This is a genomic window from Pseudoalteromonas sp. 10-33 (assembly GCF_001469195.1).
In the GTDB taxonomy this organism is placed as follows: Bacteria; Pseudomonadota; Gammaproteobacteria; order Enterobacterales; family Alteromonadaceae; genus Pseudoalteromonas.
Map to the genome: position 1 here is coordinate 1 of NZ_LOFI01000012.1, position 57,671 is coordinate 57,671.

General features: G+C 39.1%; 53 protein-coding genes, 2 tRNA genes and 1 pseudogene (1 of these 56 running past the window's edge). 34 read left to right on the forward strand and 22 right to left on the reverse strand.

Annotation, left to right across the window (positions count from 1 at the left end):
* From ATS76_RS19395 to ATS76_RS07880, 3 genes and pseudogenes are all read right to left on the reverse strand, one after another.
* Positions 1-571: pseudogene (locus ATS76_RS19395) on the reverse strand (transposase); the annotation flags it as partial.
* A 415-nt stretch (positions 572-986) separates the two neighbouring features.
* Positions 987-1,071, reverse strand: a tRNA-Tyr gene (locus ATS76_RS07875).
* Between the two features lie 49 nt (positions 1,072-1,120).
* Positions 1,121-1,205: transfer RNA gene (locus tag ATS76_RS07880), tRNA-Tyr, on the reverse strand.
* A 112-nt stretch (positions 1,206-1,317) separates the two neighbouring features.
* Here ATS76_RS07880 and ATS76_RS07885 point away from each other — a divergent pair.
* Positions 1,318-1,845 carry a VC2046/SO_2500 family protein gene (locus ATS76_RS07885; protein ID WP_058551698.1) on the forward strand — a complete coding sequence of 176 codons (528 nt, stop codon included), beginning with the start codon at positions 1,318-1,320 and terminating at the stop codon, positions 1,843-1,845.
* 194 nt (positions 1,846-2,039) lie between these two features.
* The gene (locus ATS76_RS07890; protein ID WP_058404273.1) at positions 2,040-2,342 is read left to right on the forward strand and encodes a DUF6172 family protein; all 303 of its coding nucleotides are present in this window, start codon (positions 2,040-2,042) and stop codon (positions 2,340-2,342) included.
* Positions 2,343-2,658: 316 nt separating this feature from the next.
* On the opposite strand, the gene ATS76_RS07895 is transcribed toward ATS76_RS07890, so the two are convergent.
* The 3 genes from ATS76_RS07895 to ATS76_RS07905 form a co-directional block, all read right to left on the reverse strand.
* Positions 2,659-3,138 (reverse strand): YchJ family protein, encoded by a 480-nt coding sequence (locus ATS76_RS07895; protein ID WP_058551699.1) that lies wholly within the window; start codon positions 3,136-3,138, stop codon positions 2,659-2,661.
* A gap of 29 nt (positions 3,139-3,167) precedes the next feature.
* The gene (locus ATS76_RS07900) at positions 3,168-3,611 is read right to left on the reverse strand and encodes a SulA-like leucine-rich domain-containing protein (RefSeq protein ID WP_058404275.1); all 444 of its coding nucleotides are present in this window, start codon (positions 3,609-3,611) and stop codon (positions 3,168-3,170) included.
* Between the two features lie 288 nt (positions 3,612-3,899).
* On the reverse strand, positions 3,900-4,355 hold the full coding sequence (locus ATS76_RS07905; RefSeq protein WP_058551700.1) for a tetratricopeptide repeat protein: 456 nt from the start codon (positions 4,353-4,355) through the stop codon (positions 3,900-3,902).
* Between the two features lie 119 nt (positions 4,356-4,474).
* Here ATS76_RS07905 and ATS76_RS07910 point away from each other — a divergent pair, with 119 nt between their 5' ends.
* Positions 4,475-5,767 carry an NCS2 family permease gene (locus ATS76_RS07910; protein WP_171034634.1) on the forward strand — a complete coding sequence of 431 codons (1,293 nt, stop codon included), beginning with the start codon at positions 4,475-4,477 and terminating at the stop codon, positions 5,765-5,767.
* 154 nt (positions 5,768-5,921) lie between these two features.
* Here ATS76_RS07910 and ATS76_RS07915 read toward each other — a convergent pair whose 3' ends face one another.
* Positions 5,922-6,680 (reverse strand): hypothetical protein, encoded by a 759-nt coding sequence (locus ATS76_RS07915; protein WP_058551701.1) that lies wholly within the window; start codon positions 6,678-6,680, stop codon positions 5,922-5,924.
* Positions 6,681-6,972: 292 nt separating this feature from the next.
* Here ATS76_RS07915 and cysB point away from each other — a divergent pair, with 292 nt between their 5' ends.
* Positions 6,973-7,950, forward strand: a complete 978-nt coding sequence (gene cysB, locus ATS76_RS07920) for an HTH-type transcriptional regulator CysB (protein WP_006792362.1) — start codon at positions 6,973-6,975, stop codon at positions 7,948-7,950.
* Between the two features lie 63 nt (positions 7,951-8,013).
* On the opposite strand, the gene ATS76_RS07925 is transcribed toward cysB, so the two are convergent.
* From ATS76_RS07925 to pabB, 5 genes are all read right to left on the reverse strand, one after another.
* A complete protein-coding gene (locus ATS76_RS07925) occupies positions 8,014-8,859 on the reverse strand; it encodes an IS3 family transposase (RefSeq protein ID WP_235590923.1) in 846 nt (281 codons plus the stop codon).
* Entirely contained in the window at positions 8,856-9,356 is a 501-nt protein-coding gene (locus tag ATS76_RS07930) for a helix-turn-helix domain-containing protein (protein WP_058551027.1), read from the reverse strand. The genes ATS76_RS07925 and ATS76_RS07930 overlap by 4 nt, the downstream gene beginning before the upstream one ends.
* 74 nt (positions 9,357-9,430) lie before the next feature.
* Positions 9,431-10,807 (reverse strand): L-serine ammonia-lyase, encoded by a 1,377-nt coding sequence (locus tag ATS76_RS07935; RefSeq protein WP_058551703.1) that lies wholly within the window; start codon positions 10,805-10,807, stop codon positions 9,431-9,433.
* A 101-nt stretch (positions 10,808-10,908) separates the two neighbouring features.
* Complete coding sequence (locus ATS76_RS07940; protein WP_058551704.1) at positions 10,909-11,484, reverse strand: NUDIX hydrolase; 576 nt, start codon at positions 11,482-11,484, stop codon at positions 10,909-10,911.
* A gap of 2 nt (positions 11,485-11,486) precedes the next feature.
* Positions 11,487-12,836 (reverse strand): aminodeoxychorismate synthase component I, encoded by a 1,350-nt coding sequence (gene pabB / locus ATS76_RS07945; RefSeq protein WP_058551705.1) that lies wholly within the window; start codon positions 12,834-12,836, stop codon positions 11,487-11,489.
* A gap of 169 nt (positions 12,837-13,005) precedes the next feature.
* Here pabB and ATS76_RS07950 point away from each other — a divergent pair, with 169 nt between their 5' ends.
* The 5 genes from ATS76_RS07950 (at position 13,006) to ATS76_RS07970 (ending at position 20,978) form a co-directional block, all read left to right on the forward strand.
* A complete protein-coding gene (locus ATS76_RS07950) occupies positions 13,006-14,532 on the forward strand; it encodes a fumarate hydratase (protein WP_006792366.1) in 1,527 nt (508 codons plus the stop codon).
* 424 nt (positions 14,533-14,956) lie between these two features.
* Entirely contained in the window at positions 14,957-15,997 is a 1,041-nt protein-coding gene (locus tag ATS76_RS07955; protein ID WP_058551706.1) for a Leu/Phe/Val dehydrogenase, read from the forward strand.
* A 128-nt stretch (positions 15,998-16,125) separates the two neighbouring features.
* Positions 16,126-16,764: a chloramphenicol acetyltransferase gene (locus ATS76_RS07960; protein ID WP_082664338.1), complete on the forward strand. Its 639-nt coding sequence runs from the start codon at positions 16,126-16,128 to the stop codon at positions 16,762-16,764.
* 104 nt (positions 16,765-16,868) lie between these two features.
* Positions 16,869-17,693: a M90 family metallopeptidase gene (locus ATS76_RS07965; protein ID WP_058551708.1), complete on the forward strand. Its 825-nt coding sequence runs from the start codon at positions 16,869-16,871 to the stop codon at positions 17,691-17,693.
* A 99-nt stretch (positions 17,694-17,792) separates the two neighbouring features.
* The gene (locus tag ATS76_RS07970) at positions 17,793-20,978 is read left to right on the forward strand and encodes an amidohydrolase family protein (RefSeq protein WP_058551709.1); all 3,186 of its coding nucleotides are present in this window, start codon (positions 17,793-17,795) and stop codon (positions 20,976-20,978) included.
* A 278-nt stretch (positions 20,979-21,256) separates the two neighbouring features.
* On the opposite strand, the gene ATS76_RS07975 is transcribed toward ATS76_RS07970, so the two are convergent.
* Entirely contained in the window at positions 21,257-21,625 is a 369-nt protein-coding gene (locus ATS76_RS07975) for a hypothetical protein (protein ID WP_058551710.1), read from the reverse strand.
* Between the two features lie 150 nt (positions 21,626-21,775).
* On the opposite strand from ATS76_RS07975, the gene ATS76_RS07980 reads away from it, so the two are divergent.
* Both ATS76_RS07980 and ATS76_RS07985 read left to right on the forward strand, forming a co-directional pair.
* Positions 21,776-22,528, forward strand: a complete 753-nt coding sequence (locus ATS76_RS07980) for a Nif3-like dinuclear metal center hexameric protein (RefSeq protein WP_058551711.1) — start codon at positions 21,776-21,778, stop codon at positions 22,526-22,528.
* 244 nt (positions 22,529-22,772) lie between these two features.
* Positions 22,773-23,351: a DedA family protein gene (locus ATS76_RS07985; protein WP_058404288.1), complete on the forward strand. Its 579-nt coding sequence runs from the start codon at positions 22,773-22,775 to the stop codon at positions 23,349-23,351.
* A 143-nt stretch (positions 23,352-23,494) separates the two neighbouring features.
* On the opposite strand, the gene ATS76_RS07990 is transcribed toward ATS76_RS07985, so the two are convergent.
* The 3 genes from ATS76_RS07990 to ATS76_RS08000 all read right to left on the reverse strand — a co-directional run bounded on the left by ATS76_RS07990 (position 23,495) and on the right by ATS76_RS08000 (position 28,189).
* Positions 23,495-24,259: a YdcF family protein gene (locus ATS76_RS07990; RefSeq protein ID WP_235590919.1), complete on the reverse strand. Its 765-nt coding sequence runs from the start codon at positions 24,257-24,259 to the stop codon at positions 23,495-23,497.
* A 53-nt stretch (positions 24,260-24,312) separates the two neighbouring features.
* Positions 24,313-25,200: a LysR family transcriptional regulator gene (locus tag ATS76_RS07995; RefSeq protein ID WP_006792376.1), complete on the reverse strand. Its 888-nt coding sequence runs from the start codon at positions 25,198-25,200 to the stop codon at positions 24,313-24,315.
* 619 nt (positions 25,201-25,819) lie between these two features.
* A complete protein-coding gene (locus ATS76_RS08000) occupies positions 25,820-28,189 on the reverse strand; it encodes a bifunctional diguanylate cyclase/phosphodiesterase (protein WP_058551712.1) in 2,370 nt (789 codons plus the stop codon).
* A gap of 198 nt (positions 28,190-28,387) precedes the next feature.
* Here ATS76_RS08000 and pyrC point away from each other — a divergent pair, with 198 nt between their 5' ends.
* The 9 genes from pyrC (at position 28,388) to ATS76_RS08045 (ending at position 37,267) form a co-directional block, all read left to right on the forward strand.
* Positions 28,388-29,443 (forward strand): dihydroorotase, encoded by a 1,056-nt coding sequence (gene pyrC / locus ATS76_RS08005; protein WP_058551713.1) that lies wholly within the window; start codon positions 28,388-28,390, stop codon positions 29,441-29,443.
* Positions 29,444-29,941: 498 nt separating this feature from the next.
* Positions 29,942-30,145, forward strand: coding sequence for a cold-shock protein (locus tag ATS76_RS08010; protein ID WP_006792379.1), 204 nt, complete (start codon positions 29,942-29,944; stop codon positions 30,143-30,145).
* A gap of 1,047 nt (positions 30,146-31,192) precedes the next feature.
* Complete coding sequence (locus ATS76_RS08015) at positions 31,193-31,963, forward strand: DUF3450 domain-containing protein (protein ID WP_058404292.1); 771 nt, start codon at positions 31,193-31,195, stop codon at positions 31,961-31,963.
* Positions 31,964-31,969: 6 nt separating this feature from the next.
* Positions 31,970-33,334 carry a MotA/TolQ/ExbB proton channel family protein gene (locus ATS76_RS08020; protein WP_006792382.1) on the forward strand — a complete coding sequence of 455 codons (1,365 nt, stop codon included), beginning with the start codon at positions 31,970-31,972 and terminating at the stop codon, positions 33,332-33,334.
* A complete protein-coding gene (locus ATS76_RS08025) occupies positions 33,334-33,858 on the forward strand; it encodes a MotA/TolQ/ExbB proton channel family protein (RefSeq protein WP_004588135.1) in 525 nt (174 codons plus the stop codon). The genes ATS76_RS08020 and ATS76_RS08025 overlap by 1 nt, the downstream gene beginning before the upstream one ends.
* 14 nt (positions 33,859-33,872) lie before the next feature.
* Positions 33,873-34,277, forward strand: coding sequence for an ExbD/TolR family protein (locus ATS76_RS08030; RefSeq protein ID WP_006792384.1), 405 nt, complete (start codon positions 33,873-33,875; stop codon positions 34,275-34,277).
* Positions 34,277-34,888 carry an energy transducer TonB gene (locus tag ATS76_RS08035; RefSeq protein WP_010557583.1) on the forward strand — a complete coding sequence of 204 codons (612 nt, stop codon included), beginning with the start codon at positions 34,277-34,279 and terminating at the stop codon, positions 34,886-34,888. Before ATS76_RS08030 ends, ATS76_RS08035 begins: the two co-directional genes overlap by 1 nt.
* An 11-nt stretch (positions 34,889-34,899) precedes the next feature.
* Positions 34,900-36,159, forward strand: a complete 1,260-nt coding sequence (locus ATS76_RS08040) for a tetratricopeptide repeat protein (protein WP_006792386.1) — start codon at positions 34,900-34,902, stop codon at positions 36,157-36,159.
* A gap of 61 nt (positions 36,160-36,220) precedes the next feature.
* Positions 36,221-37,267 (forward strand): hypothetical protein, encoded by a 1,047-nt coding sequence (locus ATS76_RS08045; RefSeq protein WP_058551714.1) that lies wholly within the window; start codon positions 36,221-36,223, stop codon positions 37,265-37,267.
* Positions 37,268-37,571: 304 nt separating this feature from the next.
* Here ATS76_RS08045 and ATS76_RS08050 read toward each other — a convergent pair whose 3' ends face one another.
* Both ATS76_RS08050 and ATS76_RS08055 read right to left on the reverse strand, forming a co-directional pair.
* Positions 37,572-37,913, reverse strand: a complete 342-nt coding sequence (locus tag ATS76_RS08050; protein ID WP_058551715.1) for a TraR/DksA C4-type zinc finger protein — start codon at positions 37,911-37,913, stop codon at positions 37,572-37,574.
* Positions 37,914-37,974: 61 nt separating this feature from the next.
* The gene (locus ATS76_RS08055) at positions 37,975-38,955 is read right to left on the reverse strand and encodes a tRNA-dihydrouridine synthase (RefSeq protein WP_058552004.1); all 981 of its coding nucleotides are present in this window, start codon (positions 38,953-38,955) and stop codon (positions 37,975-37,977) included.
* 232 nt (positions 38,956-39,187) lie between these two features.
* Here ATS76_RS08055 and ATS76_RS08060 point away from each other — a divergent pair, with 232 nt between their 5' ends.
* The 12 genes from ATS76_RS08060 to adk all read left to right on the forward strand — a co-directional run bounded on the left by ATS76_RS08060 (position 39,188) and on the right by adk (position 51,602).
* Positions 39,188-39,673, forward strand: a complete 486-nt coding sequence (locus ATS76_RS08060) for an HvfA family oxazolone/thioamide-modified RiPP metallophore (protein ID WP_058551716.1) — start codon at positions 39,188-39,190, stop codon at positions 39,671-39,673.
* 66 nt (positions 39,674-39,739) lie between these two features.
* A complete protein-coding gene (locus tag ATS76_RS08065; protein ID WP_058551717.1) occupies positions 39,740-40,597 on the forward strand; it encodes an HvfB family MNIO-type RiPP peptide maturase in 858 nt (285 codons plus the stop codon).
* A gap of 33 nt (positions 40,598-40,630) precedes the next feature.
* Positions 40,631-41,383 carry an HvfC family RiPP maturation protein gene (locus ATS76_RS08070; protein ID WP_058551718.1) on the forward strand — a complete coding sequence of 251 codons (753 nt, stop codon included), beginning with the start codon at positions 40,631-40,633 and terminating at the stop codon, positions 41,381-41,383.
* 71 nt (positions 41,384-41,454) lie between these two features.
* Positions 41,455-41,577, forward strand: coding sequence for a hypothetical protein (locus tag ATS76_RS19485; RefSeq protein ID WP_008132255.1), 123 nt, complete (start codon positions 41,455-41,457; stop codon positions 41,575-41,577).
* Between the two features lie 169 nt (positions 41,578-41,746).
* Complete coding sequence (gene apt, locus ATS76_RS08080; RefSeq protein WP_058551719.1) at positions 41,747-42,292, forward strand: adenine phosphoribosyltransferase; 546 nt, start codon at positions 41,747-41,749, stop codon at positions 42,290-42,292.
* A gap of 3 nt (positions 42,293-42,295) precedes the next feature.
* Entirely contained in the window at positions 42,296-44,824 is a 2,529-nt protein-coding gene (gene dnaX / locus ATS76_RS08085) for a DNA polymerase III subunit gamma/tau (RefSeq protein ID WP_058551720.1), read from the forward strand.
* A 59-nt stretch (positions 44,825-44,883) separates the two neighbouring features.
* On the forward strand, positions 44,884-45,210 hold the full coding sequence (locus ATS76_RS08090; RefSeq protein ID WP_006792396.1) for a YbaB/EbfC family nucleoid-associated protein: 327 nt from the start codon (positions 44,884-44,886) through the stop codon (positions 45,208-45,210).
* Positions 45,211-45,216: 6 nt separating this feature from the next.
* Positions 45,217-45,825 carry a recombination mediator RecR gene (gene recR, locus ATS76_RS08095; protein ID WP_058404300.1) on the forward strand — a complete coding sequence of 203 codons (609 nt, stop codon included), beginning with the start codon at positions 45,217-45,219 and terminating at the stop codon, positions 45,823-45,825.
* Between the two features lie 340 nt (positions 45,826-46,165).
* Positions 46,166-48,067, forward strand: coding sequence for an MFS transporter (locus tag ATS76_RS08100; protein WP_058551721.1), 1,902 nt, complete (start codon positions 46,166-46,168; stop codon positions 48,065-48,067).
* Between the two features lie 5 nt (positions 48,068-48,072).
* Positions 48,073-48,780 carry an RluA family pseudouridine synthase gene (locus tag ATS76_RS08105; RefSeq protein WP_058551722.1) on the forward strand — a complete coding sequence of 236 codons (708 nt, stop codon included), beginning with the start codon at positions 48,073-48,075 and terminating at the stop codon, positions 48,778-48,780.
* Between the two features lie 109 nt (positions 48,781-48,889).
* Positions 48,890-50,803: a molecular chaperone HtpG gene (gene htpG / locus ATS76_RS08110; protein WP_058551723.1), complete on the forward strand. Its 1,914-nt coding sequence runs from the start codon at positions 48,890-48,892 to the stop codon at positions 50,801-50,803.
* 154 nt (positions 50,804-50,957) lie between these two features.
* A complete protein-coding gene (gene adk / locus ATS76_RS08115; protein WP_058404304.1) occupies positions 50,958-51,602 on the forward strand; it encodes an adenylate kinase in 645 nt (214 codons plus the stop codon).
* Positions 51,603-51,651: 49 nt separating this feature from the next.
* Here the strand turns inward: adk and tpx are convergent, their stop codons facing one another.
* Entirely contained in the window at positions 51,652-52,233 is a 582-nt protein-coding gene (tpx, locus tag ATS76_RS08120; RefSeq protein WP_058551724.1) for a thiol peroxidase, read from the reverse strand.
* Positions 52,234-52,461: 228 nt separating this feature from the next.
* On the opposite strand from tpx, the gene ATS76_RS08125 reads away from it, so the two are divergent.
* Positions 52,462-53,466, forward strand: coding sequence for a response regulator (locus ATS76_RS08125; protein WP_058551725.1), 1,005 nt, complete (start codon positions 52,462-52,464; stop codon positions 53,464-53,466).
* 3 nt (positions 53,467-53,469) lie between these two features.
* Positions 53,470-54,441, forward strand: a complete 972-nt coding sequence (locus ATS76_RS08130; RefSeq protein WP_058404307.1) for a sensor domain-containing diguanylate cyclase — start codon at positions 53,470-53,472, stop codon at positions 54,439-54,441.
* 46 nt (positions 54,442-54,487) lie between these two features.
* Here ATS76_RS08130 and ATS76_RS08135 read toward each other — a convergent pair whose 3' ends face one another.
* The 3 genes in view from ATS76_RS08135 to ATS76_RS08145 are tightly spaced (at most 30 nt apart) and all read right to left on the reverse strand, a layout consistent with a single transcriptional unit that may run on beyond the window.
* The gene (locus ATS76_RS08135) at positions 54,488-56,002 is read right to left on the reverse strand and encodes a SpoVR family protein (protein WP_058551726.1); all 1,515 of its coding nucleotides are present in this window, start codon (positions 56,000-56,002) and stop codon (positions 54,488-54,490) included.
* A gap of 17 nt (positions 56,003-56,019) precedes the next feature.
* Positions 56,020-57,303, reverse strand: coding sequence for a YeaH/YhbH family protein (locus ATS76_RS08140; protein ID WP_058551727.1), 1,284 nt, complete (start codon positions 57,301-57,303; stop codon positions 56,020-56,022).
* A 30-nt stretch (positions 57,304-57,333) separates the two neighbouring features.
* Positions 57,334-57,671, reverse strand: partial view of a PrkA family serine protein kinase gene (locus tag ATS76_RS08145; protein ID WP_058551728.1) — the end only. It continues 1,585 nt past the right edge of the window; the window shows 338 of its 1,923 coding nt (coding positions 1,586-1,923); the start codon falls outside the window, past its right edge; its stop codon occupies positions 57,334-57,336.

Here is a 57,671-nt window from a genome sequence, read left to right on the forward strand (position 1 = left end):
CATACCAATCCCAAGTCACGCATGATGCGGCGTACCTTAAAGATACCAATAGGTAAGCCAGCGTGGTTTAGCATCGCCACTAATGTGCGGCTACCAGCAGCTCCACGACTGAGTGAGAATAACTCACTAATCGTTGACCTAAGCTGCACCTCTTCAAGCTTAATTGATGCCACACGCTGCTTAAAATCATAATAACTAGAACGCGGAACATCAAACACGCTACAGACCATTTCTAAAGACTCATGCTCACTTAAATGGCCTATCAACGAATATTGTTCATCTCGTCTGACATTAAGAGAGCGGTAGCCTTTTTTAAAATTGTTTTTTCTCTTTCAAGTCGATTAATTCTAGCTTCAAGCTCCTGAATTTTAAGCTGTTCAGGAGTAAGAGCTTTAGAGTTTGGTGTTGTGCCACCACGCTCATCTTGTAATTGTTTAACCCAGCGACGAAGAGCTGTTTCACCGACTTCTAGTGAGCGAGCAGCTTCAGGGAATGAGTATCCTTCATCAAGGACTAATTTTGCTGAATCAAGTTTAAACTCTTGAGAAAAAGAGCGACGTTGTTTTGTCATAGAACACCTCAGTTTGAGTGGTAATAATACCACCTAAATTGGTGTCCGGTTTCATTGAATCACAACAATAAAGCTGCATCCAATTGGTTAAAAACTAATGGCATGAGTTTACAGTGGGTGTTTTAAGCTATTTTGAATATAGGAATATAGGAATATAGGAATATAGGAATATAGGAATATAGGAATATAAGAATATAGGAATATAGGAATATAGGAATATAGGAATATAGGAATATAGGAATATAGGAATATAGGAATATAGGAATATAGGAATATAGGAATATAAGAATATAGGAATATAGGAATATAGGAATATAGGAATATAGGAATATAGGAATATAGGAATATAGGAATATAGGAATATAGGAATATAGGAATATAGGAATATAGGAATATAGGAATATAGGAATAGAAGTGGTGGAGGGAGCTGGATTCGAACCAGCGAAGGCTGAGCCGTCAGATTTACAGTCTGATCCCTTTGGCCGCTCGGGAACCCCTCCACACTATTTTTGTTACATTTGGCCCCACTTAACTTAGCGGTAAGAAAAGTGGTGGAGGGAGCTGGATTCGAACCAGCGAAGGCTGAGCCGTCAGATTTACAGTCTGATCCCTTTGGCCGCTCGGGAACCCCTCCAATGCAACGGCGCTGATAATAGCAAAATGTGCCTTTAAGTAAAGAAAAAAGCTAAAGAAAATTTAAATAAAGCCGATAAATATTCATTACTCATTCTAATCGGCTAAAGTCTATGCAAATCGACGATTTGTTAATCACAGAGCGGCAATTAAGTACTCGGTTAAACCAAAGTGTACATGCAGACCGCCGTGGTGAATTTTCATTGCTGTTGGCAATGCTTTCACAAGATGCTTTAGATTTTAGTCAATTTCATTTACCTAAAACTGAAATTGAAGATACAACCGCAGATGAAGCGCAGTTAAGAGAGCAATTAGGGGCAGGGCCAAAGCAACTATTAGCGCCTAGTGAATTTAATATGCTAATCGGCCAACTTAATGCACATCGCTTGAGCTTGGTAGGTGAAAATAAAGGTATGGCCGATATAAAACTAAACCAGTGTTTAAACCCTGAGCCTTTTTCGATTAGAGATGACGTAAATCACATATCCCTGACCATTATAGATAATTGTGAACTTGCTGTGCGCAGGCGAATACAAAAAGACGAAATTGAAATAGATAATCCGAAGATGGATGTTGCAGGCTTTTATGACGTATTAACAGACGTAAATCAGCGAGAACAATTACATTTGACGATGGCATAATTTACGTTGCCGTAAATAATTTCCGACCATTATCGCCATCATTGATAAGATTTTATGGTGACTCCAAAGCCCAATTGACTAAAATTTGATTTAATGTAAAAAAAGCATCCAAAAATTAAATGCAATTGCTATAATGGCTACAAATGGTATGACATGAATGCCGTTATCATTAAACCAAGGTAATTAGGAACGTAATGAAGAAAACATTCACGCTAAATCACGAGAAAATCAAATACCCTCGTATGGTTGATGCTGCGAAGCATGAAGTGAAAAAATATTTGAAAAGAGAGCGCAACAAAACTCTACCAGAAGATGCAGATTATTGGGCGTTTGACTGTAAGTTCGGTAAAACGGCCGAAGATGCTCAAGTGGTTCATGTGGCTGAAATCAGCAACTGCATTAGCGATATTGAAAAGCAAGAATTAACGTCTTTCTACTTAGAAATACTAGCAAGACCTGCACAGCGCCAACAGTTAGACCTTGATAACGACGAGTAATAATTAGCTTTGTGCATATCAAACTATTTAAATGGGCCCATTGGCCCATTTTTTATGCCTATAGATTACATTCAACCTTTATGCTTTTAAACCAATGCAAAACATTACATATCGTTTTAAGACGTTAACTTTTGTATTGTTAGTAATACTACTTTTAACGCCAACATAAGCCACTCAATGAATGGAGTTAATATTAAACCTAACGAGTTATAAAGGGAGTTATATTTATAAATATTGCTAAGGCTATGCATTAAATGGTTGTGATTGAATAGCTATTAAGTGAGGTGCCCAGTGCACTTCACTTAAAAGAGGATTTTTATACGCTATGGCATTTTTTATATTTTTTGTTACTACCACATGGGCAATCATCATTTCTGCCCACTTTAATATCAGCTACTGGAAATATAATACCATCGAGGTATCGCCACTGGTCTTGCTCTTTAATAAATTGAGACCGCTCGTGTAATTCACAGTAAAGGTTTTGATAAAAGTAGTTTGCCTTGAACTCAACAACCCCTCTATCTCCATCATTGTTTGTATCAATAACAGATAAGCTTATAAATCGACAACTAGTCGAAAACTCTTTAATTTCTTTTACAGGGTTTTCTGCTTGTTTCTCACTCGCATAAGTTTGGTATATATATTTAGCATTTTTTTGTGCGTAAGCTGTAAATCGAGAGCGCATTAACTGCTCGGGTGTTTCTGCTTGTTTATCACCTAATAATAGTGGTTCACAGCAGTTTTTGTAATTCTGTTGACTACCACACAGGCAAGCGATGTTATCTAATGAGTTCATAAAATTAATAAAAAATGTAAAACGTTAGTTTAACAAGCTTGCTTCAAAGAAGGTACATCGATAACGTTAGAATTTTTAGTAAAACAATACAACTTCGTTGTTGTCTTATTTAAATCAAGAGATAAATCAGCTAACAGTTGGTTGTTCAACATGTCTGTCCACGTAATTACTGCGGCAAAATTACCGTTATAAAGTGCGCTGCGTAATACATACTCTAAATTCACTAGATGTTTTTGCCTAATAACCAATAGTTTACTTGTATCTATTGAGCATGAGTCAAGTAAAGCCTTGCTAGGAACATGATCCGGTGCAATTAACAAAGTCCATGCACTTAAGCTGTTGTATTGGTGTAACACCTTTAAAAGCTCAAATGTCGCAGAAATCTCATCTTCAATTTGAATGACATTTACACAATCAGATAATTCGTCTTGCTGGTAGCTCTTTACTGTTCTTACGGTTATAGGCTGTAACATGATATCTCACTCACTGGGTTTATATACAGTACACGTATACAGTAGTTTATACAGTGTTATGGCGCAAGTGTTTTTTTGCTATTTTTTTATACAAATTCAGAGTTTATTTTAAAAAATAGTAGAAGTAATATTTATCCTATTGATTTTTATTGTTTTTATTTTAGTTAAAATATCTACGCTTGGTTTTTTTTTATACAGGTTGAAAAGTTTTGTTCATGGTTTTTCAAATGTAAAGTATAGGTAAGTGCTGTATACAGTATCTTGAGGGGCTCAGTTTTGGAGGCTTGGCTAAGGTGCGGGGGGAATCAAATGGGCATACTGTAACTGATGAATTTGTTCATACAGACTTGCGGCATAACATTGGGCATCTTTAAAACGTTTTGTTTCTATATATTTTCTTAAATCGGCAAGCGCAATCGTAGCCGGCTCATGACCTTGGCTGCTCGACAAACTTAGCCATGCAACTCCATGAAATACGCTTTGTGGAACGCCTTGGCCTTTTACAAAAAATAAGCCTAAATAAAATTGCCCACGATGATCACCAGACATTGCCGATAAACGCATCCATTTTGCAGCGAGGGCAGGCTGGCTATTTTTTAAATAATAGAGTGCCTTATTAAGCGTAGTTTGTTGAGAGCTATTACTTTCAGGAGGCGAACTAGTATCACTTGGTTGTGTCACAAAAGACAAAATGTTGTCTAATTGCTGTTCTAAATCCTGACCGGTTGGTGTTGTTTTTATCATATGTTGTCATTCGGTATAGTTAATTACTTCAATAGTTTAGTATATCGCAAGGTAAAATGTCCTGAAAAATATACTTTTTATGATAAAATCTTGCTACTTTTTATTGTTGTAAGTTCATTATGCTCGAAGCTTTATTTAAAATTAACGAAAATGGGTCCACGGTTCGCCGAGAATGCGTTGCGGGGATGACTACTTTTATCACTATGGTTTACATTGTATTTGTGAATCCGGCCATGTTAGCAGAAGCAGGAATGGATCAAGGGGCTGCTTTTGTTGCTACTTGTATAGCTGCTGCAATCGGTTGTTTTATTATGGGGTTGTGGGCCAATTATCCATTAGCGTTAGCGCCTGGTATGGGGTTAAACGCCTTTTTTACTTACGGCGTTGTATTAGGTATGGGATACACGTGGCAAGCTGCGTTGGGCGCAGTATTTATGTCGGGCTGTATCTTTTTATTGTTAAGTTTATTTAAGGTTAGAGAATGGATAATAAATGCCATTCCTTTAGTGTTAAAGCGGGCTATTGCGACAGGTATTGGTGCGTTTTTGGCCTTAATTGCCCTTAAAAATGCTGGGATTATTGTGGCAAGTCCTGCTACATTTGTGCAGTTGGGAGACATAACATCTCCGGGACCGCTACTGGCTATATTCAGTTTTTTTATTATTGCGGCATTGTTATATCGTGATTTTAAAAGTGGGGTTTTGATCAGCATATTATTAGTCACTGCTATCTCACTTGGTTTAGGCTTAGTTGAATACCAAGGAATTATTGCAGCCCCTCCTTCAATCCTACCTACTTTTATGCAATTGGATTTTGCTGCAGCTTTAGAACTTTCAATGCTTAGCGTTATTTTTGCATTTTTGTTTGTTGATTTATTTGATACGTCGGGCACGCTTGTTGCTGTAACTCAAAAAGCAGGTCTTGCAGATGAAAAAGGGAACATGCCACGCTTAGGCCGTGCCCTCAGTGCTGATAGCTCAGCCACTATTGCAGGTGCAATGTTAGGTACTTCAACGACCACATCTTACATAGAGTCAGTTGCGGGTGTATCTGTTGGCGGGCGTACAGGCTTAACAGCAGTTGTAGTTGGCTGCTGCTTTTTACTTATGATGTTTTTTGCGCCGTTAGCTAATATGGTACCAGCCTATGCAACAGCGGGCGCAATTTTGTATGTTGCTGTACTGATGCTACAAAACCTGAAGTTTGTGGACTGGGACGATATGACAGACGCAATTCCAGTCGCCGTTGTACTGTTGATGACTCCGCTTACGTTTTCAATTGCCCATGGTATTGCACTTGGTTTTATTTCATACACGGCGGTTAAGCTACTTTGTGGTAAACGCAGCGACATAACAATTAGCGTGTGGATATTAACTGCGTTATTCATCGTTAAATTCGCGTTTTTATCGTAAGTATCAAAGTTCTGTTTTAATAGCTAACTATCAGTGATGTTTAGTTATGTATCTTTGTTGATGTGTTCAACTTTCGGTTATAACAGTTAATATTAAATGCTAAAAAAGCCCATACAATGTATGGGCTTTTATATTATTTAGTGGAAAGCAGCTGTTACCATTTCTTTTTTGGAGCAAACAGCACATCTAAATCGTCTTGTTCTTGCTCGTTTTTCTTTTTTAGGGCGCTTGCGTTAGACGCTTTTAGCTCAACGCTAATTTCCTCTAGGTAACGTTCCACTTCCTGACGTTTAGCATTTACATATTCGTCTGAATAAGGCACAGCACTAAGCGTTGCGTAGGCTTTTTCAAAATATTGTCTAGCAGAGCCAACCATACTTGCAGAACGTGCCGAAATACCTCGTTTAATTTGGCTTTCAATATTTATTTTGAGTTGTAGCTTTTCAAGCTGTTTGTCTTCACCAGTAAAAACCTGGCTACTTATACGCCCTTTGGTGTGTTCAGAGCGTAGTATTACACGTAGTTTTTTTATGCCCTGAATTAACGCAACCAGTTGTTTATCGTTGCTTGGTAACGCCATTGAGTCGCTGTTAGTTCCTTGAACAGGATTAGAAAGGTGCTGTTTCATTTCCTCTAAACGGCTTTTTAATGCTTTTGAAGTTGGGGAATGAGTAACCATTGTTTTTAGTGCTTCAGCAATTCGGCTTTGTAATACTCTAATAATGTTTTCAGATAGCGGAATATTAGCCTGATTCATCAATGCTTCTTCAGTTTCTTCTATGATCGCCTTTTGTTTTGTGAGTTCTTTTCGGCGCTCATTTTCTTGTTTTTCTTTGTGTTGCTGAACAGCACTTACCCAAAGTGCAATCACAACCAAAGCAACTATAAGAACAATTATAATAGACACGATCATGGTGTAATTCTCGGATTCATAACCTAATTTTTTAATATTACATTAAATATAAGCCATCGGGGTAGTTTTGCGCGAATTAACTTCAAAATAGCTAAATAAACTGCTGAGAAATAGTAGGACTATGAGATTAATTCGTCTAATCATGGCTACCTCAAGTATATTTATTATGCTAGCCTTGAGCACCACTTCGATAAATGCACGCTATGAGCTTAATCAACGCTTCCAGTAAAACTGATTTAGCTTTATAGAATTTGCCTTTATTTATAATAAATTACAACGTAAAAATGCAGCCATGAAATTACAACAACTCAGATACATCGTAGAAGTACAAAATCATAAATTAAATGTTTCAGCAACGGCTGAGAGTTTATTTACCTCACAGCCTGGTATTTCTAAACAAGTACGTATGTTAGAAGATGAGTTAGGTGTTCAAATTTTTGGGCGAAGTGGCAAGCATTTAACGCATGTAACCAGTGCCGGTGAAGATATTATAAATATCTCGCGTGAAATACTTTCAAAGGTAGAGGGTATAAAAGCCGTCGCAAACGAACACACATTACCAGATCAAGGTAAGCTCAATATAGCAACAACGCATACACAGGCACGTTATGCTTTACCAAGTGTAATTCAAGGGTTTATGAAAAAATACCCAGCAGTATCACTGCATATGCATCAAGGCACACCGCAACAAATATCTGATGCTGCGGCAAGGGGCGATGCCGATTTTGCCATTGCAACTGAAGCGCTTCATTTATATTCAGATTTGGTCATGCTGCCTTGTTATCATTGGAACCGAAGTATTGTTGTTGCTAAAGATCATCCTCTAGCTAAAAAAGCCAATAGTTTAACGGTAGCAGATATTGCCGAATACCCGCTAATTACGTATGTATTTGGTTTTACGGGGCGTTCTGAATTAGACAAAGCATTTAGCGCCCATGGGTTAGAGCCGCATATTGTATTCACCGCGACTGATGCGGATGTAATTAAAACCTATGTACGTTTGGGGCTCGGCGTTGGGGTAGTGGCTTCAATGGCAATTGATGAAATTACTGATACTGATTTAGTGTGTATTGATGCAAGTCATTTATTTGAAGCAAGCACCACTAAAATTGGTTTTAGAAAGGGCAGCTTTTTACGTACTTATATGTATGACTTTATCGAACGCTTTGCACCGCACTTAACTAAAGAACGCGTTGAGCGTGCAAGTTTATTACGCAATCAAGATGATGTAGATAAGTTATTTGAAGATATAGAGCTACCTGTAAAGTAGCGGTGAGTCTGAAAACAAAAAAACCGGCTATTTTGAAGTGACCCCATAAAGTTGGACTCATTTCTAAGCGACTGCCAAGGCCTGATTTCGATACTGTATCGGACTCAGGCCTTTTAGTTTCAGTTTAATACGCTCATTGTTGTAATAGTGGATATATTCTTTAATGTTTTCAATAAGATCATTCACGTCTTTAAACGTTTCGTTGTGGTACATCTCACTCTTCAATATGCCGAAGAAGTTCTCAGCAACCGCATTATCTAAACAATTTCCTTTTCTAGACATACTTTGTTGCAATCCTTTTTCCTTAAGGTGATTTTGATATTGTTTGTTTTGATATTGCCACCCTTGATCTGAGTGTACAACTGGCTTTTCATTTGGCTTCAACCTAGCAGTTGCTGCTTTAAGCATGTCAGTTACCAAAGGGAGTGCAACGGATTTTCTGACTTCGTAACTGATTACCTCTTGGTTGAATAGGTCAATCATAGGCGATAGATATACCTTCTCATTATCCACTTTAAACTCCGTCACATCCGTCACCCATTTTTGATTTGGCTTCTGCGCAGTAAACTCGCGGTTAAGCGTATTTTCTGCGATTTTACCCACTTCACCTTTATAGGATTTATAGCGTTTAGGCCTTACTTTTGACTTGAGCCCTAACTCATTCATCAACCGTTGAACGCGCTTATGATTAACAAGTACCCCCATTGCTCTCAGGGCACTCGTAATTCTGCGATAGCCATATCGCCCTTTATGCGCGTGATAAATATCACGTATTTTTACCAGTAAATCATTGCTTGCACAGGGTTGCTTACAAGTAGTGCGATGATAATAGTAAACACTCTTTGGCAGCCCTGTAGCCTTTAAAAGGTGTCGTAAGCTATGCTTTGCCTTGAACTCTTCGACGACTATCGTTTTGTCTTTGCTTTTTTCTTTCTGGCTTGAGCCAAGGCTTCTAACTTTTTTAGCACATCATTCTCAACTCGTAAGTATGCTAATTCTTCTCGTAACTCCTCCTCAGTCATTTGCTCTACTAGTTTTGATGAAGAAGAATTATTTGTCATGAATGGCTTACCTTTTCTCTGTGGTTTAAGACGGGATATACCATCACGAGCATAAAGCTTTTGCCATTGAAAAAGAATGCCTGGGGACGATAAATCGAAGAAAGCACTGGTATAACCGAGTGACCAACTGTTTGCTGTCATCGTTTTTAACACTTCAGCCTTAAATGCTAGAGAATAAGGTTTGTGAACAGACCTGAAGCTTTCAGCGCCATGAATTCGATAAATAGCGGTCCAATATCGGACCTGCCTATCTGTAACATTAAATCTGTTACTTACCGCCGAAGAGCTTTCAGACAAAGCGAGTTCAGCTATTTTGAGCTTGAAAACTCGGTGATGTTTGGACATAAAAAGACCCCCAGTAATTGGAATGTCCAACTATTGGGGGTCACTTCATTGAGCGGTTTTTTTGTTTAGGTGGCCTAACACTCAATAATGTTAACGGCTAAACCCCCTCGTGCAGTTTCTTTGTATTTTGTTTTCATATCATTACCTGTTTCAAGCATGGTTTTTATTACTTTATCAAGTGATACCTTTTGCTCGCCACTACCGCGAATGGCCAATCGAGACGCATTGATAGCTTTTATCGCTCCCATCGCATTGCGTTCAATACAAGGAACTTGCACTAAGCCGCCAACGGGGTCACATGTCAAACCCAGATTATGCTCCATGCCTATTTCTGCTGCGTTTTCAACTTGTACAACATTACCGCCCACAATTTCAGTTAATGCACCGGCTGCCATTGAACAAGCAACACCCACTTCACCTTGGCAACCCACTTCGGCGCCAGAAATAGACGCATTCTTTTTATATAAAATACCAATTGCAGCGGCTGTTAGTAGGTAACGCGTGGCAATGTCACGATCTACTTCTTTTACAAATGTGTGATAGTACATGAGTACAGCAGGTAAAATGCCTGCAGCACCATTAGTGGGAGCTGTTACTACTCGCCCACCGGCAGCATTTTCTTCATTCACAGCCAGTGCAAATAGGTCGACCCAATCCATTGCTCTGAGTGGATCGTTGCTCACTTCAATATTAAGTTTTAAATAAAGGCTAGGTGCACGGCGTTTCACTTTTAAACCGCCAGGTAAAATTCCTTCTGTACGCATTCCTCGCTCAATACAGGCTTTCATTACTTGCCAAATATGAAATAACTCATCTTTTATAGCGTCTTCAGTTCGAAGTGTGCGTTCGTTTTTCATCATTAAACTTGACACACTTAGGCCAGAATCTTTACACATTTCAAGCAGTTCTTTTGCGCTACTAAAAGGGTATGGTGCTGGGTTTTCTTCTCTAATATCGAGCGCTGTTTGTTTTTCGTTTTCAAATTCTTCGTCGGTAACAATAAACCCGCCACCGATAGAGTAGTACACTTTGCTGTAAAGCTTTTCACCATTATTCGAGGCAATAATTTCCATGGCATTAGAATGCTTAGGCAGCGTTTTACGACGATGAAATACAATAGCGCCTTGCTTAGGGAAATTGGCTTTGTGTGTTTGGTTTAAATGGATTACTTGTTCTTGTTCGATAGTTAATAAAATATCATCGACTAAATCGGCATCAATTGTTTCAGGGTCATAGCCTGCTAAGCCAAGTACAACCGCTTTGCCAGAACCATGGCCTATACCTGTTTGACCTAGCGAACCATAAAGCTCCACTTTAATATCTGTAACACTTTTTAATAGCTGTTTTTCATGGAGTTCATTAACAAATAAGCGTGATGCGCGCATTGGGCCGACGGTGTGTGATGACGAAGGGCCAATACCAATGCTAAACATATCAAATGCACTGATCATAGTGTGTGTCTCTTATTAATTTACTCAGCCCGAGGCTGCTCTTTGAACGGTCGAGCATAATAACGCGGAATTGTTAGTATGTAACTATTATTAACGAAGATTTAAACTGGTAAGGCAAGTTGTTTTGTAAAGTTTTTTATAATGCTAGCGGTTGCTCCCCATAGTAACCCGTGGGGGGTAACAAATCCTTGCAGGACAATTTCTTTACCAAAACGTTGAAATGGCAAAGGTTGCCAGTTAGCTTCATTACTTAATTCACCTACAGAGAGTAAAAAGCTGGCTTGCACTTCATTATGATCGTTTATCCACTGCGTATTTTTATTCAAAACACATACGTAGGGGCGAATACTAAAGCCGGTCAAAGTAGCATACTCTGGTAAATTGCCAAGGATATTGACATCTTTTTGCGCAATGTTTAATTCTTCTTTCAATTCACGTAGTGCCGTTGTGCGAAGAGTTTTGTCATTCGCTTCAAACTTACCACCGGGTAAGCAAATCTCACCTGGGTGATGATGTAGATAGGTAGGGCGCTTACACAGTAAAATATGTGCATGCCCGGCTACATCAATAATAGGCAGCATAACAGCACTGGCACGTTTATTTCGAGAATCTTTTATTTGATTTGGCGCAGCTGTTGGGCTTAATTGAAAACGTGTTTTAATAAAGTCGCTATTCAAGATCACCAACTCTCTAATAAAGGTAAAATTTTATTTACTTTATCGTATGTCTCTTGGTATTCCAATTCGACTTTAGAATCAGCCACGATTCCGCCGCCTGCCCAACAGTATATATGCTGCTCATAACAAACTAAGGTACGAATAGTAATACTGGTATCCATATTACCGCAGGCACTTAAGTAACCAATAGAGCCACAGTAAACACTGCGTTTGTGGGGTTCTAGCTCCTCTATAATTTCCATAGCGCGTATTTTGGGTGCTCCTGTAATGGATCCCCCAGGAAAAGCGGCTTCGAGTTGATCAACGGCTGTTTTATTCATATCAAGTTCGGCGGTTACTGTACTTACTAAATGATGAACGGCCGGAAAACTTTCTATTGCAAATAAAGAAGGCACTTTTACACTGCCAGGTTTGGCAACTTTACCTAAGTCGTTACGAAGTAAATCTACAATCATCACGTTTTCTGCGCGGTCTTTGGGTGAGTTTGCAAGTTTTAACGCTTGTGCATTATCTTCGCGAGCGTCTGCTTTACGTGCAAGAGTCCCTTTTATTGGTTTAGTTTCTACAATATTGTCTTGGATCGATATAAAACGTTCAGGCGAAATAGACAAAATAGCGCCAGCAGGATGATTAATAAAGCTTGAAAAAGGCGCTTTATTAGCCTCGCGCAATTTAACATACGCTGACCAAGGGTTACCGCTATATTGGGCTTTAAAGCGCTGCGCTAAATTAATTTGATAGCAATCACCGCTTTTTAAATAGTCTTCAATTACTGCAAACTTTTTGGCGTATTGGGCTTGGCTCATATTAGAAAGCCAATCAGACGTTAACTCAAACTTTGCATCATTAGGAGTCGATGCTAGATAGTGTTCGTAAAGCGAGAGTCTCTCAACATCAGGTTGTGAAACATAAAACCAAGTATTTTGCTGTCTATCAAAAATAAGGGCATCTAAATAAAGGCCAACAGCCATTTGCGGTAAGTTTATATCTTGCTCTGCTAAGGTTGGCATTTTTTCAATTGTACGACCCAAGTCGTAGCCAAAATAACCTAGCCAGCCGCCGTTAAACGGCAAATCAAAAGGAGCTTTTGTGGCACTCAGTGTGCGCAAATGGATATTCATTATTTCAAAGCAGGTTAGCTCACTTGGTTCACCATTGAAGAACGTTTTGTTGTCGCTCACTTCAAGCAATTGTGCAGGTTCTATAGCAATTATGTCATAGCGACTATTTACATGCTCGCTATCAGCTGAATCGAGGAGTATGGCATGAGGCAGGTGAGAAAAATGCGAAAATACATCAATACAGTTTTGTGTTATTGATAATTTTACACAATTATTTTTATTGTTTAGCATTTACTACCCCTATAAGAACTGGCTCCAAACGGGCTGGGAGGGTATCATAAGTCAAATTTTTTTGGCAGCGTTTAGTATAAAATCAACGTTGTAATTAAAACAGTACAAACCGCCGTCACCGGTTTGGTATAGATTACGCTTAAGCGTAAAGCTAACTTGAGGAACCATTATGAGTACAATCCGTCAGCAAGACTTTATTGATAGCATTGAAGATGCATTGCAATATATTTCGTTCTACCACCCACTTGATTTTGTTCAAGCTTTAGAAAAAGCTTATAACAAAGAACAAAGCAAAGCTGCTAAAGATGCCATCGCCCAAATTTTAATCAACTCGCGCATGTCGGCTGAAGGCAAGCGTCCGCTTTGTCAAGATACAGGTATTATTACGTGTTTTGTAAAAGTGGGTATGGATGTTAAGTGGGATAAAACAGACTTAACAGTTCAACAAATGGTTGATGAAGGTACTCGTCGTGCGTATTTGAATCCGGATAACCCGCTTCGTGCTTCTATTGTTGCAGATCCTGCTGGTACTCGTAAAAACACAAAAGATAATACACCTTCAGTTGTTCACATCGACTTGGTTGCTGGTGGCGAAGTAGAAGTCATGGTTGCAGCAAAAGGCGGCGGCTCAGAAAACAAAAGTAAAATGGTTATGCTAAATCCATCAGACGATGTAGCCGCATGGGTTGAAAAAACATTACCTACAATGGGTGCTGGTTGGTGCCCGCCAGGCATGCTGGGTATAGGTATTGGTGGCACAGCAGAAAAAGCAGCCGTAATGGCCAAAGAGTCATTGATGGATCCTGTTGATATACACGAGCTTATGGAGCGTGGAGCAGAAACGACAGAAGAAAAGCTGCGCCTAGAAATATTCGAACGTGCAAATAAACTCGGTATTGGTGCACAAGGTTTAGGTGGTTTAACAACGGTTGTTGACATAAAAATTAAAACCGCGCCAACGCATGCTGCATCAAAACCTGTGGTTATGATCCCTAACTGTGCGGCAACGCGTCATGTGCACTTTACTTTAGATGGGTCGGGTCCTGCTGACTTAAAAGCGCCAAAGCTTGAAGATTGGCCTGAAGTCACTTTTGAAGTAGGCGAGGGCACACGTCGTGTTAATTTAGATACGCTGACAAAAGATGATGTTCAAGAGTGGAAAATGGGCGAAACCGTTTTGTTGTCAGGTACTATTTTAACGGGCCGAGATGCAGCACACAAACGCTTGCAAGATATGATCAATTCAGGTGAAGGTTTACCTGAAGGTGTAGATTTTGATAATAAATTTATCTACTACGTAGGCCCAGTTGACGCTGTGGGTGACGAAGCAGTAGGCCCAGCTGGCCCAACTACAGCAACACGTATGGATAAATTTACCGATATGATGCTAGAAAAAACTGGCATTGTAGGCATGATTGGTAAAGCAGAGCGCGGCCCTGCAACGGTTGAATCAATCAAAGAGCATAAATCTGTTTACTTGATGGCTGTAGGTGGTGCTGCGTATTTAGTATCTAAAGCGATTAAAAAAGCGCGTGTAGTTGCGTTTGAAGATTTAGGTATGGAAGCGATTTACGAGTTTGAAGTTGAAGACATGCCTGTAACGGTTGCAGTAGATAGCGAAGGTGCCAATGCACATACGCAAGGTCCAGCAATTTGGAAAGCTAAAATTGCTGAACTGGATAGCAAGTTAAAGTAGTTGTTATCATAGATTTCAAAGCGAGCCATGTGCTCGCTTTTTTATTTTAAATCAACCGGTAATGACTAAAAACAGATCTTACCAGTTGTGTGTTAACTGTTTAGCTAAATTAAAAGCAATGTATAACAATAGTTTACGTGTTAATAACGGGTGTATTAAAAACTTTACGAATAAATTCATGGTAACGCGAACGTAAACGTAAAGGGAAAAGCGTGATGCTTTTTTAGTTTTAACATGTGGGTTTATAATTTATTTTGAATTTTTTAGTTGTTAATTTGTTATATTTTAACTATTTAATTCAAGCGCTTGGTGTTTTTTAGCTTTATCATCTTGATGTATGGCGAACACCATCTTGAAGTGATAAAGTCTCGACAATTTCCAGCGCGTACACCCTCTCACGGGTCAATTTTTCGGAGTATTTTTAGTGGCTGTGTTTAATCAAGTTGAATTTGATAATCATGAACAAGTAGTTTTTTGTTCGGACAAAGAGTCAGGTTTAAAAGCAATTATTGCTGTGCATAGTACCAAGTTGGGTCCTGCCGTTGGTGGATGTAGAATGTGGGATTACGCTGAAGATGAAGACGCAGTTTATGATGTTTTGCGCTTATCAAAAGGCATGACATACAAAAATGCAGTGGCGCAACTTCCTTTTGGTGGGGGCAAATCTGTAATTATTGGTAACGCCAAAGAAATTAAATCAGAACAACTTTTTCGTGCTTTTGGTCGCCAATTAGAGCGTTTAAACGGTAGTTATTACTCAGCAGAAGACGTCAATATTACGTGTGCCGACGTTGCTTTAATGAACAAAGAAACAAATTACGTACTTGGTCTTGAAGGCAAAAGCGGAAATCCATCTCCCTTTACTGCATACGGCACTTTTTTAGGTATTAAAGCTGCGCTGCAGCATCAACGCGGTCACCAAGATTTCTCGGGTATAAAAGTAGCAGTACAAGGTTTAGGGGCTGTTGCTTACGGCTTGTGTAAGCACCTAGCCAATGCAGGTGCGCAGTTGTTTGTAACCGATATAAATCAGGTTGCAATTGATCGTGTTGTTAACGATTTTGGCGCAACAGCTGTTGGTATTGATGACATTTATGACTTAGACGTAGACGTTTATGCGCCCTGTGCATTAGGCGCAACTATAAACGATGACACTATACCGCGTATTAAAGCAACCATTATTGCTGGTTGTGCCAACAATCAGTTAGCCCAATCTCGTCATGGTGAAATTATACGTGAAAAAGGTATTTTGTATGCGCCAGATTACGTTATAAACGCAGGTGGTATTATTAATGTTTATTACGAAACTGCGCCAGAGGGTTATACTGTTGAGGCTTCTAATAAACACGTTGAGGGTATTTTTAATACACTAACAGAAATTTTTGCACGCAGCGAAAAAGAGCAAAAGTCGACGCATTTAATAGCAGATGAACTCGCTCAAGAAATTATAGAAAAAGGACTTTAAATTTAATCCTGCAAAAAAAGAGGGACGCAACTGCGTCCTTCTTTTTGTTATTAATGCTATTTTTATGAAACAACGGTACACTTTATTTTTAATTAAGTGTGGTACGTATAATGACGTTAACTTCGAATATGCAGCCTATAGACCTTGATAGCTGGCCTCGTAAACAACACTTTGAGTTATTCAAAAACTTCACTCAGCCTTACTTTAATGTGTGTGTTCAACTAGATGCAAAAACACTCTTTAGCTATTGTAAAGCGCAGCGCATTTCATTTTTTCAGGCTTATGTTTATTGCACATTAAAAGCATGCCATGCGTACGAACCGATTATGTTACGAATTATAGAATTCAAGCCCTGGTTACTCACAAGCATCCGTGCAAGTGTTGTAGAGCTTGATGAAGACGAGTGCTTTGTATTTAGTTATTTTGACTATATGGGCTCTTTTAAAGAGTTTTCAGCCCATAGCGAAAAAGTAAGCAAACAAGCTAAGTCAAACCCGCTATTTAGCGACGCATTTGCAAACACAGAAGGGCAGGCTGATTTAATTCATATATCTGTTTTACCTTGGCTAAATTTTAGCGCTTTTTCACATGCATTTAGCGAAGGGCAAAGTTTAGGGATCCCTAAATTTGTATTTGGGCAGTACAATAAACACAGTGGCACGATGCCACTTGCTATTGATGTGCATCATTCTCTAATGGACGGCCTGCACGTCGCTCGCTTTATTAAAATATTACAAACTGAAATTGATAGTTTTAAGTGTCTTTAGGGTTGGTAATATAAGCGCTAAAAATCGTTAAATTTATTATGCCTGTTGAAAACCCATAGCATTGGACCTATTTATAGAAACATAAGCAGGATTAAGGTGTTGCCATGATAAATGGATTGTTAATTAGCGTTTTGGTGTTGTTTGTGGTGATATTTTGGCAATGGCCTTCTATTCAAGCCTACCTTTGGCGCAATAAGTATCAACGTATGGGTTTAAGCTCTCAGCAAAAAGATATTTTACTGCGCTGTATGCCTATCTACCGAAAAATGACAGATGCTGACAGAGCCAAACTTGAGCGACATATTGTTTGGTTTTTAAATGAAAAACGCTTTGTTGGCTGCGATGGATTAAAACTCACACCTGCGATGAAACTTATTGTAGCTGCTGATGCCTGTGTGCTCGTGCTCAATAAGCCGTGGCCACTTTATACCAATGTAAAAGAAATATTATTGTACCCAAGTGCTTACTACGCACCACAAACCACGCGTGATAGTGCCGGTTTAGTAAGCTATCATAATACGGTGAGGCAAGGTGAATCTTGGCCAGGAGGTACGCTAGTATTAAGCTGGCATGATGTACTTGAAGGAAGCCGTTTACCCAGTGATGGGCACAACTTAGTGTTTCATGAATTCGCTCATCAGTTAGATCAGGAAACAGGTAAAACAACCGGTACGCCACTTTTAAAAAGCTCGGCTGATTATAAAGAGTGGGGCAGAGTATTTAGTCGTGCCTTTACGCAGTTAAAAAGTCATGTAGCGTATAGCATGCCTCATGTTATTCATAGCTATGGCGCCACAAACGAGGCCGAATTTTTTGCGGTGATCACCGAAACCTTTATCGAAAAATCGGCAGAGTTGCGACGCTACGATCCAGAAATTTATAGACTGCTGGTTAACTACTACCAATTTGACCCTATTTCTTGGCATTAAACGTAATAAACTGCGCTTTATCAAATAACGCTGGTAACTTTTGGTTGTTTTTGTTGCAATCGGTTAAAACACACAGCAACAATAATAAGTGAGAAAGTTATGAAGAAATTGCTGCATACGGCGTTGGCTTTGTCAGTGTCATTAGCCCTTGGGCAAGCACATGCTGAATCGACCGATAAAAAAGATGAAAAAAAATGGCAAGTAGATTCTCCTAAAGGGCAATTTGTTGACGCTAAAATCAGCGTAGAGCAAGGCACATGGATGAATATTGATATCAGCCCAGATGGAAAAACCATTGTATTTGATTTACTTGGTGATATATACACAATGCCAATGAGTGGCGGTACTGCTAAACAATTAACTTCAGATATAGCATGGCAAATGCAGCCTCGCTTTAGTCCCGACGGTAAACACATTGCGTTTACTTCAGATCAAGGTGGCGGTGACAATATTTGGGTTATGGATTTAAACGGTGAAAACCAAAGTGCAGTAACTAACGAAACGTTTAGACTATTAAACAGCCCAGCATGGAGCCCCGATGGTGATTTTTTAGTTGCCCGTAAACACTTTACGGCGAGTCGTTCACTCGGTGCTGGTGAAGTATGGCTATACCATAAAGCTGGTGGTAAAGGCATTCAACTCACTAAGCGCGAGAACGATCAAAAAGACTTAGGTGAGCCAATGTTTTCAGCTGATGGGCGTTATGTGTATTTTTCTCATGATGCTACACCGGGTAAAACATTTCACTATTCAAAAGATTCTGTAGCGGGTATTTATAAAATTAAACGCTATGATCGAGAAACAGGTGAAATAGAAACAATTATTGACGGTATGGGCGGCGCAATTAGACCAACCCCATCACCTGACGGAAAAACGCTTGCTTATATTAAGCGGGACGATTTTCAAACTAGTTTGTATCTTTATGATTTAACTACAGGTGAGCACACTCAGCTTTACAATAAGCTCGAGCGTGATATGCAAGAAACATGGGCAATTCACGGTGTTTATCCAACAATTGCTTGGACACCCGATAATAAAGAATTGGTATTTTGGGCAGGCGGTAAAATTCAATCCGTTAACGTGACAAACAAATCAGTCAGCCCAATTGCATTTAAAGTAGAAACCACTAAAAAAATTCAACCAGCGCTTCGTTTTACACAAAATTTAGACACTGATGAATTTGACGTAAAAATGCTGCGTAATGTTCAAGTAAGCCCAGACGGTGACACCGCTATTTTTGAAGCACTTGGGTATATATATAAACGCGATTTAGAATCTGGAAAAATTAAGCGCTTAACAAAACAAACGGATCATTTCGAATTATTTCCGCAGTATTCTCGCGATGGTAAAAAAATAGTTTACACCACGTGGAACGATGAAAATCAAGGCCAAGTTCGTGTTGTATCTTCTCGCAGTGGTCGAGGCGACACGATTACACAAGAGCCTGGCAAGTATGTAGAGCCAACGTTTAGCCCTAATGGTAAAACGGTTGTTTATCGCAAAGCCAGCGGTGGCAGTATTTTAAATCCTAAATGGTCATTAAACCCGGGTGTTTACAGTGTTAGCGCAAAAGGCGGTAAAAGTGAATTAATTTCAAAAAGTGGATACCAACCACAATTTGGAGCTAATAATGAGCGTGTTTATTTAATGAGCCCATGGCCAAAACCATCGCTGAGTGTTGTAGAGCTAGAAAGTAAAAAAGTATCAAAACTTTATGAATCTGAGCATGCCACTGAATTTAGAGTGTCTCCAGATGGGCAATACCTCGCTTTTGCTGAGCGATTTAAAGTGTATGTAACCCCATTAGTTGAAAGCGGAAAAGCTATAAATATTGGGCCTAAAGACAGTAAATTCCCGATAGAGCAGTTATCTGTTCGTGCTGGTGAAAGTATTAGCTGGAGTACCGATAGCAGCAAACTTTATTGGTCATTAGGTCCTGAGCTTTACCATGCAAGTTTAAATGGTGTGTTTGCGATTAACAGTAAAAGCGATGCTGATTTTAAAGTAAAGAGTGGCGAAAACATCGGTTTTAGTAAAAAAATGAATGAGCCAAAAGGCATGTTCGCTTTAACTGGCGGTAAAATTATTACTATGGATGGTGACAAAGTCATTGAAAATGGAGTAATAATTACTGATGGCAAGCATATAAAAGCCGTAGGCTCAGCCTCTGAGATAAACATACCTAAAGATGCTGAAGTAGTTGATGTTACCGGCAAAACTATTATGCCGGGTATTGTTGATGCCCATGCTCATGGTTCTCAAGGTAGCAGTGAGATAATTCCTCAGCAAAACTGGAAGAACTTTGCAGGTTTAGCCTTAGGTGTTACCACTATTCACGACCCTTCAAACGACACCACTGAAATATTTACTGCCAGTGAAATGCAAAAAGCAGGGATGATTGTTGGTCCGCGTATTTTTTCTACGGGTACTATTTTGTATGGGGCGAATATGCCGGGTTATACCTCGCATATTGATTCTTTAGAAGATGCTAAATTTCACTTAGAACGTTTAAAGAAAGTAGGTGCGTTTAGTGTTAAATCATACAATCAACCCCGTCGTGAGCAGCGACAACAAGTAGTTGAAGCAGGCCGTGAACTTGAAATGATGGTCGTGCCAGAAGGCGGCTCGTTATTACAGCACAATTTGAGTATGGTTGTTGATGGACACACAGGTATTGAACATTCAATTCCTGTAGAAAACATATACGATGATATTAAACAACTATGGTCGCAAAGTGATGTGGGATATACACCAACGCTTGTTGTTGCTTATGGTGGCATATGGGGTGAAAACTATTGGTATGATAAAACTGACGTGTGGAACCATCCACGTTTAAGTAAATTTGTACCTAAAAATCAGCTATTACCGCGTTCTATGCGTCGTGTTAAAGCACCCGATCACCACTACAATCATTTTAACAACGCACGTGTGTCGGCTGAGCTACAAGACTTAGGTATATTAGTTAACTTGGGTGCTCACGGCCAACGTGAAGGGTTAGGTGCGCACTGGGAGATGTGGATGTTTGCCCAAGGCGGTATGACGCCTCTTGAGGCCATACGCGCATCAACACTCGATCCAGCTAAATATTTAGGCCTGAATAAAGACATTGGTTCACTTGAAGTAGGTAAACTGGCTGACTTAATGGTAATTGATGGCGATCCGTTAATTGATATTCGCAGCTCTGATAAAGTCGAGTATACAATGATTAATGGTCGTTTATTTAATGCAGAAACGATGAATGAAGTCGGTAAAAAAGCACGCCAACCGCTTTATTTTGAAAAGTAACAATTCAAATTAACTTTGTTGAAAAGCGGCTTTAATGCCGCTTTTTTATTTTATGGATTATACCAATCTGTAATAATATTTTATCATTTTGCGGTGCTAAACATGTCGCTACCTGCGTGAAAATTCTCATTTAAAGCAAGTGAATAGCAAGTTTCGCCTTGCTATTAACACGTTTTTCCAGCCTCAAAATAGTTCATTTAATTAAGCGAATTGCTATTGCAAAGAGCAGGCATAAAAAAACCGCTTAACGCGGTTTCTTTTAAAATCATTAATGTTGATTAAACAACACCGCGCGGTAGGCGACAGTCATGATCTTTACGCGCTAGGATTACAATCCACAATTCTTCAGCGGTGTAACCTTCTTCACTTTGTGTAACAACAGTGAACGGCGCTTTTTTCTGAGCAGTAACAGGCGCAGCTTTTTTGGTTTTAGTTTTTTTAGCAGGCGTTTTGTCAGCAGCTGCCGGTGTGGCTTTACCACTGCTTAATTCTTTAGTTAGCTCAGCTACGTCAGCTAGGCGTAAGTTTTTTCCGCCATCGATGCTGTACCAGCCTGGTTTAGTTGTAATTTCAGGTTTTTTACCATTGGCAGCTTCATACGCTGCTTCAAAGGCAGATAGTACTTCTGTTTTGTCTAGTTTGCTCATCAGAGACCCTATACGTTGTGAACACAGATAAAGAGAAGGTATTTATACCTATTTTGAATCAGTTTTTCAATTTTTTGCGATTTTCCTTCCATTTTTAAGCAATAAACGCCAAAATTTGCACAAAATTCAGTGCAAAGTAAGGTTACACGTATGCAACGTCAAGAATTTAACCAGTTATTAAATGACATTTTAAAGCCTCATAGTATTAAAGATTTTTGCCCAAATGGACTACAAGTCGAGGGTAAAAATAAAATTAAAAAAATTGTTACCGGAGTGACAGCAAGCCAAGCTTTAATTGACGCTGCAATTGATGAACAAGCAGACGCTATTTTGGTTCATCATGGTTATTTTTGGAAAGGTGAGTCTCAGCCTATTACCGGAATGAAAAAGCGAAGAATAGCCGCTTTGTTGGCTAACGACATTAATTTATTTGCTTATCACCTTCCTTTAGATATTCACCCAGAGATAGGTAATAACGCGCAACTTGCAAAACTATTAGATATTGAAATACAAACAGGCCTTGAACCTGTGGCTAACAGTGTTGCAATGAAAGGGCACCTTAAAACACCACTCAATGGAGATGAATTTGCAGCTAAAATAGCTAAGATGCTTAACCGAGCACCACTGACTAGCTTAGTTCGCACAAGTAAAATACACACCATTGCGCTGTGTACTGGTGGTGGCCAAGGTTATATTGATTTAGCTGCTGAGCAAGGTATTGATGCATATTTAACAGGTGAAGCGTCAGAGCAAACTATTCATAGTTCACGAGAACAAAATATTGATTTTTTTGCAGCAGGGCATCATGCAACTGAGCGCTACGGTATCAAAGCACTGGGTGAGCTGCTTGCCAAGGAGTACGGTTTTGAAGTTAATTTTATTGATATTGATAACCCTGTGTAAACTAAAACAAGAATGGTTCAATAGTTTGCTAGTGCTGTTCTAGCAAACTTTATCTATTTATTTTAAAACTGGTGTGAGTAAAGCTGCGACGCTGTTTCGGCTTTACACATACGTTATTTGAATATCGGTCAATTAAATGGCTGTGTTATAAGTTAAGCTGTTTTACTCCTAATAACGATCTTTTAAATTACCCAATTCGTTATATATCACTGGTTTTATAAAAAATGACTTTATAAGGATAACAATGGAAGGGGTTTTGGCTCTACTCGAGCAGTACGGCTTATTTGTTTATCTGTTACTCTTTGGCTATTGTGCATTAAAAAGTGGCTGGCTGCCTTTATTTGCAGGCTACGCTGCTCACACAGGTGCGCTTGATATTAATTTAGTTATTGTAGCTACTTTTATGGGCGGCTACGTGGGTGATGAAATACGGTTTGCCCTAGCAAGAGCCTACGGTACTTCATGGCTAGAAAAACCAAACAAAATAGGTCAGCTATTTAAAACAGCAAGCGCGCTCGCTAATCGTTATGGCCTGGCTTACATATTTTTATACCGATACCCCAAAGGTTTGCGCACAATAGGGGCACTCCCGATTGGGTTAACCAACATATCTTGGCGCCTATTTAGCACCTTAAATGCCTGTTCAGCTTTTTTATGGGTCACTATTTTAGTCGGTGGAGGGTATACTTTTGGAGCAGCTTTTGAGTCTTTAGGTGTAGAGAACTTAACTGCGCTGAGTATATTACTGTTGGGCGTGTTTTTAGTCGTATTTTATCGGCTTTGGACTAAACACTCATTAGTAAGCACTGATACAGTGAAATAACGTTAGTGTTTGAAAATAAATCTAGCTAATACGTTACTCACATAATTACTGTATTGATATTTGAGTTTGCTTCTCTCAAACGGCAAACATTAAGCGCAAGCCAGTCAAACTTGCGCGTTAAATGCTGCCCGATAGCACGGTATTTAAAGTGCCTCAGGGTCTAACCATCGACGTACTGCTATCCACGTAGTTCCTATCATTTCATGGCAGTATTGCGTTACAGCTAGTAATGCTTGAGCATTTGGAACGAACTGTTTATGAAGAGGAAACGCGGCAAAATTGTGAAAGTCAGTTGCTGCAGGAATGCTTGTTACACCTTGTGCTGAAAACAAGTTTTGGGCTCTGGGCATATGCAATACCGAAGTTACTAACGCTACTTTAAAATCAACTAATTTTGGCGCAAGCAGCGCAGCTTCTTGTACTGTGTCCATGGCATATGGATTTTGTATAAGCCTATTTTTATCGATGCCTAAGTCAATGGCAGTTTGATACATCAAACTGCTGTTAGTAATATTCTCATAACCGCCGCCAGAAACAATAAGCTGCGATTTTGGGTAGTGTTTGGCCAATTTGACCCCTTCAACCAGACGGGTAAGTGCGCAATTACCTAATTGATTATTGGCACTTAATGCAGGATTAGGATTTATATCGCAGCCCAGCACAACAATCTTGTCTAACTCTGGATGTTTTGATGGGTGAAAAGAAAGGGTTGCTGGCTCGTTGTTTTTTACAATCAGGTTAGCAACAAACGGTGTACTCATTGCCAACAATGTTGAAAGACCTAAACATGCAATTACTAAAGAAAATTTGCGGCCTTTGAATGCTGAAAACAAAGCGAGAAGAGTGAAAAGACCAAGCAAAGGGAGTGGCATAAGCAAGCTACCAACTAACTTTTTTAAAGCGAACATAATGAGCAACATAAAAGCAATAATTAAAGTAATGTTACTCACTAATGAATGATTTATCGACCGTTATTTAGTTTGCATGTATTTAAAAAGTGACGATACACGGGGTTGTCTTTCATGTCTTTTTTCATTGCTAAGTACATTGGGCGAGTTAAACCAAGTGCACCTAGTGGAATCGATTTTATCAGTCCTTGGCTTTCGTATGGTGTAACCAACCAATCAGGTAATGCTGCTACACCCATTCCAGCGCTCACTAGCTGAAAAATTAATAATCCTTGGTCAACATTTTTTAAGGTACCGTCAAAGCGTGCATTTTGGATAAAATGCTTAAATATATCTTGGCGTTCGCGCGGAATAGGGTACGAAATAATCGTTTCATTTTTTAAATCCAGCGCTGTAACGTATGCTTTTTTAGCAAGATCGTGATCAGGTGCAACAATTAACTTTAATTTAAAGTCGAATAAATGAGCATACTCTAGCTTATCGGGTTCACGGATGTCTGATGTTAGCACTAAGTCTAATTCATCGTTCAGTAAATCTGGAATAGCGTCGTAACTAAAACCACGTTCATAATCAATTTTTATATCTGGCCAAAAGTTATTAAAATCTTTGATTGTTGGAAGTAGCCAGTGAAAACACGCATGGCATTCAACGCTTAGTCGTAATTGTGAAATTGGCTGATTTAAACTTTCTTTTAAACGGCACTTTGTGGCTTCAATTTTAGGTAATATCTCATGGGCTAATTCAAGCAATAACATTCCTTGTGGCGTAAACCGAACAGGTTGTGTTTTACGTTCGAACAGTTGACAGTCTAGCTTGTTTTCCAAATCTTTAATTTGATGCGACAGCGCAGACTGAGTTAAAAATAATTCTCTCGCGGTATTAACTAAAGACCCTGTTTCTTTAAGAGTTGCAATAGTTTTTAAATGTTTTATGCCAATCATCTTTAAAAATTCTCATGAAAAAATTGAGCGGTACTTATTGTTATTTAATACTACGCCTATACAAAAAACGTTTCAACGTCTAGACGTCTAAAAATAACTAATAATTATACTTTCTTTAATTAAAAATTTTACTTTTAGCGTAAAGTACTAGATTAAAGCTGATTTTTTATTGTTTGTATTAATTTACTTCATGATGAAAAGTTAATGTGTCTGTTTTAAAAAATTTTTAGCTGCTTTATGTCTGTTAATCTTTCAAGGTTGAATTTGCAGCAGCCTGTATGGTACTTGGCAAGGCAGAGCCTATGTAGTGTGGTTGTTTTCCATAAATTAGCGTTAACGTAGTATTAATGCCAAACAGGTTCTGCCTAAAGCGCTCTGCCTAGAGTTTATTTACGCTTTTTTGCCTAGATGGCTGAAGGAAAGGGGGCGTGAACAGGACGCGAAAGCTTTGCTCAGTCTTAAATAAATGTAAGCCAATAAAATAACGCAGGGGCAAGTCATCGAGCCCGCTAGGTTTCAAACCCCAAAGATCCTCTAGCTTGAACAAGCTTTAATACATAAAGACCTACAGCACCTAGCAGCTAGGCTTAATATCTATCGGTGATATTATGTATTGAGGCTAAAGTGGTTTATTAATTAGTAATATAGCTTCATGTGCGGTAACTGGCTTTGATTTTAAGTAACCTTGTCCGTATTCACAGTGCGTAGCTTGCAAAGTCTCTAACTGTCCAATAGTCTCAATGCCTTCAGCAACAACTTCAAGTTTTAACGACTTAGCGAGTGACAAAATAGCCTCAACCAGAGGGTTTGTTGAATCTTGTACGTGGTCAATAAAGCTTTTATCTATCTTCAGAATATGAATTGGCAGCTGATGTAAGTAGCCTAGTGCAGAGTAACCTGTTCCAAAATCATCAAGGCACAGTTTTACTTTAAGCGGCGAGAGCCCTTCAATGATTTGTGTGGCGAGCTCTAAGTTTTCTATTAATCCAGACTCTGTTATTTCTAAGCACAAAGACCCTAATGGCAACTGGTATTTGTTATAAATAGCATGGATTTGAGCTACAAAATCTAGGCTTGCAAAATGACGCGATGATACATTCACAGTGACTTTTAAAAAACGGTGCCCTTGTTGATGCCATTTTGAAATATGCTGTGCGGCTAAATCGAGTAGATGTAAATCGAGGTTAATTATTTGGCCTGTTTTTTCTGCAATAGGAATAAAGTCATTAGGAGAAACAAATCCTTTTTTAGGATGGTGCCAACGAACAAGTGCCTCAAAGCCAATAACGTGGCTTTCTAAAATAGTAAAAATGGGCTGAAAATAGAGTTCAAATTCATTTTGTTCAATACCAAGTTGTAAATCATTTTCGATATCGGCATGGGTTTTGAGTTTTTTTCTCATTGTATTATTGAAAAATTTAACTTGCCCACGCCCTGTTGATTTAGCCTCGTACATAGCAGCGTCTGCTTGTTGCAATAAGAGGTAGGCTTTATCGTCAACGTTATCGGTATAGGCAATGCCTATACTGGTTGAGGCTTGCAATAAATGGCCATCTACATTTATTGGTTGAGAGAGCGCTTCTTGTATTCGATTGAGCGCTTCTTTGACTTGATTACGATGAGTTATGTTTTCCATTAAAATAGCAAACTCGTCGCCACCCAAACGTGAGAAAGTATCAGTGTTGCGAACGGTGCCTTTTATCAATTCACAAATTTTAATTAAAAAATGGTCGCCAACTTCGTGGCCGAGCGCGTCATTAATGCTTTTAAATCGATCAAAGTCTAAATAGAGTAGGGCATGAACAGTGCCTTTTTTTACACGCGTTAAGCGTAAAATTGCATGCTTAATTCTCTCTATGAGTAAAGAGCGATTAGCAAGCCCTGTTAATCCATCATGTAAAGCTTTGTGTTCAAGCTCCTGCCTAGCCAGCTGTCTATCGATTGCCATGCTTATTTGTCTACTTACGTAGGTAAGTAGTGAACTGTCGTGTTCGTTATAATGATGTGCTTCATGGTAACTTTGCACAACAATTACCCCACTCATACGTTCATTGGCTTTAAATGGTACACCTAACCAAGACTCGGCCTGACGTCCAATTAATTTGAAATTACCTTGCTCGATATGATCAATGTAGTCTTGTTTTGTTAACAACATGGCTTGATCTGTTTGCAATAGAAAGTAAGAGGCGGTGTCTTTAAGCTGCTCTTTGGAAATTTTTTGATGTGTGTTTGTTTGTATTCCGGCTTCAACAATGTAAACAATATCGAGAATGTCGATTTGTTTATCGTATAGCCCAATAAAAAAGTTATCGGCTCGCAATAAGCTATTAATAATAGTGTGTAAAGATTCAAAAAATGTATCTAAGTCACTGGCTTTATAGGTTAAGTTGGCTATTTGAAGAAGACTGTTTTCAAGCTTTTGTGCATCGTTCAATTGTTCTACAGTCGATTGAAGGCTATTGACCATGTTAACTTGGTTTATTTTAGCACTTAAAAGATGTGCCACTGTTGTTAATATTTCGAGGTGCGCATTAGTAAAGTAGTTCATGGCCGGGTGTTCACAATCGATAACACCTAAAATACGGTCTTTATATACTAAAGGCACACAAAGCTCTGATTGAGCAGGGCGTTCGTCTGCAATATAGCGGCTATCTTTTGTGACATCGCCCAAAATTATTGCCTTTTTTGTGGTTGCTACAAACCCTGATATACCTTCATTAAAATTGATTACTTTACGTTGAGCTTTGTATTTGTATCTTTGGCGATCGACTCCCATAGACGCAACAAGGCTTAGCTTAGACGCAGAGTCATCAGCGAGGTAAATAACACAGTCAACAAATCCAAGACGATTCACAACTTGAGTTGTTACATATTCAAATAGCTCATCTAATGTGTCGAGTTGTAATAGGCTTGATGAAAACTGATTTATGATACTGAGTTGATCTGTTTTTAATTCAAGCGCTTTAGAGGTATCGATATCGTTCGACATAGGCAAATTATTTATTCTTTTTATACACACATAACTACGTTAACCTAATATTAACGCTTCTACAAAATAAAGCGATAAACGTTTTAACAAAGCTGTAAATAATATAGGGCAAATCAGTCATTGATTATTTTTAATAAAATCTTTACTCGAAAAGATCATATGCCTATGATCACATAAATTCAGCTGTGGAATGAAGTAATGACCAGTAATAATACAACCCCTGTAACAACGTTAACAATTACCCGACCTGACGATTGGCATGTGCATTTACGTGATGGTGATCAGCTTAAAGATACGGTGCGAGATATTAGCCGCTATATGGGGCGTGCTATTATAATGCCAAATCTGGTTCCTCCAGCAACCTGTACTGACACTGCCTTAGCGTACAGAGATCGTATAATGGATGCTAAGCCACAAGGGAACTTCGAACCATTAATGGTTTTATACCTTACAGATAAAACGACACCTGAAGAAATAATTAAAGCTAAGGCATCAGGCAAAATTTTTGCTGCTAAACTTTATCCTGCTGGCGCGACAACCAATTCTGATTCAGGCGTAACTTCCGTCAAAAATATATATTCAGTGCTTAGTGCTATGCAAGATGTTGGCATGCTTTTACTGGTGCACGGTGAAGTAACTGATTCGTCTATTGATATTTTTGACAGAGAGAAAGTATTTTTAGAGACCATTTTAGGCGATGTGGTTAACGACTTCCCAGAGCTTAAAATTGTACTGGAGCACATAACAACAAAAGATGCGGTTGATTTTGTGAATAATGCGCCAAGTAATGTAGCGGCAACAATTACTGCACACCATTTATTGTACAACCGTAATCACATGTTAGCAGGGGGAATTCGTCCTCATTATTACTGTTTGCCAATATTAAAACGTAACATTCACCAACAGGCACTTATGGCTGCTGCTATAAGTGGCAGCAAAAAGTTCTTTTTAGGCACTGACTCTGCGCCTCATTATAAAGACAAGAAAGAAGCTGCGTGCGGTTGTGCGGGAGCTTACACGGCTCATGCTGCTATTGAGCTTTACGCAGAAGCTTTTGAAGAAGCAGGTGCTTTAGATAAGCTTGAGGGTTTTGCAAGCCACTTTGGCCCAGACTTTTATGGTTTAGCGCGCAATAACGATACAATTACATTGCAAAAGTCGCCTTGGACTGTACCTGCTAGTTATACGCTTGGTGATTCTGAAGTAGTACCGATAAAAGCTGAATCTGTAATTGATTGGGCTGTTTTAAAGTAAAATTAAGCACTTGAAATAAGAGCCGCTTTCTACAGCGGCTTTTTTGTATGTAATATTTAGGCTCAAGGCTTGTATAAAAAGCTGTAAATTGGCTTGTTACTTAATAATTATTTCTTGTTTGTTTTAGTATGAATAGAAATTAGCCTATGAAGGGTAAACAATTGCTGTGTTTTTATTAGGATTTTATAATAAATATTACAATAATATTTTATTTTTATTTATTTTAATCAATATCTTATCTGTTTTTACTCACGGAGTAAGTTTTTTTAGAAATTATTTTCAATTAATAGAGCGAAAAAAAATAGAATGTGTTAATCTTACTTTGCTTTGAGTTTTTATGAATTGAATTTACGGATATTGTGCTGCGTTTAAGGTTACCAGTTAGGTTATTACTTGTTCCTGTACTATACCTCTATTTTTATGAGCATTGACTCAAGGAGGCTATTGCCACAATAACGTGGCAGAATTTTTAATTATTGACTTACAGGAAAATTTAGTATGTCGGTTTCTGGTAAAGTAAAGTTTTTCAACGAAGCTAAAGGCTTTGGTTTCATTGAACAAGAAAACGGTCCTGACGTGTTTGTACACTTCAGCGCAATCTCTGGTTCTGGTTTTCGCACACTTAGCGAAGGTCAAGCAGTGACATTCAGCATCAAACAAGGTCAAAAAGGCCCTGAAGCTGAGAACGTTGAAGCAGCATAATTTTAATTATGTGAACTCATGTTCATCTTGGTGAAGCAGGTCTCTGTTTCACCATTATTCCTTAAAACTTCTCACATACTCAGAAAGTTCCTCATATACCTACAAACCATAATACCTCCAATCATTAATAGCGCTCATTTCTTATATCTAAACTCCAAAAGACCATTATATGGCTTAATTTTGTCAGAAACCTGATTTTAATTAAATATACTAAACAGTATTTATGCATTATTAATTTTGTGCTTCCTATAAACTTCTAATATTTTCGTAACTCTTCTAGGTTAACTTGTAAGTTTTAAAGTATTAATATTGACAAAACTCAGCTTCAAACTAGATTATATGGTTAATCGTCAAAACCTTGAGTTTGGATAGTGAGCTAATAAGTAATATACGGTGAACATAGATAAAGACTCGGTTTAAGCTTCATGAAAATAATTAACTAAAGAAAGTCTGTTTTAATTTTAATTTTGATTTAGCCGAAGCCATTAATGAGATTTTATTTCGTACATCAGTTTAGAACGCTGCTTATAGTTTTTGAGTGTCAAAAAAACCTTCACAAATTCGATATAGAATTCCCTCTATTAGCTTTACAACTTTCAATATGTGTAACGTTTGATTTTTGTGCGTTAAACCGTTCTTTTTCTGAGTTAAAGTGCTAAAAAATGATAAAAAAACGTCAAATAGAGCCTCTAAAAGAGTTTTTTTCTAAATGTTTTTATTTTTTTTTTACATATATCTAGTTTGAACTAAATGTTGCATTTATGTTGTTTGTTTAGAGGTCTATCCAGTCAAACATCAACTTTATTGGGGTTTGCTAGGATTGTTGATAATACAGTTGGTTGCAATAATGTTAACATTTTATTGGTGCTACTTTAATGTAGTCCATCGGTAGGTGATTTATTTGCTAATTACCTCCAACATCAAGTTGACAGCGCTTATTGCATTTAGCATTATTGAAAGGTTGATATCTATTAAAAGATATCAGGGTTGTTCTCTTCGGAGGATAATTAAATTATAAAAGTAACATTACTTAATTGGTTGGGAACTATGTCTGTTAAAATCAGAAAGAGTCTTGTAGCAACTGCGTTGGTTGGCGCTTTTGCATTTGCAAGCAGCAATGTGATTGCAGATCCTTTGAATGACGTGCAAAAAGCAGGTCAAACAATTCAAAAGGCTGCTGTTAAGTCTCAAACTAAAATTGACAATGTATACGGTCAAACTCAAGAGCTAATCGCTGAGTACCGTAGCATCGTTGATGAGACTGAACTTATGAAAGTGTACAACGATCACGTAGCACGTTTGGTCGCTGACCAAAATGCATCGATTGAATCGTTCGATCGTCAAATCGCGACTATCGATAACACTAAACAAAACGTTGTGCCTTTGATGTATCGCATGATCGATACGCTTGAGCAATTCATCAAAGCGGACGTTCCATTCAATCTTGAAACGCGCCTAGGCCGTGTTGAAAGACTTCGTGACATTATGGCATCAGCTTCTGTTACTACGTCTGAAAAATTCCGTCAGGTTCTTGAAGCTTACACAGTTGAAACAGCATACAGCTCTGCAGTAACTGCTTCTCAAGGTACGCTGGAAATTGATGGAAAAAACATCAACGTAGATATCGGTCGTTTAGGTCGTATTACTTATGTTGCTCAGTCTTTTGACTTGAAACATGCTTGGGTATGGGATAACAACACTAAACAGTGGAAAGAATTAGGTGAAGAATACCTAAAACCTGTTAAAGAAGTGATCCGCATGGCACGTAAGCAAGCGACACTAGAACTTGTTAAACTACCAATCTTTGGCGCGGAGTAATCAATAATGAAGAAACTATTTAAAGGTTTTGCTGTTGCAGCAGTACTATCTGTTTCTGCAGGTACCGCGCTTAACGCACACGCAAACACTGACGCTTTAGACAAAATTCTTGAGCAAGTTAAGCAAGAGCGTATCTCTGAAGGTAAAATCAACAAGCAACGTGAGCAAGAGTTCTTATCAGAGCGTGCTGACAAGCAATCTTTACTTAATAAAGCGAAAAGCCAACTAGCTGCTGAAAAAGCACGTGGTGACTCTTTAGCTAAGCAATATGCACAAAATGAAAATACTTTAGCGGAAAAAGAGCAAGCTCTTCAAAATGCTCAAGGTACGTTAGGTGAGATGTTTGGTGTTGTTCGTCGTGCAGCGCAAGACGCTATTGGTTCAATTGAAGCATCTTTAGTTAGTGCTGAAAAGCCAGGCCGTGCTGAAGTACTTCGTTCACTAGCAGCCGCTAAAGAACTTCCAACAGTTCGTGAGTTAGAAGAGCTTTGGATTTCACTTCAAACAGAAATGACAGAGTCAGCAAAAGTTTCTACTTTTGAATCTGAAGTTGCTGGTCTTGACGGAAACACTGCGGTTAAGAAAATCACTCGTATTGGTAACTTTAACTTAGTTGCTGACGAAGGTTACTTAATCTATTCACCAGAAACAAAGTCTATACAGCCTTTAGGTAAACAACCTGATAGCTACATTTTAGATGGTATTTCAAACCTAGAAGCAACGTCTTCTGATAGCTACGCGGGCGTTTACATTGACCCTACACGCGGTGCTATCTTACGTATTAATACGCAGAAGAAAACGTTAATGGAATACTACGAGCAAGGTGCTGAAGTTGGTTACATCATCACTGTATTACTTGCTGTAGGTCTATTAATCTTCTTAGTTCGTTTCATTGACTTAGCGCTTACTACTTCTAAGATCAAATCACAACTTAAGAACTTGTCTACACCGAATACAAACAACCCACTGGGTCGTATTCTTAAAGTGTATCATGACAACAAGTCTCAAGATGTTGAAAACCTTGAACTTAAACTTGATGAAGCGATTCTACGTGAAACTCCACGTGTTGAAGCTGGTATTAACATCATCAAAATCCTTGCTGCTATCGCACCATTACTAGGTCTACTAGGTACAGTAATCGGTATGATTTTAACGTTCCAAACAATCACATTGTTCGGTACGGGCGATCCGAAGATCATGGCTGGTAACATCTCTCTAGCACTTGTAACTACAGCGCTAGGTCTAATTGCAGCACTACCACTTATCCTACTTCACTCTATTGTTGCAGGTCGTAGTAAGTCGGTATTACATATCCTTGATGAGCAAAGCGCTGGTATCATCGCTACTCACGCGGAGAAGGAGAAAGCCTAATGCTAGTCCTGATGGAGATATGGGAATCTATCAGGGATTTTGTTGGCACAGGCGGCCAGGTTTTATACGTGGTCGCGATAGCACTCTTTCTGATGTGGGTTTTAATGATTGAGCGCTATTGGTTCTTACTTGCAGAGTTTCCTCGTTTAACGAAGGATATTGTTGCTAAGTGGGATGCCCGCCAAGACACTACGTCTTGGTACGCACACAGAATCCGTGAAGCATGGATTTCTGAAGCGTCTGAAAAATTAGATCAGCGTATGTTGTTGATTAAAACATTAGTAGCTGTTTGTCCTTTAATAGGCTTACTTGGAACTGTAACGGGTATGATCGCGGTTTTTGAAACCATGGCAACCCAAGGTACTGGTAATGCACGTTTAATGGCATCAGGTATTTCAATGGCAACAATCCCAACAATGGCTGGAATGGTTGCGGCACTATCTGGAGTTTTCTTTAGCTCACGCCTTGAGGCAAGAGCGAGAATGGTGAAAGCCAAACTTGTAGATAGCATGCCTCATCACTAGAGAGAGAATTAAATATGGCACGTAAACAACGTTTTCGTGAAGAAGAAGAAGCAGCGGTAGATATGACACCAATGCTTGACATCGTATTTATCATGCTTATTTTCTTTATCGTAACTACATCGTTCGTTAAAGAGGCTGGTATCGAGGTCAATAAACCTAAAGCTGCCCAAGCTACGAAGCAAAAAAATGCTAACATTTTTATTGCTATACGTAGTGATGGCGCAATCTGGATTGATAAGCAGCAAGTTGACGTTGAACGTGTTTCAGCGAAGATTGAAAGCTTATTAGCAGAACAACCTACAGACGTTGTAATTTTGCAAGCTGATAAAGAAGCAAAACATGGCACAGTGGTTAAAGTTATGGACCAGATTAAAGCGACGGGCGATAACCTAAGAATTTCAATAGCTGGAGATCAGTAATGATTCGTTTTCTGTTTTCACTGATTGCAGGTGGGGCAGTTACTTTCGGCTTGTTCTACTTCATGGCTTACCTCATCTCTGGTGGGGCTGACCGTAATACGGAACAAAAAGAGCAGATCATAGTCGAAATAATGACGAATCCGCCTGAATCTAAGGTGCAGGAGAGGAAGCGTGTACCGCCTCCGCCTCCGCCACCGCCAAAGCAGCCGCCTAAACCGCAGCCGCCACAGCCGGATACTAATCCTAACCCAGGTGCAATGTCATTTAACATGCCAAGCATCGACGTAGGGAGTTCTGCTGGTGGACTAAGTGGTCCGGGTGCATTTGGACGAGATGGTGATGCGACACCTATCGTTCGTATTGAACCAAAATATCCAACGCAAGCAGCGCGTGATGGTAAAGAGGGTTGGGTACAACTTTCGTTCACAATTGATGAGTTAGGTGGGGTTATTGACGTTGATGTAATCGACGCAGAGCCTAAACGTATCTTTGACCGTGAAGCTAAACGTGCACTTCGTAAGTGGAAATACCGTCCTAAAATCATTGACGGTAAACCACAAAAACAAGTTGGTTTACAAGTTCAATTAGACTTTAAACTTAACCAAGGCTAAGGAGGCGAGTAATGAGAAATTTATCTAAAGTAACTGCTCTTGCAATTCTTATGTCTGTGTCAGGTGCAACGTTAAGTTCATCTGTATTAGCGGCGCCAGATTACGCAAAAATTGAAGAGCGTAAGAAAGCAAAAACTAAGATCATGGGCGAGCGTACTGGTAAAAAAGTAATTAAAGCGTTTGACTTGTATAACGAAGAAAAAGTTGACGAAGCGATTGTATTGCTGAGAGAGATTGACCCTTCAGATGAGTTTGATAAAGCGACTGTAAATCGTTACTTAGGTAGCATGTACGCGCAGAAAGAAAACTACGCTGATGCAATCAAATACAGCAAGCTAGCAGTAGCGCCTGATATTTTGAACTTTGCAGACCACGAACAAACACTTAAGTTATTAGGTGACTTGTACGCGGGTACTGAAAAATACAAAGAAGCAAAAAAAGCATACACAGCATGGATGGACTTCACAGGTGAGGAAGATCCAACTGTATATACTCGTATTGCACAAGCTAACTTTCAGCTAGAGCAATTCAGTGATGTTTTTGAGCCTGCTAACAAAGCAATAGCGCTTCAAAAAGAGCCTAACAAAGGCCCTTACCAGCTTAAACTTGGTGCATACTTTGAAACTAAAGATTATGCAAACATGGTTAAAGTGGGTGAAGAAATTGTTAAAGTTTGGCCTGATGATAAAAAAGCTTGGGTTGGTTTAGGTAAATACTACCTACAAACCGAAGAATATCAAAAAGGCCTTGCAACAATGGAAGTGGCTTTCAAAAACGGTTACTTTGAAAACGAAGTTGAATATAAAGTACTTGCTAACTTTTATTCTTTAAATGAAATTCCTTACAAAGCAGCTGTAACGCTTGAAAAGGCAATTAAAGAAGAAAAAGTTAAACGTACTAAGCAAAATGTCAACGCGGTTGCAAGTAACTATCATCGCTCTAAAGATATAGAGAAAGCTGCTAAGTATTATGAAGAAGCTGCTAAATTTGATGACGACGCTGAGCTTTACCGCAAAGCAGGTTCATTACTTTTACAATCTGAGAAGTTTAGTGCTGCCGTTGTTCGCTTGAACAAGGCGTTAGAGCTTGGCTCTGACAAAAAAGGGACTATTTATTCAGATTTAGCTGAAGCGTATTACTACCAAGGCAAGTATAAGCAAGCTTATGCTGCTATTGTGAAAGCTATGGATGACCCACGCACACGTAAGTTTGCAAAAGGTTGGTCTACCTACATTAAAGATAAAGCCGCTCGCAACGGTGTTAAAATTTAATATTAGCTAACATTAGCAACTTTTAAAAAGCCCCTCTGGGGCTTTTTTTATTAGGATTACTATGTATAAAACGTTTTTTGTATCATTGTTATTGTGTGCGCTTCTGATTGGCTGTACTGATAAGAGTGATAGTTTTAGTTCTTTTGATGAGGCACGAAGCGCCTTAAAGTCTTTAAATACTGCGTTGGTATTAGAAGAGGGAACAAATAATAAAAAATTTACAGATGAAAATATCGTTTATTCGAACGAATATCTTGATAAACGTCATGCTATTTATCAGCAATTGATGACAATGAAGTTAACACCTAATCAAATTACCCAAGTTAATTATTTGGTTATTGCAGAACGATTTCCTGAGCGTTTTTTCCCTTGGCCAGCCCAAGTAGACGTTCTTCATAATTTGAGCTTATTTAACCGTTCAGCTGGCACCGTTGAGCAGACTATTAGCTGGCTGAAATTTTTACAAGCTAAGTTAGACATTGCAATGCAAAGTAATCTAAAACTAAATAAGTTAGAGTATTCTTTACTACAGGGATATGTAGCGCAAGCTATTAAAAGCAAGGCTACACAAGGTGCAATTAAAAGCCACATCAGGGCTTTTTCTAACTATTTGGATAATTATAAGCCCAGAGGGAGTGTTGGTTTAAGAGGGCTTTCTAATGGTTCAGAGTGGTATCAGAGTAAACTCAATTATTATGGCAACGCAGTTAACTCGCCTTTAGAGTGGGTTGTTATTATTAACGAAAAACTTAAAGTTCTGGAAAGTGCAGTTATTAATGCCAAATTTGCACAAAATCATACTAAATCGTTTGTTGTGCAGTATTTATCTGAAGAGCCATTGATTAATGGACTTGACTGGCAAGCACATTACTTAGACTTGCCTGCTATGGCTAGCAAAGCAAAATTGTTTAATAAGGATAAGTTGCTCATGCTTGCAATGATGGAAACAGATATAGGTATTCATTACCACGCATGGACGATTGCTCAGGCCAAAGTTAATTTATCAAAGCGTCTTAAAGTGTCAGAACAAACCGCGCAATACTTAGTTGAAGATATTATTCTTTATCCAGGTCAATCGTTTAGTTTTTGTGGACAGGTTTGTCATTAATCTAGGGTTTTTTTATCTGCCGAGACTTTTGGTAAGGCAAAGCCTTGGGTGCAGATACTTGGACTTATCATTTAATGGGTAATTACGCAGCGTATATTTAAACATTGATTGCTTTTTTTAGTCTGCCCTAGGGCAGCTTATTATTAGTTGCCTTTAGTCAAATTAGTTAAGTGGCATGAGTAGGGTACAGAGGTTTTACTTTGCCTATAGACCAATAAATTTCGTACCCCGGTGAAACAAATTTTAAGCTCAAAAGCTCAGCAGGCACCAACTAAAGAGGGTTATAGCTTATGACTTTCAAAAATTAGTTAGATGTCCGTTTAATCTCGCACGTTGTGCAACGTTGTGTTGCTGGGTCTTTTTGAAGCAACGCCGTTGCGATTTTTTCTTCACAATCACAACAGTAGCCGTACTGACCTATATCAATTTGACTCACTGCGGCCTCTAGCATAGTCATACGGTTAATTAAGTTAGCATACTCAGGGCCGAGCTTTTTTGCCGCAAGGTCTAACCATTCATTATTTGCTGTATTTTTTAATGTTGTTATTAAACCTTGGTGGGCCGGATGAGACGATTTAGAAAGCATAACAAGTATGTTTGATTTAACTTGTGTTAGTTCATCATGTAAGCGCTTTTGGTGGTTCATTATCAGTATAACCTTTTTACATTAACTGCTCGTTATACTGTTATTATCTAATTGATTTTAATTAACTGTCATGATTTGAATCAAGTTGTGGTGCCTTTGCATATTTTTTTAATACTGCAGATACGTCTTCTTTGGTTTTTAACCTACGAATTTCATCAAACAATGTTATTGCCTGCGGGTATTGACGCTTTAAATAACCTAGCCATTGTTTAGTTCTAGATGAAAAATATTTTTCATCTTTAGCTGGATCATGATGAATAGCTGAGTGTATTAAGTGATAAAGAACATGCTCCCATTCTAAACCCTCGTAGTGCTCATTGTTGACATGTGCCTTTATTTTTTTTGCTAAATCAGGATGAGATAGGGCGCCTCTGCCAAGCATTAAGTCGTTACAACCGCTTCTTTTTTGGCATAGCATTGCGTCTTCAACTTGCCATATTTCACCATTAGCAACTACGGCAATATTTTTACCTTTTATTATAGGCGGTATCTTTTCCCAATATGCTGGCGGGTTGTATCCATCGCGTTTTGTTCTTGCATGAATTGCTACGCTATTAGCGCCAGCACTTACAACCGCATCAATAATTTCTTGGCTGTTACTGTCGTCATCAAAGCCTAAACGTATCTTTGCACTGACTTCATGTTTTGAATCTACCGCATCTCTAACCGCTTTAATTATGATATACATATGCTCGGGATCTTTAAGCAAAACGGCACCACCGCGGCTACGGTTAACCGTTTTCGCAGGACATCCAAAATTAAGGTCAACACCATGGGAACCCAAATCAATCGCTCTGACTGCGTTTTCAGCTAATGGATTAGCTTCTTGTCCAAGCAATTGTATACGCACCGGCGTGCCTGCTCGGGTATAGCCATTATTATTTAGTTCAGGGCAGTATCGATAAAATACTTTTTCAGGTAAACGTGCTTGAACAACTCTTACAAATTCGGTCACGCATAAATCAAACCCACCGAGGTCAGTTAACAATTGGCGCATTTTAAAATCTACAACACCTTCCATAGGTGCTAAAACAAGTTTCATAAAGCGATTATATTTTAAAAATAAGGCGCTTAGTTTACCTGTAAATTGCGTATTGATAAATCTGTAATTGTTACTCATAGTTAAAGCGATAACGCATGATGCAAATTTTTTTGATTAAATAAAATAAAAATGAAAGTTTTTATTTCATCACAGGTCTACTTAAGCATATACGCAATTTAAAACGATATTTACATTGCGAAGACTTACACATTGAGTATAGAGAGCAAATATAATGAATACAGTAAAAAATAATACAATCGCATTAACATTAGGTGCAGTAGTCGTGGGTTCTGCGAGTTTTGTATCTGCTGATGTACAAGCAAACCCGTTTGAATTTCAGCAACTTGTTTCTGGTTATCAATTAGATGCTGCCGAAGGAAAATGCGGCGAAGGTAAATGTGGCGGCGACGCAAAAAGTAAAAAAGAAGGCAAGTGCGGCGAAGGTAAATGTGGCGGCGACGCAAAAGGTAAAAAAGAAGGCAAGTGCGGCGAAGGTAAATGTGGCGGCGACGCAAAAGGTAAAAAAGAAGGTAAGTGCGGCGAAGGTAAATGTGGCGGCGACGCAAAAGGTAAAAAAGAAGGCAAGTGCGGCGAAGGTAAATGTGGCGGTGACGCAAAAGGTAAAAAAGAAGGCAAGTGCGGCGAAGGTAAATGTGGTGGCAACGCAAAAGGTAAAAAAGAAGGCAAGTGTGGCGAAGGTAAATGTGGTGGCCGTTAATTTCTTAATTTAATTAAGTTATGCTAAAGGGCCAATGGCCCTTTTTTGTTAATATAAGAGGCACTTATGACACAAATGCATAGTACTGAATTTGGAATGGTCGGCCTAGGTTTGCGCCGCGAGATGCTAGATGAGTTATTAGAACACGTTCCACAACCAATTGATTTTCTGGAAGTTGCGCCTGAAAACTGGCTAAAACTGGGCGGCCGATTTAAAAAGCAATTTAAAACATTAACCGATGCTAATAATTTTGTGTGTCATGGCTTGTCTTTGTCAATTGGTTCGCCAGAGCCGCTTGATATTGAGTTTATTAAATCGTTAAAAGTTTTTTTTGATCAGCACAACATTAAAATGTTTAGTGAGCATTTGAGTTATTGTTCTGGACAAGGCCATATGTATGATCTAATGCCTATCCCTTTTACAGAAGAGGCAATTGCGCACGTTGTGCCCCGAATTAAGCAAGTACAAGACATGCTTGAACGACCTATTGCGATGGAAAATGTATCTTATTACGGTGCGCCAGGCCAAGAGTTAACTGAACTTGAATTTACTACTGAAATTTTAGATCAAGCAGATTGCAAATTATTGCTTGATGTAAATAACATCTATGTTAACTCGATAAATCATGGTTATGACGCAAATACTTTTTTAGCCGGCTTACCTACAAAGCGAATAGCTTACGGGCATGTTGCGGGGCATTATAATGAGGCTGACGACTTAATTGTCGATACCCATGGCGCTGATGTGATTGATCCCGTATGGGAGCTGCTCGATAAAGCGTATAGCGTTCATGGTGTATTTGCGACTCTCCTCGAGCGTGACTTTAATATTCCTTCAATGCATGTATTAACTAAAGAGCTTGATATTATTTATCAATTACAACAAAAGCATTTGAATTATGGGCGTTCAAAAAAACATGCTTAAAGCGAATTTTAATTAAGCAGTGGGTATTCAGCTATGAGCTTTACAGATGTACAAAATGAATTTATGGCGCACATACGTGAGCCAAAAAAAAATAAAAAGCCAACTGATATTGAAGATAGACGTATGGCTATATATCGCGACCTGTTCTTTAATAATATTGAAGGATTCATTTCTTCTGGATATCCGGTCTTAAAAACCCTCTACAGTGACAAACAGTGGAAAAAGCTGATCAGGCAGTTTTTCAGTGAATATGATTGTCAATCACCCTATTTTTTAGATATTGCAGGGGAGTTTATTCATTACTTATCCGGTAATTATAAAATGAAAAACTATGATCCTGCTTTTATGTTAGAGCTTGCGCATTATGAATGGATAGAGCTTGACGTCTCAATAGCAAACGAAGACCCTAACGAGAAAAAACTACAACAAACAGCTTTAACTAAAAGTCCATTATTTTTATCAAGCTTAGCGAGAAATTTGAGTTACCAATTTCCAGTGCAAACTATTAGCGCTCAAGTCCGGCCAAAAGCGCCATCGGTTGTACCTAACTATTTTGTTGTTTATAGAGATGAAGAAGACGATGTACAATTTTTAGCAACCAATGCAATGACGGCTTTATTACTCTCTATCATTGAAAGCGTTGAAGGCATTACATTTGATAACCTCTGCCAACAGGTGATTATGCAGGCTCCTCAGTTTAACGAAGAGCAAATAACACAAGGGGCGCTTGTGACACTAAATGCGCTGATTGAACGCGGTGTAATCGTGACAAAAAATCAAGATTAAGGCCTTTATTGATGTTTTTACATCGTCTATCATGGCAGCCTTATTTATCGTGCTTAATAAAAGGTTGTACCATGTCAGATGATAAAGATTTTAAAGATCCGTTTAACGCTACTTATTTTATTGCTTTTCTAGCGGTATTTGCAGGTATTGGTTGTTTAAATGCAATTTTAGGTTGGATCACTAGCTTAACCTAAAACGTATTCATAGTTTAAGGCTGTTGTTAGCATCAGCCTTGATGCTTTGCTTTTCTATCCTCTATAACTATTCAATATTTTCGTTAAAGTCACAGCAAACTCGCAATTAAAGTTCACTTAAGGTTATAATCACCAGCTTTGTAATATCAACCATTGAGCAGTAAAACTTATGACTCAAGTAACACCAGCAATTATTAAAAACAGCATTGCAACAATTGCTGATTATCCTAAAGCGGGCATTATGTTTCGCGATGTAACTACATTAATGGCCAACCCTGAAGCGTTTAAGGCTACTATTGATGCGTTTATAGCCGAATATAAAGACCAAGGTTTTACAAAAATTATTGGCACAGAATCACGTGGCTTTATTTTTGGTGCGCCTTTATCTTATGCTTTAGGTATTCCTTTTATTCCAGTGCGTAAGCCTGGCAAATTACCGCGCGAAGTTATTCGCCAAGATTACCTGTTAGAATACGGTGAAGACACGCTAGAACTTCATGTTGATGCAATTGTACCCGGTGACAAAGTACTTCTTGTTGATGACCTTCTAGCCACTGGCGGTACTATTGAAGCGACTGCTAAACTAGTTAATAAGTTAGGCGGTGAGGCTACTGATGCAGCATTTGTTGTATCACTGCCTGAATTAGGTGGCGAACAACGCATTGAAAAAATGGGTATCAAAATCTTAAAGTTGGTTGAATTCGAAGGCGAATAATCGATGAGTTATCAGGTTCTAGCGAGAAAATGGCGTCCACAAACCTTTCATGAATTGGTTGGGCAGTCTCATGTTAAACAAGCGCTTGTAAACGCGCTGACACAAAATAGACTGCATCACGCGTATTTATTCACTGGAACCCGAGGTGTTGGTAAAACAACTATTGCGCGTATTTTTGCAAAAAGCTTAAATTGCGACGAAGGTATTTCGGCATCTCCTTGTGGACAATGTAGCAGCTGTACAGATATTGAAGCTGGGCGCTACATTGACTTACTAGAAATTGATGCTGCCTCTCGTACTAAAGTAGAAGATACGCGTGAAATACTTGATAATGTTCAATACGCACCTACGCGCGGGCGTTACAAAGTATACCTAATAGATGAAGTTCACATGCTTTCAAAGCATAGTTTTAATGCGCTTTTAAAAACGCTCGAAGAACCGCCAGAGCATGTGAAGTTTTTACTTGCAACAACCGATCCCCAAAAGTTACCCGTCACTATTTTATCGCGATGTCTACAGTTTAATCTAAACGCTTTGTCGCAAAGTGAAATTAAAACACAGCTCCAACACGTATTAACGCAAGAGCAACTTAGCTTTGATAACGATGCACTTAGCATTATTGCAAAAGCTGCTGATGGCAGTATGCGCGATGCACTTAGCTTAACCGATCAAGCTATAGCACAAACGAATGGTGATATTAATAATCAAGCGGTTCAAGCAATGCTTGGTTTAATGGATACACACTACAGCCAAAGTTTATTAGCGGCATTGCTGAGCCAAGATGGCGCTGCGATGATGAGCGAAATAGCCAATGTGGCGAGCAAAAATCCAAATTATATAGCGTTACTTGATGATTTAATTTCATTAACGCATTTAATTCAGCTTACCCAACTAGTGCCTCAAGCCGCTGGGCTTGATGAAACCAATGCTGATTACATAAAACACGTCGCAGAGCACACCAGTGCACAGCAAGTTCAGGTTTATTACCAGTTACTGTTAAATGGTAAAAAAGATTTACAATGGGCCCCTGAGCCACGTTTAGGTTTTGAAATGATCTTACTGAGGTTGCTTGCATTTCAACCAGCAGGAAACGACACTCAGCAGAGCGCGATAAATACGCCTCAATCATCGGTAAGTGATACTGAAAGCCGAGCTAATGCACTGCGTGATATTTTAAGTAAAAAAAAACCTGAAAACATTAATAACCCTGCTAAACACAGTGACATAAGTAATGTACAGCAATCAGCCGAAAAATCGGTTGTAACTATCGATCAGCAAGAGGAAGTGACACCGAGTGTCATCGACAGGCCTGTTGATTCTGAGCAAGTAGAGCATTTACAGGTTAAAACTGAAAAGGCTCAAACTGAAGCGAGCCAAAACACGCCTAAAGAGCAATTAAGCGACGATCAAGCACAGCGTAACAGCGAAAATGAAGCTTACATGCAGCACAGTGATGTGGAGCAAACATTATCTGCACAATTTGATGACGTAATGAGCAGCGCGCTAGACCAAGGCTTTAATCCTCACATTCACAGTGATCAGCAGGTAAACCAATCACCTCAAAGCGCATCGCAACAGGTTGAATCGCAAAGCGAACAATCATCTACCGATTCATCTTCACTGCATGATAAAGAGTCTCAGGCACAATCAGCCATTGCGCGAATCTTACGTGACAGAAATATATCAGGTTCAGGGCGGTTATCGGGACATAACATAGCTCAGCCACCAGTTCCTAAAAAACCAGAAATTGACACTAGCGAGCAAAGTATTAGGCCGGTAAGTTCGCCAATTGCACAGCAAAGCGAAGCCAATAATAAAGATAGACAAAGCCATTTTGATAATACAGAACAACAAATCCCTTCGCCTCCAACGGGATCTGCTAACCCACCGCCGTGGGATAACTTCAATACAAGCGAGCATGAAAAAAAGCCTGAGCTCCCTGTTAGCGGGAGCCAAGTACAACGCCCAAGTGTAGTCGCTACAAACGCACAGAAAGTTGATTTTAAAGCTAAGCATCAAACAATCACTGAAAATTTAGCGCCTGAATTATTGGAGCAAATTAATCCTCAAAGTGTGCCAACTCCAGCTCCGCAAGAGGAAAGTATTCCAGTCCCCGACGATTTTCAAAGTCCAATAAGTGAAATAAAGTTTGCTCATCAGCAAGATGAGTGGGCTTATTTGATAAAACGCATGGGGCTGGGCGGACGAATGCGCCAATTTGCGCTGCATTCAATTTTTACAAAGCAGGGAAGTAATTTACATATAGATGTTGATGAGTCGCAAAGACATCTCGATACTCCCATGCTTCGTCAAAAACTTGATGCCGCACTATCGAGTATTTACGATCACAATGTATCGCTGAGTATAAACTTTGCTCAAGGAGTTATCGATTCGCCTTACTTAATTCAGCAAAAAATAGATGCAGGGCGTCATCAGCAAGCAATTGATGTGATCACTAGCGACGAAAATATAGTACAATTTCAACAACTATTTAGTGCCGAAATTGACGAAAACAGTATTCAGGCATTGTAATTCTATACAATCGCCCTTATCTTCATGACAATTAAAGATTAAAAGAAAGAGAGAAAATTATGTTTAAAGGTGGAATGGGTAACATGATGAAGCAAGCGCAGCAAATGCAAGAGCGCATGCAAAAAGCCCAAGACGAAATTGCAACAATGGAAGTTGTTGGTGAAGCGGGTGCAGGCTTAGTTAAAGTAACCATGCTTGGTAACCACAATGTTCGTCGCGTTGAGCTTGATGAAAGCCTAATGGAAGACGACAAAGACATGATTGAAGACTTACTTGCAGCAGCGTGTAATGATGCTGTGCGCCGTGTGGCTGAAGAAACACAAGAGCGTATGAGCAAAGTAACTGGCGGTATGCAATTACCACCAGGTATGAAAATGCCGTTCTAAATAATAATGCAACTTTCAGATAGTTTAAACCAGCTTATTGAAGCATTACGTTGCCAGCCAGGTATTGGCCCTAAGTCTGCACAACGCATTGCATTTCACTTGCTTGAACGAGATCGTAAAGGCGGTGCGCAATTGGGTAACGCATTAACAAAAGCAATGACAGCCATAGGCCACTGCCAGTCTTGCCGTACCTTTTGTGAGCAACCACAATGTGATATTTGTTTAAGCACAAAACGCCAAGACAGCGGTATTTTGTGTGTCGTTGAGTCGCCTACTGATGTGCTTGCCATAGAGCAAACCGGTCAGTATTTAGGTTTATATTTTGTGCTTATGGGGCATTTATCACCGATTGATGGCATTGGCCCTAAAGAAATAGGCTTGGATGTTTTAGAGCAAAAACTTTCTCAAGGCGGCATTAACGAGGTAATATTAGCAACTAACCCAAGTGTTGAAGGCGAGACTACAGCCCACTACATTGCTCAGCTTTGTCATAAAAACAATGTGGGAGCATCGCGAATAGCACATGGTATTCCTGTTGGTGGTGAACTTGATTTAGTTGATGGTAGAACCCTAATGCATGCTTTTAGTGGTCGCCGCGTGGTCACGCAAGAGTAGCTCAACTAAGTAACTGTTTGAAATAATATTTAAAAGCCTACGTAATTAATTTATGTAGGCTTTTTGGTTTTTAAGGTAAGCTGGTTAAAATAGTATGCGGTTATACCAATCCGCAATAATACCTAATCAAGTTGCGGGGCTAAACGTGTCGCTACCGGCGTTAAAGAATTCTCATTTAGAACAACTAAATAGCGATTTTTTACCTCGCTATCAACACGTTTTTCCAGCCTCAAAATAGATCACTTAATTAAGCGAATTGGTATTACATTTACGGTTAAGTAATTAAAGCTTTACTTAAAAAAAGTATACTTAGGCTTAAGGTTAAAAAGTAAGGATCACGATGAAGACACATTCAAAAAATCAAAGCGGTTTACTCAATAGTAAACGGTTTTTACCTCTGTTTATTACTCAGTTTTTCTCTGCCGTTAACGACAATGTATATAAACAATCGGTCCTTATTTTATTAGTTTTTCAAGCCGCCACGCTTGCCGATGGCGCGCTCTATTCTAACATTGCTGCCGGGTTATTTATTTTACCGTTTTTTTTATTTTCGGGTATGGCAGGGCAGCTTGCTGAAAAAACAGAGAAATCAAAATTAATCAGGTGTGTAAAACTGTGCGAAATACCTATTATGGTTGTGGGTGCACTATCAATTTATACCCAGTCCATATGGCTTATGCTCACAACCATATTTTTTATGGGGTTTCAAAGTACGTTCTTTGGACCCTTAAAATACTCTATTTTACCTCAGCACGTTGGACCAGACGAGTTAACAAAAGCGAATGGCTTAGTTGAATCGGGCACCTTTGTTGCTATTTTACTAGGGACCATTTTTGGCACTTATTACATTACGCAAAACGTAGGCCCTGCAATTATTAGTATTGCTGTACTTGTGCTCGCTGTAATGGGGTATTTAAGTAGCCGCTTTATTCCTATAAGTGCAGCCAATGAACCTAATTTAGCGTTTACTTACAATATATATGCTTCTACAAAAAATGTGTTTTCAGCCCTTAATTCACAAACAGAGTCTGTGGGCAAATCAGTATTAGGAATAAGCTGGTTTTGGCTAATTGGCGCCATAGTGTTAACCACATTGCCAAACTATGTTAAGCACGTTATGGGTGGGAATGAATTGGTGGTTACGAGTGCGCTGGTAGTGTTTTCGTTAAGTATCGCTGTAGGTTCTTTATTATGTGAAAAGCTGTCGCGTTCGCGAATAGAATTAGGCATTGTGCCTTTCGGCGCCATTTTAATTACTCTATTTTTATACTTACTTAGCCAAGAGCCCGACATTATAAGTTATGGCATTCAAAGCGATGAATTATTAACTTTAAAACAAGTATTAAATACCGGCGATATGCAGTGGCACTTTGTTTGGATGGCAGGCATTGGAATAGCATCAGGCTTTTACACTGTTCCCTTATATGCATTGATACAGCAAAGAACAGAAGAAGCCTGTCGGTCTCGGGTTATTGCAGCTAATAATGTACTTAACGCGTTGTTTATGGTGTGTAGTGCTATTTTAAGTATTGTGACATTGTCTATTTTACAGTGGAGTATTTCGGAGCTACTGCTTTTACTTGCGGGGTTAAATTTACTGATCTCAGTGTATATTTATACCAAAGTACCTGAGTTTTTCTTGCGCTTTATTATTTATATTTTAACTATTTGTATGTATCGCGTGAAAACCAGAGGCGAAATAAACATTCCAGAGCAAGGTGCAGCGGTTATTGTTGCCAACCATGCCAGCTTTGTTGATTGGATGTTTATTTTAGCCGCATCACCAAGGCCAATTCGTTTTATGGTTTTTGCGCCCATTTATTATTCTCCTGCGTTGCATTGGTTATTTAAAATGGCCAAAGCAATTCCCATTGACAGTGAAAAAGCAAACCCTGAAGCCTTTAAAAAAGCGTTTGACGATGTTGCAGAGGCACTTGAACGCGGCGAGCTTGTGGGTATTTTTCCTGAGGGTAAACTAACCGATGATGGCGGCATTGATATGTTTAGAAGAGGCATAGAGCGAATAATTGAGCGAACACCTGTTGCTGTTGTGCCTGTGCATTTAGGTGGGTTATGGGGCAGTATGTTTAGCCGTAAAACTAAGTGGCAATTACCCCGCTTGAAGTGGTCGTTAGTATCGGTGTCAGTTGGCGAGCCTGTTGCAGCAAATAAAGTAAAAGCTGATAACCTGCGCGAACGTGTACTTGATTTAAAACAACTTCATTCTAAAAATAACGATTAACAGGCATGAATAGTAGCCAATCAACCCTTATTATCGACAATTTTATAGCGCCAAAATGTATAGATACGCTTAGTATTTTGTATGAAGATGACGATATTTTAGTTATTAATAAGCCCAGTGGGTTGCTGAGTTTATCAGGGAAAAATCCAATAAACTGGGATTCAGTACATTATCGCTTAGTGAATGGGCAAAAAGGCGTAACGCCAGCCTTTTCAAACGCTAAGCTAGTACATAGGTTAGACTTTGGTACCTCGGGAATAATGCTTGTAAGCCTAAACGATTTGGCGTCAAAGCGCTTAAATAAACAGTTTCAACTACGTAATGTAGAAAAGCACTATGTGGCAATGCTAGAGGGATGTATTAGCGCTGCTGCAGGGCAAATTGATGCCCCTATTGCTAAAGATAAACAACTATTTCCGCGCGTAAAAATTTGCAAACTAGAGGGAAAGCCAGCGGTTACCGAGTTTAAGGTTATAGAGCGCCTTGCCAACCCCAATAGAACGTATATACATTTTACCCCTATAACTGGGCGTACCCATCAGCTACGTATTCACAGTCATTTTATAGGCCACCCCATTTTAGGATGTGACTTGTATAAGAGTGCGCAAAGTGAAAAACTATCAAAACGGTTACAGTTACATGCGAGCGATCTGTTTTTTGATCATCCAATTACACATCAAGCAATCCATATACATTGCCCAAGCCCATTTTAGTGTGAATTAACATTACATTTTTATTTTTTAATTTTTTCCCTTGAAGTTCTATTAGCTCCCCCCATATTAAGTGCATAACGCAGACACTTTGCTAATTGGAGATATATAAATGACTGCAGCACAAAAAGAAACATTAGGCTTTCAAACAGAAGTAAAACAACTATTAAACTTAATGATTCATTCTCTTTATTCAAATAAAGAGATCTTTTTACGTGAGCTTGTATCAAACGCATCAGATGCAGCCGACAAGTTACGTTTTTTAGCGCTTTCAAATGGTGATCTTTACCAAGGCGATGCAGACCTACGCGTTCGTATTAGTGCAGATAAAGAGGCCAATACCGTCACTATTTCAGATAACGGCATCGGTATGACCCGTGAAGAAGTTATCAACTCTTTAGGTACTATTGCAAAATCGGGCACCGCTGAGTTTTTCAAAAACTTAACGGGCGATCAAAGCAAAGATTCACAACTTATTGGTCAGTTTGGTGTTGGTTTTTATTCTGCATTTATTGTTGCTGATTTAGTGACTGTTCGCACACGCAAAGCTGGCGAAACAACTGCCTATGAGTGGGAGTCACAAGGTGAAGGCGAGTACACGCTGCAAGAAATTGAAAAAGAAGGCCGTGGTACCGAAATTATTTTACACCTTCGTGATGACGAAAAAGAATTTGCTGACGAATTCCGCCTACGTAGTATTGTGACTAAATACTCGGATCATATTTCTACGCCTGTACAAATGTACAAAGCAGAAGTACCAGAATCTGAAGGCGAAGATGGCGAAAAAATTCCAGCAGTACCGGGTGAGTGGGAAAGCATTAACCGCGCAACCGCATTATGGACACGTGATAAGTCTGAGCTTTCTGATGAAGAATACAAAGAGTTTTATAAGCATGTAAGCCATGATTGGGAAGATCCACTTAGCTGGGCACATAATAAAGTTGAAGGTAAAACAGAGTACACCAGCCTTTTATATATCCCTAAAAAAGCCCCTTTCGACTTATGGAACCGTGAACGCCAAAGTGGTTTAAAACTTTACGTACAACGTGTATTTGTAATGGATGATGCTGAGCAGTTTATGCCAAGCTACTTACGTTTTGTAAAAGGCTTATTAGACTCAAACGATTTACCATTGAACGTATCGCGTGAAATTTTACAAGATAACAAAGTAACGCAAGCGATTCGTAAAGGGTGTACCTCGCGTATTATTAAAATGCTTGAGCGTATGGCGAAAAACAAAGCTGACGATTACCAAGTATTTTGGAATGAGTTTGGCCAGGTAATGAAGGAAGGTCCAGCGGAAGACGCAGCAAATAAAGAAGCGATTTGTAAGCTACTTCGCTTTTCTTCAACTCATACTGATTCGCAAACGCAAGATGTGTCGCTTGAACAATATGTTGAGCGTATGAACGAAGGCCAAGACAAAATATACTACGTGGTAGCTGATACCTTTACAGCCGCTAAAAACTCGCCGCATTTAGAGATTTTCCGCAAGAAAGGAATCGAAGTATTATTACTAAGTGACCGTGTTGACGAGTGGATGATGAGCCACCTAACTGAGTTTGCAGATAAGCAACTACAGTCAATCACACGTGGTGACTTAGACTTGGGCAAGCTTGACGATGAAGAAACTAAGAAAGCCCAAGAAGAGTCTGAAAAAGAGATGGCAGGCTTAGTAGAGCGCATTAAAACAGTGTTAGGTGAAGATGTTAAAGACGTGCGCTTTACGCATCGTTTAACCGATTCTCCAGCCTGTGTTGTAAGTGATGACAACGACATGAGCTCGCAAATGCAAAAGTTAATGGAGTCTGTTGGCCAAGCAGCACCAGAGGCTAAACCTGTGTTTGAATTAAACCCAGAGCACCAACTTGTTAAGCATTTAAATGACGAGCAAGACGAAGATAAATTTTCACAATGGTCTCATGTATTATTAGACCAGGCATTACTTGCAGAGCGCGGAACATTAAAAGATCCAACAGGATTTGTTACACGCCTAAATAAATTAATGTTAGAGTTAAGCAAATAAAAGCATAAATTGTGTACATATTTAAAAAGGAAGCCTAGGCTTCCTTTTTTTATACGCTACAAAGTAGGCAATTAGTATAAGTTGCTTGAGTATCAGCGGCGCTTATGGAAGAATTCAGGCTTTAAAATAAACTCTCATACTAGGGGACAATGATATGCGCATTATTCTTTTGGGCGCGCCGGGTGCAGGTAAAGGCACTCAAGCTCAGTTTTTAATGGACAAGTACGGTATTCCACAAATTTCGACTGGCGATATGCTACGTGCTGCTATTAAAGAAGGCACTCCACTTGGCTTAGAAGCAAAAAAAGTAATGGACGCAGGTCAGCTAATTTCTGACGATATCATTATTGGTTTAGTGAAAGAGCGCATTGCTAAAGCTGATTGCGAAAAAGGGTTTTTACTAGATGGTTTCCCACGTACTATTCCGCAAGCAGATGCAATGAAAGAAAATGGCGTAGTGGTCGATCACGTTATTGAATTTGATGTAGCTGATGAAATTATTGTAGAACGTATGGGCGGACGTCGTGTTCACCCTGGTTCAGGTCGTGTTTACCATGTTGTTTACAACCCACCAAAAGTGGAAGGTAAAGATGATGAGACGGGCGAAGAATTAATTGTTCGCGCCGACGACACTGAAGAAACAGTGCGTAAACGTCTAGGTATTTACCACGAGCAAACGATGCCATTGGTTGATTACTACCAAGCAGAAGCTGCATCGGGTAACACCCAGTACCACAAACTAGACGGTACGCAAGCCGTTGAAGCAGTAAGCCAACAACTAGGTGAGCTGTTAGGCTAAGCCTAATAATAAAAAAACCGCCAGTTGGCGGTTTTTTTTATATAGACACTTATAAAGTTTTAAGTTTTTCTATTACGCTGTCGTATTCGGGCTCGGTCGATAGGTTACTCACCAATTGCTTATAAACCACTTTATGGCTCTTATCGAGTATAAAAATAGAGCGCGTTAGAAGCCCCATATCTTTTATAATCACACCATATTTTTGGCCAAAATCACGCCATACTGAATCAGATAATGTGATAACTTTATCTATGTTCTCTGCTTTACAAAATCGTTTTTGGGCAAACGGTAAATCAGCACTGATAGTCAATATTTCAATACTTGGAAATTGCAGCGCCACTTTTTCGTTAAAATGCTTTGTTTGTAAACTGCACACGCCGGTATCTAAACTTGGTACTACACTAATTAGTACAGCTTGCCCTTTATAATCGTTAAGTGTTACTGGCGTAAAATTGCCATCAACTACTTTAAAGTTAGGAGCGTTATCTCCTATAACTACGCCTTTACCCATTAAAGTAATTGGTTTACCTTGGACCGATACTTTACCTGCATCGAGGGTATTTTCTGGGTAATCGGCTGCAAAAGCAACGGAGCAAAATGCACTCAGCACAAACGCGAGCGAACGAAACATAAGGTATTTCCTTTTAAATTAACGCAATGGGTGACAGTGTATTATACTGCGTATAAGTAACCAAGAGATTATACGTTCTTGCTCAGTAAGAATTAATTATGAGATTTTAAATTGTAAACGGCTGAAACTTTGATTAACATATAGTTACAAAAATATCTTAAATAATAAAAATAAAAAGCCACTATCATTTTTTGATGTTAATACTTGGTTTAAAAATAGAGAGATAGTATGCCAACATCAGTATTAGTATGTGATGATTCCAAATTAGCGAGGCGTCAATTAGCTCGCTCATTGCCGGAAGATTGGGACATAAAAGTTGAGTTTGCAATTAACGGTGTTGATTGTATAAAGCAAATAAAAGCTGTTGAACCAGAAATTCTATTCCTTGACCTTAATATGCCCGAAATGGACGGGTATGAAGTGTTAATGGCAATGAAAGAGTTAGGGTTAAATGTGCTCACCGTTGTGGTGTCTGGAGACATACAACCTAACGCTCATCAGCGTGTACTAGACTTGGGCGCTATCGATTTTATTCAAAAACCTTGCTCACCAGAAAAGCTTGCCGAAATAATAGAGCATCATGGAATTAAAGATAAGGCCATGCGTGAGCGCTTATCTCACTCATTAGGCGAGCAAGTTGACCCTGATGTTAGAGATATTTACCAAGAACTTACAAACGTTGCTATGGGGCAAGCAGGCGACTTGCTTGCAAGATTACTCAATGTGTTTGTTGAATTACCCATTCCAAATGTCAATATTTTAGAGGTGAGCGAACTTGATATGGCGCTTCGCTCCATTGATAATAACGCCTCTACATCTGGTGTGTGCCAAGGCTTTATTGGCGGTGGTGTATCGGGAGAGGCGCTTTTATTATTAAATGATTCCAGTTTTAAAGAAATTGCGTCTTTGATGAACTACGACGGTGTGCTTAACGATAACGTAGAGCTTGAGTTACTGATGGACATTAGTAACATTTTAATTGGTGCTATTTTAACTGGGCTTTCAAAACAACTCGACATGTCGTTTAGTCAAGGCCACCCAATTGTTTTAGGCCAACACAGAGATGTTTCTGAACTTGTAAAAGCAAACAAGTCTCGCTGGCAGCGAACACTTGCAATTGAGATTAGCTACGGCATTGAAAATCACGATATAAACTGTGATTTAATGTTGTTGTTCACCGAAGACTCACTCAAAACTTTGAAATACAAAGTTGCTTACCTATTAGAAGATTAAGTTATGGCTGCTGATTTAGATATGAATGAGATCCATTGGTTAATGGATATGTTTAATACCGTTGATGTGGGTCTGGTCGTTCTTGATAGAGATTATAAAGTATGTGTGTGGAATGGCTTTATGGAAAACCATTCAGGCCTGTTGCCAAGTGCGGTAAAGCATAAAGATTTATTTGATCTGTTTCCTGCAATAGATGAGAAGTGGTTCAGAAGTAAGTCTGAATCTGTATTCGTTTTAAAAAATCGCTCATTTACTATTTGGGAGCAACAGCCTTACATATTTAGATTTAAAAATTACAGGCCTATTACTGGCAAAGCCGAATATATGTATCAAAATGCCACATTTATACCATTGACTAATATTCGTGCTGAAGTGAGTCACTTGTGTATTATTTTGTACGACGTAACCGATATTGCTGTAAATAAAAAAGAATTAGAAGATTTAAACGCACGTTTAGAACAAGTAAGCCAAACAGATAGCCTTACTCAATTGTATAACCGTGGTCATTGGGAATCGACGCTTAAACAGGAGTTTTTGCGGATAAAGCGCAATGGTGGTTCTAGCGCTTTACTGATGTTTGATATAGACAGGTTTAAAGTCGTTAATGATGAATATGGCCATACCTGTGGTGACGAAGCATTGCGCCACTTGTCAAAGTTATTAAAAACAACATTGCGAGAAACAGATATTGCAGGAAGATACGGTGGTGAGGAGTTTGTTGTAACCTTACTTGATACTGACGAGAAGGGGGCCGAGATTTTCGCTGAACGCTTAAGGGTATTAATTGAGCAAAGTCCTGTTTTATACAAACAACTTGAAGTGAAAGTGACCGTGAGTATTGGTTTTGCTTGTTTTAGTAATGAGTTCAAGGACCATGAGCGCTGGATAGAAGCTGCAGATAAAGCCATGTATCAATCTAAAAAGAATGGGCGAAATAAAGTCACCGCCTATGCTGATATGAAAAATGACGCTTAAGCGTCATTTTTTATTAATTATTTTTAGTCTGCCGCCTTGATTTTAATTACTCGGTTGTATGGCGAGAGTCGTCTTTAGGGCATTGCCCAACTGTTGTTACTTGTTCATTATTGTCGAGTTGTTCAAGTTTTACTTTAAATCCCCATAATCTATAAAGATGCTTAAGTACTTCCTCATGTGTATTTGCTAAAGGTATATTATTGTGCGGCACATACCTAAGCGTTAACGAGCGATCTCCTCTGATATCAACATCGTACACTTGAATGTTAGGTTCGTGATTACTTAAGTTATATTGAGCTGAAAGCGCTTCTCTTACAGCTTTGTAGCCACTGTCGTTATGAATTGCACCTATTTCTAAATGCGGAGCGCTTGCGTTATCAATAAGTGTAAATAGCTTAAAGTCGCGAATTAATTTAGGGGATAAAAACTGGCTTATAAAGCTTTCATCCTTAAAGTTTTGCATAGCAAAATGCAGGGTATCAAGCCAATTACTTCCAGCGTATTCAGGAAACCACCTTTTATCCTCCTCAGTAGGGTGTTCGCATAGTCGCCTTATATCAACCATCATATTAAAACCCAAGGCATACGGGTTTATCCCCGAGTAATACGGACTATTGTAAGGTGGTTGGTAAACAACATTTGTGTGGCTTTGTAAAAATTCCAGCATAAATGAATCAGTAAGTTTACCTTCATCATATAGGTGATTTAAAATGGTGTAATGCCAAAAGGTGGCCCAGCCTTCATTCATTACTTGTGTTTGTTTTTGGGGGTAAAAGTATTGTGATATTTTACGTACTATACGAATAACTTCACGTTGCCAAGGCTCTAAAAGGGGGGCATTTTTTTCTATAAAGTACAAAATATTTTCTTGTGGCTCTTTGGGAAAGTGGCGTTCTTTCTTTTTAGCTTCTTGATGGTTTTCTGGGATTGTTCGCCATAATTCGTTCACTTGAGATTGCAAATAAGCCTCGCGTTCTTCTTGGCGCTTTTGCTCTTCAAATAACGAAATTTGTTGCGGGCGCTTATAACGATCAACGCCATAGTTCATAAGTGCATGGCATGAGTCTAGTAAGGTTTCTACTGCCGTCACACCGTATTTCTCTTCGCAGCGGCTGATATAATTTTTAGAGAATACAAGGTAATCAATGATAGAGCTGGCATCGGTCCATGTTTTAAATAAATAATTACCTTTAAAAAAAGAGTTGTGGCCATAACATGCGTGCGCCATAACCAGTGCTTGCATAGGTAACGTATTTTCTTCCATTAAATATGCAATACAGGGGTCTGAATTAATCACTATTTCATACGCCAAGCCCATTTGCCCGCGTTTATAGTTTTGCTCTGTTTGGATGAATTTTTTCCCGTAAGACCAATGGTTGTAGCCAATAGGCATCCCAACGCTTGAGTATGCATCCATCATTTGTTCGGCGGTGATCACTTCTATCTGATTAGGGTAAGTGTCTAACCGGTAATGATCTGCAACGCGGGCTATTTCTGTTTGATACTCAGTTAACAAATCAAAAGTCCAATCAGGGCTGTCACTCATTCGTTTAGTATTCATATTAATACCTCGCTTAGTTATGCAGCGCCTTCTTGTTGCCGACCTTTTTTAAATAGCTCCCTAAATATAGGGTAAATGTCTTCAACACTTTGAATGTGCTGTATGGCAAAGTTGGAGTGTGTTTGCGTAATATTTAGATATTCTCGCCATAGGCTTTGATGAGCACGCGTTGTGATTTCAATGTAGGCAAAATAGCGAACAGCATCTAAAAGGCTATTACGTAATATTTGCCCGCAATGCGGAGTATCGTCAGCCCAGTTATCACCGTCAGATGCTTGTGCTGCATATATATTCCATTCGTCTGCGTTGTATCGCTCTTTAATTATTTTATCCATTAATTTAAGTGCGCTGGATACGATAGTTCCGCCAGTTTCTTGAGAGTAAAAAAACGTTTGTTCATCTACTTCAGTGGCTTGCGTATGATGACGAATATAAACCACCTCAATGTCTTTATAGCTGCGAGTTAAAAATTGATACAACAAAATGTAAAACCGTTTTGCCATGTCTTTCGTGGCTTGGTCCATAGAACCCGACACATCCATAATACAAAACATAACTGCTTTACTGGTGGGATGAGGGCGCTTCTCGTAATTTCTAAATCGCAAGTCGTAGTTATCAATAAATGGCACAGCTTTAATTTGCTGTTTAAGTAGGCTTATTTCTTTTTGTAAAAGTGCAACAGCTGCTTTATCGCTATGTTGTTCATGTATTAATATTTTTAACTGGGCTTCTAACTCGGCTAAGCGGCGCTTTTTACCTGCGCTCATAGCAACACGTCGAGCAAGTGAACCCTCTAGCGAACGTACAATATCAATATTACTTGGCATGCCTTCACTGCAAAAACCGGCACGGTGGGTTTTCATTTGTACAAGTTTATCAAGCTGATTTTCTTGAAGGTTGGGTAGTTCTAAGTCTTCAAAAAGTAGATCGAGGTATTCATCTTTTGAAATAGAGAATACAAATTCGTCTTGACCTTCACCAGAGTCGCTTGCCTCTCCTTGACCTGAACCATCACCCTGACCGCCTTTGGGGCGCTCTATTTTATCACCAGTTGCAAATTGATCGTTACCCGGGTGTACTTGTTTTTTATTACCGCCTTTACCTTGGTGAAAGCTTGGCTCACTAATATCACGTTGCGGAATAGAAATACTTTCACCCGATGTAGAGTCGGTAACACTGCGATTATTTATTGCATCGGACACCGCTTCTTTTATCTGTTTTTTATAACGCCTGATAAAGCGCTGACGATTCACGGTACTTTTATTTTTACCGTTTAAACGCCTGTCTATAAAATGCGCCATATTTACCTCCTAAAATCACAACTATGAAGGTTATTGCGATTTTCTAACACGTAGGTACCACTCAGATAACAACCTGACTTGCTTTTGCGTATAGCCTTTCTCGACCATCCGATTAACAAAGTCTTCGTGCTTTTGCTGATCTTCAGCTGAGGTCTTTGTGTTAAACGAAATCACAGGCAATAGATCTTCTGTGTTCGAAAACATTTTTTTCTCAATCACAGTGCGTAATTTTTCATAGCTCGTCCAGAGCGGGTTTTTACCATTGTTGTGAGCCCGTGCGCGAAGTACAAAATTGACTATTTCGTTACGAAAATCTTTAGGATTAGAAATGCCAGCTGGTTTTTCAATTTTTTCAAGCTCAGCATTAA

What these genes read in the sequence shown, in the direction of transcription:
- adk (WP_058404304.1), top strand. Translation starts at nt 50,958, where the DNA reads ATGCGCATTATTCTTTTGGGCGCGCCGGGTGCAGGTAAAGGCACTCAA.
- ATS76_RS08140 (WP_058551727.1), bottom strand. Translation starts at nt 57,303, where the DNA reads ATGGCGCATTTTATAGACAGGCGTTTAAACGGTAAAAATAAAAGTACC.
- ATS76_RS19485 (WP_008132255.1), top strand. Translation starts at nt 41,455, where the DNA reads ATGTCAGATGATAAAGATTTTAAAGATCCGTTTAACGCTACTTATTTT.
- ATS76_RS08100 (WP_058551721.1), top strand. Translation starts at nt 46,166, where the DNA reads ATGAAGACACATTCAAAAAATCAAAGCGGTTTACTCAATAGTAAACGG.
- ATS76_RS08035 (WP_010557583.1), top strand. Translation starts at nt 34,277, where the DNA reads ATGATTCGTTTTCTGTTTTCACTGATTGCAGGTGGGGCAGTTACTTTC.
- ATS76_RS07995 (WP_006792376.1), bottom strand. Translation starts at nt 25,200, where the DNA reads ATGATTGGCATAAAACATTTAAAAACTATTGCAACTCTTAAAGAAACA.
- pyrC (WP_058551713.1), top strand. Translation starts at nt 28,388, where the DNA reads ATGACCAGTAATAATACAACCCCTGTAACAACGTTAACAATTACCCGA.
- ATS76_RS08105 (WP_058551722.1), top strand. Translation starts at nt 48,073, where the DNA reads ATGAATAGTAGCCAATCAACCCTTATTATCGACAATTTTATAGCGCCA.
- ATS76_RS08040 (WP_006792386.1), top strand. Translation starts at nt 34,900, where the DNA reads ATGAGAAATTTATCTAAAGTAACTGCTCTTGCAATTCTTATGTCTGTG.
- htpG (WP_058551723.1), top strand. Translation starts at nt 48,890, where the DNA reads ATGACTGCAGCACAAAAAGAAACATTAGGCTTTCAAACAGAAGTAAAA.
- ATS76_RS08010 (WP_006792379.1), top strand. Translation starts at nt 29,942, where the DNA reads ATGTCGGTTTCTGGTAAAGTAAAGTTTTTCAACGAAGCTAAAGGCTTT.
- ATS76_RS07890 (WP_058404273.1), top strand. Translation starts at nt 2,040, where the DNA reads ATGAAGAAAACATTCACGCTAAATCACGAGAAAATCAAATACCCTCGT.
- ATS76_RS08135 (WP_058551726.1), bottom strand. Translation starts at nt 56,002, where the DNA reads ATGAATACTAAACGAATGAGTGACAGCCCTGATTGGACTTTTGATTTG.
- ATS76_RS07910 (WP_171034634.1), top strand. Translation starts at nt 4,475, where the DNA reads ATGCTCGAAGCTTTATTTAAAATTAACGAAAATGGGTCCACGGTTCGC.
- ATS76_RS08065 (WP_058551717.1), top strand. Translation starts at nt 39,740, where the DNA reads ATGACACAAATGCATAGTACTGAATTTGGAATGGTCGGCCTAGGTTTG.
- ATS76_RS07980 (WP_058551711.1), top strand. Translation starts at nt 21,776, where the DNA reads ATGCAACGTCAAGAATTTAACCAGTTATTAAATGACATTTTAAAGCCT.
- ATS76_RS08015 (WP_058404292.1), top strand. Translation starts at nt 31,193, where the DNA reads ATGTCTGTTAAAATCAGAAAGAGTCTTGTAGCAACTGCGTTGGTTGGC.
- ATS76_RS08050 (WP_058551715.1), bottom strand. Translation starts at nt 37,913, where the DNA reads ATGAACCACCAAAAGCGCTTACATGATGAACTAACACAAGTTAAATCA.
- cysB (WP_006792362.1), top strand. Translation starts at nt 6,973, where the DNA reads ATGAAATTACAACAACTCAGATACATCGTAGAAGTACAAAATCATAAA.
- ATS76_RS08070 (WP_058551718.1), top strand. Translation starts at nt 40,631, where the DNA reads ATGAGCTTTACAGATGTACAAAATGAATTTATGGCGCACATACGTGAG.
- ATS76_RS07905 (WP_058551700.1), bottom strand. Translation starts at nt 4,355, where the DNA reads ATGATAAAAACAACACCAACCGGTCAGGATTTAGAACAGCAATTAGAC.
- ATS76_RS08060 (WP_058551716.1), top strand. Translation starts at nt 39,188, where the DNA reads ATGAATACAGTAAAAAATAATACAATCGCATTAACATTAGGTGCAGTA.
- ATS76_RS07930 (WP_058551027.1), bottom strand. Translation starts at nt 9,356, where the DNA reads ATGTCCAAACATCACCGAGTTTTCAAGCTCAAAATAGCTGAACTCGCT.
- tpx (WP_058551724.1), bottom strand. Translation starts at nt 52,233, where the DNA reads ATGTTTCGTTCGCTCGCGTTTGTGCTGAGTGCATTTTGCTCCGTTGCT.
- ATS76_RS07970 (WP_058551709.1), top strand. Translation starts at nt 17,793, where the DNA reads ATGAAGAAATTGCTGCATACGGCGTTGGCTTTGTCAGTGTCATTAGCC.
- ATS76_RS08045 (WP_058551714.1), top strand. Translation starts at nt 36,221, where the DNA reads ATGTATAAAACGTTTTTTGTATCATTGTTATTGTGTGCGCTTCTGATT.
- recR (WP_058404300.1), top strand. Translation starts at nt 45,217, where the DNA reads ATGCAACTTTCAGATAGTTTAAACCAGCTTATTGAAGCATTACGTTGC.
- ATS76_RS08090 (WP_006792396.1), top strand. Translation starts at nt 44,884, where the DNA reads ATGTTTAAAGGTGGAATGGGTAACATGATGAAGCAAGCGCAGCAAATG.
- ATS76_RS07960 (WP_082664338.1), top strand. Translation starts at nt 16,126, where the DNA reads ATGCAGCCTATAGACCTTGATAGCTGGCCTCGTAAACAACACTTTGAG.
- pabB (WP_058551705.1), bottom strand. Translation starts at nt 12,836, where the DNA reads ATGCTAAACAATAAAAATAATTGTGTAAAATTATCAATAACACAAAAC.
- ATS76_RS07990 (WP_235590919.1), bottom strand. Translation starts at nt 24,259, where the DNA reads ATGTTCGCTTTAAAAAAGTTAGTTGGTAGCTTGCTTATGCCACTCCCT.
- ATS76_RS07950 (WP_006792366.1), top strand. Translation starts at nt 13,006, where the DNA reads ATGAGTACAATCCGTCAGCAAGACTTTATTGATAGCATTGAAGATGCA.
- dnaX (WP_058551720.1), top strand. Translation starts at nt 42,296, where the DNA reads ATGAGTTATCAGGTTCTAGCGAGAAAATGGCGTCCACAAACCTTTCAT.
- ATS76_RS08125 (WP_058551725.1), top strand. Translation starts at nt 52,462, where the DNA reads ATGCCAACATCAGTATTAGTATGTGATGATTCCAAATTAGCGAGGCGT.
- ATS76_RS08055 (WP_058552004.1), bottom strand. Translation starts at nt 38,955, where the DNA reads ATGAAACTTGTTTTAGCACCTATGGAAGGTGTTGTAGATTTTAAAATG.
- ATS76_RS07935 (WP_058551703.1), bottom strand. Translation starts at nt 10,807, where the DNA reads ATGATCAGTGCATTTGATATGTTTAGCATTGGTATTGGCCCTTCGTCA.
- ATS76_RS08025 (WP_004588135.1), top strand. Translation starts at nt 33,334, where the DNA reads ATGCTAGTCCTGATGGAGATATGGGAATCTATCAGGGATTTTGTTGGC.
- ATS76_RS07885 (WP_058551698.1), top strand. Translation starts at nt 1,318, where the DNA reads ATGCAAATCGACGATTTGTTAATCACAGAGCGGCAATTAAGTACTCGG.
- ATS76_RS07895 (WP_058551699.1), bottom strand. Translation starts at nt 3,138, where the DNA reads ATGAACTCATTAGATAACATCGCTTGCCTGTGTGGTAGTCAACAGAAT.
- ATS76_RS07915 (WP_058551701.1), bottom strand. Translation starts at nt 6,680, where the DNA reads ATGATCGTGTCTATTATAATTGTTCTTATAGTTGCTTTGGTTGTGATT.
- apt (WP_058551719.1), top strand. Translation starts at nt 41,747, where the DNA reads ATGACTCAAGTAACACCAGCAATTATTAAAAACAGCATTGCAACAATT.
- ATS76_RS07965 (WP_058551708.1), top strand. Translation starts at nt 16,869, where the DNA reads ATGATAAATGGATTGTTAATTAGCGTTTTGGTGTTGTTTGTGGTGATA.
- ATS76_RS08030 (WP_006792384.1), top strand. Translation starts at nt 33,873, where the DNA reads ATGGCACGTAAACAACGTTTTCGTGAAGAAGAAGAAGCAGCGGTAGAT.
- ATS76_RS07975 (WP_058551710.1), bottom strand. Translation starts at nt 21,625, where the DNA reads ATGAGCAAACTAGACAAAACAGAAGTACTATCTGCCTTTGAAGCAGCG.
- ATS76_RS08130 (WP_058404307.1), top strand. Translation starts at nt 53,470, where the DNA reads ATGGCTGCTGATTTAGATATGAATGAGATCCATTGGTTAATGGATATG.
- ATS76_RS07985 (WP_058404288.1), top strand. Translation starts at nt 22,773, where the DNA reads ATGGAAGGGGTTTTGGCTCTACTCGAGCAGTACGGCTTATTTGTTTAT.
- ATS76_RS08020 (WP_006792382.1), top strand. Translation starts at nt 31,970, where the DNA reads ATGAAGAAACTATTTAAAGGTTTTGCTGTTGCAGCAGTACTATCTGTT.
- ATS76_RS08000 (WP_058551712.1), bottom strand. Translation starts at nt 28,189, where the DNA reads ATGTCGAACGATATCGATACCTCTAAAGCGCTTGAATTAAAAACAGAT.
- ATS76_RS07900 (WP_058404275.1), bottom strand. Translation starts at nt 3,611, where the DNA reads ATGTTACAGCCTATAACCGTAAGAACAGTAAAGAGCTACCAGCAAGAC.